This is a genomic window from Actinophytocola sp. (genome assembly GCF_035942955.1).
Taxonomy (GTDB): Bacteria; Actinomycetota; Actinomycetes; order Mycobacteriales; family Pseudonocardiaceae; genus DASYTH01.
The window spans coordinates 1-57671 of the sequence record NZ_DASZCQ010000058.1; the positions used below are offsets into that span (position 1 = coordinate 1).

Consider the following 57671-nt stretch of genomic DNA (forward strand, 5'->3'; position numbering starts at 1 on the left):
GACTCCCACGGTGCCGACGGTGCGAATCAGCTGTCTTCCAGGTCGTTGACGCAGCAGTAGAACCCGAGCTGCTCCAGGTCGGTACGGGTGCCGGGGTGAGCCGACCTGGAGCGCGCCAGGCCGCGCCGGAATACGTCCTGCTCACCAAGGTCGTACAGACCGACCACGATCCGCTCCGCCTCGAGATCCCGGCCGCGGCCCACGGCGGCCGTTTGGCAGTGCGATCTGGTCGCTGATGCCCTCGACGAGCACCATGGCCACGGCGTTGGTGGCCTTCGCCAGGGCGCGGGCTGTCGTCCGGGTCGTGGCGTCTGGGCCAGTGTCGCAGCCGTCGGGCACCCTGCGGGCCAGCTCACGACGCTTGGGAACATCCATCGTGATTTCCGCTCCCGTCGTCGGCCTGGCGCATCGCCCCGGGTCTCGAGTGCCGCCCCGCGGGGCGCGTTGGTGTGGATCTGGTGTCAGCCGACCTGCGGCCCTGCCAACTCGGTGATGCTCGCGATCAGCTCGTGCTGACTGATCGGCCCTACCTGGCCACCGGTTCGTGCGTCCTGCATGGCCTTGGTCAGCTGCACCCGACGCAGCACCTCCTTGATGTCGGCACCGGTCATGCCGCGGCTGGCCCGGGCCAGCGCGGTGAGGTCAAGATCGTCGGCGAACATCATGAAGCCGGGTTGCTCGTGCGCCGCGATCAGGCCTCGGATCATCTTGCCGAAGATCTCCGCGCGGCCGTCCTCGTCTGGCTTGGGCACCGAGATCTTCACGTCGAAGCGGCCCGACCGGATCAGTGAAGCGTCAACGCGGTCGGGGAAGTTCGTGGTGGCCACCACCAGCACGTTCGGGTTCGCCTCGATGAGGTCGTTCATCTCCTGCTTGAAGATGCCGGCCACGGCGTTGATCGCTTGACTGGCCGCGTCCCCACCCGCACCCGCGTAGCTAATGATCGAGTCGAACTCATCGAACAGAATGAGCGTGGGAACCCGGTAGCGCCGGGCGTCCCGGAAGACCTGTTTGATGTTGCGCTCGGACCCGCCCAGCCATTTGTCGAGGATCTCCGGCGTACGGATCTCCCGGAAGTCGGCACCGATCTCATTGGCCAACGCTCGGCACAGCATGGTCTTTCCGGTGCCGGGCGGTCCGTACATGAGGATGCCCTGCGGACGACGCGCCCCCCACCGCGCCATCGCCTCCGGGTGCTGAAACGACACCGCGATCTGTCGCAACTGGCTCACCACGTCGGTCAGTCCACCGACCTGATCCAACGTGACCGACCGGGTGGTGACCGGCACCGCTGGCAGGTACTCCCGAGACACCGTGTAGCGCCGCCCGCGCAGGCTGTCCGGTCCGGTGATCTCCAGCACCGCCTGCAGCGTCAGGCCGATGAAACCACGCAGATGATCAGGGTTGACCTCCTCACGCGGGACCGCGGCCCGCAGCCGCACCACCGTCCCCGAGGAGTCGTAGGCGACCTCGGCCGCCAGCCCCAGGTCAGCATCGACCAGCCGACCCGGCGCGCGGTTCGCCGGTGGCTGGGCGGACCAGTCCAGACCCAGTCTGCGGTACGCGGCCACTGCCACCGCCCCAACCCCATCCACGATTCGCGTGACGACCGCGTCACCGGCCTCGATCCGCTTGGACAACAGCAACCCCACCGGGTCATGGCCCAGGATCAACGAACGGATCCATTCCTTGTCGGCGATGCCGATCGCGCCAGTGAACAGACACACCGGCCCGTCCTCCCCGTCCGCGCTACTCACCCCAACCTCGACCCACTGCACAGCACCCGGCCACACCGCCCCACGCAGCAACACGACCGGACCGACCCGGGCCGCAGTCAGCATCGCCGCGGCATCCAAGAGCTCGACCGTCGCGCCGGCGAAGGTAAACGTGTTACCACACGGTCGTGCGGGATTTGCCTCCGACATGTCTCCTCCGCACCTCGTCCGGTCCTTCCAGCCTGACACGGCCCGACACGCCAGGCCGGACGCTCGGCAGCACTGCCCGCCGCAACAGATCCGTGGCAGGCTCGTCGATCGCCGTCTCGGGGACGGAGACGGTTGGCCTGGCGGCCTTCACGTCGGTGAGTTTGCGGGTGCTGCCGCCGGGTACGGCCATTGGCGATGGCATGACGGTGGGGCTGACGGTGGAGGTGTGGTGGCGGATCCGGCACCTGTTCTGTATGCCGGTGCCGGGTTGTCGACCCTGGCGGCGGCGTTGTTGCCGCGGCTTTTGAACAGGGCCCCGATCTCGATGCCGATGGTGTTTCTCGGCGCCGGAGTGTTGGTGTTCGGGATGATCGATGGGCTACCCGATCCCGACCCGTTGCGTTATGGCACGGTAACGCTGCGCCTGACCGAGCTGTGCGTGATCATCTCGTTGATGGGCGCGGGCCTGGCGCTGAACCGGGCGGTGAGCCTGCCCGGTTGGTCGACCACGTGGCGGCTGTTGGGAATCACCATGCCGGTGTTCATGGTGACGGTCGGCCTGCTCGGCTGGGCACTGCTCGGGCTCGGGGTGGCCGCCTCGGTGCTGCTGGCCGCGGCTCTGGCGCCCACCGACCCGGTGCTGGCCAGCGAGGTCCAAGTAGGCGAACCCGCTGAGAGCCCGGAGGCCGAAGAGGACGAGGCACGGTTCGCGCTGACCTCGGAGGCCGGGCTCAACGACGCATTGGCCTTCCCGTTCACCTATCTGGCGATCGCGATCAGCGTGGTGGGTGCCGGCCCGTCGGGGTGGCTGCCACGGTGGATCGGCGTGGACGTGGGGTGGCGGCTGACCGCCGGCATACTGGTCGGCCTGCTGACCGGGTGGATGCTGCGCAAGCTGTTCTTCTCCGCACGATCGGACAAGATGCGGCTGGCCGAGCACGCCGAGGGATTCGTGGCGCTTGCGGCGACCTTCCTGGCCTACGGGCTGACGGAACTGGTCGAGGGGTACGGCTTCGTGGCGGTCTTCGTCTGCGCCTGCACCATCCGGGCCGGCGAGCGGCATCACGGCTACCACCGTATCCTGCACCAGTACGTCGAGCCGACCGAACGCATGCTCACCGTACTGATCATCTTCCTGCTCGGTGGAACGGTGGCCACCGGCCTGCTGGCCGGCCTCAGATGGCCGGAGATCCTGATGGCGCTACTGGTCCTGCTCGTGCTGCGCCCAGTCACCGGCCAACTCGCCCTCATTCGCGGCGGCACCGGGCCCCGTGAGCGCGCGGCGATCTCCTTCTTCGGCGTGCGCGGCGTCGCCACGCTGTTCTACCTGGCCTACGCCCTGCCGGCCGGCCAGTTCGCCGACCCGGCCGCCCTGTGGCGGGTGGCGGGCCTGGTCGTGATCGCCTCGATCGTCCTACACGGCATCTCCGCCGCCCCTGCCATGCTGCTGCTCGACCGCCGCCGGAACCAGGCCGCCCGCGACCGCCACGGCAATCCCGATCAAGCACCCCGCACCGCCGTGTGACCACCAGCAGCCTCCCGGGACCGGGCAGCGCGCACCGTCCGCATCACGGATCAACTGTGCCATGGACACGTCCTTCGGCTCTCCTGGACAGCCGACAATGCGGGTCGTCACGCGGGACGGGCGCTGGCTCGCCTCCGGTGGGGTCGATGGGTCGGTCCGGTTGTGAGCATCCCGCCGAAGTCCTGCCGGGTTCGGCTAGAGCACCCTCGAAGGGCGCGGAGGCCGACCGGGACTGTCCGACGAGGTGGCGGCGGTGGCCATCGCATCCGAGGGGCAGTGGCTGGCGTTCGTCGGGGAGCGCGACAAGTCGGTGCGTGAATCTGGGAGCCGGCCACGGGGGCATGCCACACCGTGATGCGCCTCTACGTGTTCGAATTCGACGGGAGCATGTGACCCAGGCGAGCGCGACGGCGGCGCATGGTGTCGAGGAAGCCGAAGCCGTAGCGGCTGTCGTCGCTGGAGCATTCCTGCTGGCCTGGTCCGGCGATCCGCGCTCACCTCGTCTTCTGCCCGATCGGGTAGGTGTGAATGCCGTGACCGCGGGCTATCCGGAGGCCATGGCGATCTACACGCACAGCGCCGAGGCCGATGTTCCGGCCGACGTGCTGTTCCGGTTCCTGGCCGACCCGCGGAACCTGCCGCGGTACTTCCCACAGATGACGGCGGCCGAGCCATCGGGTGGTGAGACGGTGCATGTCGAGGCCGAGGTGCACGGGGATCATGTCGAAGGTCAGGCATGGGTGCGGCCCGACGAGTCTGCGCGCCGGCTGGAGTGGGGCGCTGAGGGGCCGGACGACTACCGCGGCGAACTCCAGGTCGACGAACTCGAACCCGGCCGATCACGCATCACCGTGACCTTGCACAGCGTCCGGAAGGCGGACGGCGGCGAAGTTCAGGAAGAGCTGGAGCAGACCGTGGCCGCACTGGCCCAGGCCGCCGCCGCGGACGGCGACGCCGCACAACGCGAGTAGACCCACACCGCCGTGTCACCGTCCATTCCCGTGTGGAGTGACGAGTGCCGAGAGCGAAGAGGCTGCCGTGACGGCAATCAGGGAGTACCCGTCACCGCGCGGCCACTGCGGTGAAGGCAGGGCACCTGTCTAATGATCCAACTGAACCGGCAACCAAAGTGAGAGTGCCAGGTGTCCAGGACTCAGGTGACGGCCAGGCGTGTGGTTAGTATGCAAGTCCCTCCTCGGACACGCACACTATTCACCCGCATCGACACTTCCGCGATCGATGCTCCCGGTTCGTAGACGACCTGCAGGTCGGTGCTGGCGTACAGCTCGGCGAGCTTGTCTCCCTTCGCGTCGTTGAGCTTGGCGGCCATGTCGCCGAGCGAGTCGATCCGCGTGTATACCTCGGCGGCATCCATCAGGTTCGGCGCGGGAGCGTTGTCTATGTCCGCTTGGGCCGCCGTCCGCTCGGCTTGTGCTGCGTTGATCACCTCTACGAGCGCGCTCGGGTCGACGCCGGCAGCGATGGCGGCCTGGAACTTCCGTAGCCGTCGCTCGGCGTCAGTGAGCCGCTTCCGCGCGGCTTCTCCCCCGCCGGGCTTTCGCGTCGTGCCTTCCTGCGAAGCGACGAGCGCGGCCACCGTCTGATCAACGTTGTCGGGGTGGAACAGGCCGGCGAGCCAGGTGTTCACCGCGTCGCGGATCGTGCTCTCGCGGAGGTACACGGCTGACGGATGTGCGGCCAGCACCGGGGACTCCGGCGCCAGCGTCCGGGCCGGGCAGCGGTAGTACATGGGTCGGGTGCGCCGGAGGAGTCGGAGGCGTGGGTGCTGCTGGCCCAGGCCCTGCCCGACGACACGCCGCCAGAGCTGGTCGCACTGCCTACACCGTCTGCGGTGCCGCGCCCGACAGTCCTGCTCGACCTGATCCTGGAGGGCGCCAGCGGCTCAGCCCACCCCGGGCTAGGAGCACGTAGCGCTCGTCGCTGACCGGGCGACCCGCTGAGGTCTTCGACGGACACCGACCGCACCAGGGGGCGCACGACCGCGGTCGGCTAGCGATCTTCGGCCCTCGCGACGACGACCAGCCGCGGGTCTAAGCTAGTGCGAAGGAAAGCGGCTCGCCGGAATCGAGAGCTACCCGGAACGGGAAAACGCCGAGCCGCTTGCGGGTGAGCGTGGCGCGCAGATCCACCGAGCCGGTGACGGCGGCCTCGCGCGGGATGCGGGCGACCAGGGCAAGCCGTTGCGAGCCACGGACCTCGTCGCTCGACGTCGGGGTGAACTCCCACGTGCACGCCGGCTCCTGCAACCCGTAGCTTTCCACGAACACCTCGCTGGCCTTGCCGGTCGTGCCCAGCTCGACCGACGCCTCGAAGCCCAGGTTGGCACCGAGCTTGAGCGACCGGGACCGCTCGACCGGTCGCTCGGCCCGCTGTGGCGTCAACGACCACACGATCGGCGGCGGCACCTCGGCGCCGTCGTCGCGGGCCAGCCGCACGGTCAGCCAGGCCTGGCCGAACCTGGCGTCCTCACCCGGGGTGAACGTGGCACCGAGGTGTACCAGGTGAAAGCTCCACGCTTGGTCGGCGAGGAACGCTCGGAGCGCCGCGTCGTCCCCGGCCAGCTCGGCGGTGATCGGCTGGACGACCGGCACACCGAGGGAAACCGCGCCGCGCACCGGATCCGGCCGGTCCGCTGCCCTCGTGACCCGGTCGTCCGGCACGAGCTCCCCGGCGGCCTCGGTCAGATCGGGTACCTCGATCTCCATGCCCGCCCTCTCAACGCCAGTCACCGGTGTAGTAGAAGGCCCCCCAGTCCCGGTACTGCGGGTGGGCGGCCCTGGTCTGCCGCTGCGCCTCGGTGAACGAGTCCAGCCGGGACCGACCCCGGCGCAGCTCCCGGTAGAGCGTAGTGAAGAAGTCGCGCGAGGTCCGGGTCTCCACCGGCCAGAGCGTGCCGACGATCGCCGACGCGCCCCGCAGCAGCAGGCTCGCCGGGATGCCGCGCAGGTTGTCCGCGGCGTCGAAGCGGCCGAGCGCGGTCTCGCACGCCGACAGGGTCACCAGGTCGAGCCCGCTCAGGTCGAGGCGGAGCAACTCGTGCGCGCTGACCCGCTCATCGGCCACGTACAGGCTCTGAAATGCCGGCGCGGCAACGTTGTGCACGCCGTGGGTGGCGATGTGGAACAGCCGCGCCGAGCTGAGCGCGTCAAACACCGCCACCTCGGTGGCCTGCTCGTCGATCAGCGCGGTGGTGCCGAACTCGGCGGCGACGGCCTGGGCCTCCTCGACCGCCTCGGGGATCGGCGGCAGCCGGCCGTCGGCGAAGCCGACCCCGACCGAGGCCAGCGTGCCCTTCCCCGCGCGGGTAACCACGTCGCGCTCCAGCAGGGCGAGGTTGGGCAGGTAGGTGACGGCCCAGGTTTCGGCCAGCGGCCTGCCATCCAGGTACAGCAGATGCAGCGGCGCGAAATGCAGCCCGGCGTGCGGAACGATCGCCAGATGCCGCCGGCCGGCCGCGTACTCCTGCCGCAACAGATCGGTGACCGGGCCGAACAGCTGGGGAAGCCCGTCAATGAGGGCGGCCTCGGTCGAGCGTGCGATCGGGCGGACCGGGCCCGGCTCGGTGAGCACCGCGCGGCGCATCCAGTCGGCGGACAGGCCAAGCCCGTCGAGCACCCTGACCCGGTCACCGACGTGGACCTCGGTGCGCTGGTTCGCGTGCTCGGCGTCGGCGATCGGGTTGGGCACCAGCACCAGCCGATCGCTGGTGGCGACCAGCGACAGCAGCGAGCGCCCGCCCTCGGGGTTGTGCGACAGGTAGATGTAGAGCAGCACGGTGTCCACCGGCAGCAGGCCGAGCAGGGAGTCGATGCTCAGCAGCCGGAACGACTCGTCCCCGGTGAGCCGGCGCTGCACCCCGGCGTCGAAGGTGCGCTCCAGGTTAATCCGCTGCTGGGCGAGGCTCATGCCGGCCGCGTCCAGCCGCTCGGAATATGGCGTCACCAACGTGAACGCGTCGAGGTCCACATCGCGGTCGGGCTCCTCGTCGAGCTGGCCGAGCAGCTCGAGCAGGTGGGCGGACTGCTCGTCGGCACGCGCGTCGAACTCGACCCCGGCGCGCAAGGCGTCGACGAACCGGGCACCCTTGGCCATTTGCAGGCACGCGAACAACGCCGGCGCCTCGCTCCCGTCGGTCACCGCGCCGATCACCTGCGACCAGATCGTCTGCAGCACCTCGGTCGCGGCCGCGCCGATCAGGTTCTCGGCGGTCACCGCCAGCGGACCGAGTGTCTCCGCCGCCGCGGTGGCAAGCCCCTTGCCGCCAGCGTCGGCGACGTACTTGGCGATCAGGGTCAGACACTCCATCGCGGCGTCCGGCGCGGACAGCGCCAGGAACTCCGCGCAGGCGGCGGCCTGGGTGCGCATCGCATGCTCCAACTCGCCGCGCTCGTAGGCCCGGGTCGACACCTGGGTGTACCAGGCGGCGGTGAGGGCCGACAGCGCGTCGGTGTGCCCGGCGAACACGTCCTCGAAGTACTCGGGGATCACCTCCAAGTTGGTGAGCCAGCCCTCCTCGCCCGCCGCGTTCTCGGCCCCCAACCAGCCACGGCCGGTGAGCGCCAGCAGCGCCAAGGCGGTGCGCTCCCTCGGCCAGTCCGCCTCGGCCGCCTGCTCGAGCAGGGCAATGCTGGCCTCCTCCGGGTCCGCACCGGGACCGGGTTCGCCGTCCGCCAAGTCGGAAGCGTCGAGCCACAGCAGCTGGTGCACCTGGAGCACCTTGAGCCGGTCGCGCTCACCGAGCCCCCGGATGTAGTCCTCGGCGTCGGCGAACAACCGCCTTGCCCTTGGCCGGTCGAGATACCGCAGCAGCTGCCCGACGCCGACCAGCGTGCCGGTGGCGGCTTCCGCGCCGACCTGCTCGGCGATCTCCGCGATTGAGCGGGACAGCAGGCGTTCGATCGCCGCCGGGTCCGGCCGCTGACCGGCGCTCCATTGGGAAAGCAGGGCATTGGTCAGCAGCTGGGGATAGGCCTCGGCGTCGGTGCTGGCGACCGCGCGTGCGGCGATGTCGGCGAGTGCCTCCTCGTCGATCTTCAGACCGAGCGCGGACCGGATCGAGTAGACGTTCAGGATCAGGTTCAGCACATGGCTCAGCTGCACGGGTTCCGCCAGCTCCAGCGCCCGGAGCAGGTACGCCTCGCCGGTGTCGATCATCTCGATGATGTCCGGCATCGCAACGCCGACCCCACCCGGGACCTCGACCGGGTCGAGGACGTATTCACTCCGCCGGTCCAACCAGCGGCGATATCCGCTGAGGTTGATCGTGTCCGATGAACCCCCGTTGTAGAGATTGTTGTGAGGAGCGATGTACAGCGCCCCCAACGCGAGAAGCACCTCGGCCCGCTGGCCGGGCTCCTCGTCGGGGGTCGCCTCGATCGAGCGCAGCAACCGCTCGCCGGCATCCCGCGCGCTGTGCAGCACCCGGCCATCCGGCAGGTTGATCAGCAGCTGCCTGGCGACGAAAAGCCAGCGGTACCGGGCAATCGCGACGATCGCCCTGCCTTCCTCCGAGTTCGGCAAGCGCTCCGCGGCCGCGAGCACGAGCTGCTGCAGGCGTGACCCCTGGCGCCACTTCCCTTCCCCGATCAGGTTCATCGCGGTCGCTTCGACAAGGGCGTGGACGTAAGGAAGGGAGAGCGTGGCGACCACGCTCGCCGAGCGGGCGTGCTCGAGGGCATCGGCCATGCTGACCGAGGCGTCGACCGAGGTGAACAGCGTCTCGATCAGGCCGGCGCCCCATGGGAAGGCGCCCGGATTCTCGAACAGGAACTGGAGCAACGCGTTCAGCACGTCCAGCCCACGGCCGATTCGGTCGCGATCGTCGTCGCTTTCCGCTCCGGGAATCAACCCGTCCCGCGCCGCCGTGATCATCTCGATGGCGGCGACCGAGAACAGGGGCGCGCGAATCAGCTTGATCATGTCGTCGGTCGAGGCGTCGGCCAGCTCGCGCACCGCGTCAAGGCACTCGTCAAGCTCGTAGAGCAGGCATTCGACCAGCGGCCGCCGGTCCATCGGCCACCGCGGCGCGGCCTCATCGACCGGCTTGATCGGATCGCTCTCCTCGAGCCTGGCGAGCACGTGCTGGACGGCCGGCCGTAGCAGGTCGTCCAGCCGGGCCTTGGCCCGCTGCGCCTGCTCGGTCCGCTGGAGCTCCTCGAACAGCTCGGCTTCCATCCGCATGGCCATCCGTAGCCGCCGGGCCAAGCCGGGGTGCTCATGGTCGGCGACCTGCTCCTGGAACTTGTCCACCAGCGCGGGCACCTGCTCGGCGGCCGCGCGGCCGGGGGCATTGAGCAGGAGGGTGATGTGGTTGTAGAGCGCCAAACCCACCCAGAAGATCACGTGTGGGTCGGGGTGCGAGGCGAACCGCTCGACCACCCGGCGGTAGGCCGCCGCCGCCTCCTCGGTGCGCTCAAGGGCGCGCAGGGCGGCCGCCCGGTTGTAGCCGAGGCTCGCTGTGCTGTCCGCCGGCGCGTCGATATCGGCGGCGCGGTCGAGCAGCTCGTCGAACAACGCGAGACCGCGCTCGGGATCCTCGCCGGCGACCCGGATCGCCGCGGCCGTCCAAACGGAGAACCCGGCACCGACATCACCGACACCCGCGTGGCGCAGGCGGACGGTAAGCGTTCCTTCCAGGTTGGCCTCAAACGCCGGGCGCTCCGGATCGTCGGCGGGCACGGCGTCGACGGCCCGCTGCCCGGCGGCGATCGCGGCATCCAGATCGGCCAGGTCACCGGTGCGCTCGAACTGGCTGCGCAGCGCGATGCCGAGGCTGGACCAGGCCATGGCGTGGCCGGGGTGCCCGACCGGCGTGGCCTCGGCGGCCCGGCGCAGGTTGGCCAGCGCGGCGTCGAGGTCCTCCGGTACCCGGCCATGCTCGTAGCGGATGTGCTGGGCGGCACCGAGGTTGTACCGGGCGGTGGTCCAATCGGGATCGTCCTCGCCGACGAGTTCGACGACCTGCTCGCTGAGCTTGACAGCGGTGTCGAGGTCGGCTGGCTCGCCGGTGCGCTCGAAGCGGCTCCGCGAGGCCGAGCCGAGTTTGGACAGGGTGCCGACGCGATCCGGGTCGCCCTCGGGCATGGTGTCCAGCGCCTCGCGCAGCCGGTCGAAGACCGCCTCCTCGTCGGCCGGGTCGCCGGCGAGCTCCAAGCGGGTGTAGTGGTAGGTGGCAAGCTCGTCGAGGAAGGAGCCGCGAACCGGGGCATCCGCCGGGAGCTCGGCAATGGCCTGCGCCAAGGTGTCGATGGCCGCGTCGAGGTCCTCCCGGGTTCCGGTCCGCTCGAACCGAATCCACCGCAGCGCCGCGGCGTTGGCGCGGTAGTAGGCGAGCCGGGGATCGCCGTCCGGAGTGGCCTCGACGGCCGCCATCGCCGAGGCGACGGCGACCTCGAGACCGTCGGGCGGTCCGGTGAACCCGGCATTGACGCGTGCGGCTTGGCTCAGCCTCGCCAACTGGTCCGCGCGGTCGGGGTCATCGTCCGGCGTGGCGTCCACGATGCGTTGCCACGCCTCGACGGCGGCCGCGGCGGCGTCCGGATCTGGGTCCTCGAAAAGGGTCATCAGCAGCCGCTGGGCGGCGTCGATGTCATCCTCGGAGACGCTGTCAATCTGGCGGGGAAGCGGTTTGTCATGCATGGCGCCCGCGTTTCGGTTGCGGTTCTCCGCTGATGATCGGCGCCGGGACGCGTCCCGTTACCCCTGGCTATCCAGCTATTGCACGCGAGTCGTGGCCGCGACCGGCACCGGCTGATCCTTGGGCCAGCACATCCACCCGGGGTTCGGGGAGAGCAGCCACCCGGCCGGGCGGAAGTCGAGCTGACCGGAGGCGGGCATGGTCACCTGGGCCGTCCCGTTCTCCACTCGGAAGTACTCCCCAGCCTGCAGCGCGGGGCTGGACATCCGGGTGGTCTCGAACCACTGGTCGGGCCCCTCGCCGAACCTGACCCGGGCCGTCGCCTTCCAGTAGCCGGCCGGACGGGCCTCGCTCTGCACGTTGTTCCGGTCGACGATCCGGTTGACCGTCACGGTGATCGTCTGGCCGGGCGACGCGGTTGCCGGGGCGCTGATCGTGGTCTCGATGACCCTGGTGTGCAGCGGAGTCCAGATCCCGCCGCAATTGTGGGTCAGCACGAGCGTGTCTGCGGAGGCGGCGACGACGGTGAACCCGGCCGCCATGGTGATCGCCGCGATCACCGACGCGACCGTCCTGCTGAGTCTTTTCATGGTTCCCTCCAGTGTGGTCCACCCAGTACCCCACTACCTGAACACCCCGGCCGGCCCCGACGCAACTTCGAAAGATCGGGCTTTGCGGTAGTCGCTGTGAGGGCTGGCACGGTCAGCGTCCGCCTCGGGCGGCGAGCGTGAGGATCCTGGCTTCCTTCCACCCGAGCGTTCTCGCCGAGTTCGACTGGCAGGAACTGCGCCCGGACTCATCCGCGCCCGACGTGCTCGCGATCCTGAGGTCCGGCTTGTCACCTTCGTCGAAGTGCTCTCGACCAGCACGAACTCGGACAGCTCGCCGCAGCGTTTGTCCTGGACCGGCGTGCCCGACACCCCGTAAGCGTCTGGAGGCATCGCCATGGGACGCATTGGACGGGGTTTCGTATGGATGTCCCGGCCGTCCAGCGAACAATTCACAGGTCAGCTGATGGTTTCTCGGCTCAAGAGCGACGAGTGGACACGTTAGAGGGACGGGTTCTGTTGCTGTCGAGGTCAAACGACGTGCGGGTGAAGTGGTCGCAAGATCGTTCTCGGACACGGTCATCCCGTCCTTTGGCTCGGTGGCCACGTCGACCGTTCGCCAGTCGGCGTTGTAGATCATCACTAGGCGTAGATCGCTGTAGAGCGTTTCGAGTTGCGCGGGGTCGCCGTCGTTGAGCAGGCCGTTCAGCTCGGCGAACGCCGCCTCACGCTGCTCGTGTGCGTGCCCGCGGCGCTGCTGCCGGCGGTGCCGCTCCGGGGTCGTGAGTAGAAATGGCTGTTCGGGTATTAGTTTCAATCACGACCGACGGGAGCTGGGCGAAGTGGCACGTCTTCATGTCGGCTGTGCAATGTGGACCCACCAGGCGTGGCCCGGGCGGTTCCTGCCACAGTCGCTGCCAGCCAAGGAGCGCCTGCGGGCCTACGCTGGCTGGTGCAACGCGGTCGAGGGCAACACCACCTTTTACGCGACGCCCGCCCGAAGCACCGTCGCGACGTGGGCTCAGCAAGTCGACTCCGGTTTCCGGTTCGTGGTCAAGCTGCCCAAGGTTGTCACGCACGAGCGCCGGTTCGTCGGTGTCGAGGCCGAGATGCGGGCGTTCCTGGACGCGATCGAACCCCTCGGCGAACGGGCAGTTCTGTGGACCCAGTTGCCCGGCTCGTTCGGCCCTTCGGACGTCGACGCCCTCGGCCGCTTCCTGCGCCGGCTGCCCGTCGACCGCCAACGCGCCGTGGAGGTGCGCCACCCCGGGTTCTTCACCGACGCCGGCTCGACGTCGCTGCTGGAGGGGACACTCGCCGACGCGGACGCCGAGTGGGTGCCGTTCGACACCACGGTCTTCTTCCAGAGCCCGCCGACCAGCGAGGCCGAGCAGGACGCCTGGGCCAAGAAACCGCGGTTGCCGCGGCGGACGCGGGCGCTGACCGACCGGCCGATCGTCCGCTACCTGGGCCGGGACTCGGTCGAGGAGACGGTCGGGGGCTGGCGGCCGTGGACCGGGGTGGTCGCCGGCTGGCTGCGCGAGGGCCGGTCGCCGACGGTCTTCGTGCACACCCCCGACAACAACGACGCGCCGGCGCTCGCCCGCCGGTTCCACGACAACGTGCGAGCGCTGGTGCCCGGCCTCGACGCGCTGCCCGAGCCGGAACCGGTCGGGCCCGCGACCCTGTTCTAAGCGATGTCACGACCGGGCGGGTCACCCCATCACCCCGGCATGAGCGACATGGTGATCACCGGATCCACCGACATCACCGGTGTGACGCGCTCCGCGGGCGATCGCGAACGGCTCGCGGGCCTCGAGCGGGCGCCATCGAGGCCGACGCGCTCGACGAGCCGTCGCTGCGCCGCGCGTTCGACGGGACGGACGTCGTAGTCAACCTGCTGACCCACCTCCCGAGCGCCGACAGCATGGTCGCCCCTCGGCCTAGGCGGAGCACGACCACCTCCGGACCGCGGCGTCGGCGGCGATCGCGCCCGGCCCGCCGGCGTGCGCCGACTTAGGAAGGAGTCGATCGCGTTCCTGTTCGTCGACGCTCGCGACGACTGGCTCGACGAGGACACGCCGATCGCCGGCGGCGGCCTCACGACGGCGGCGCTGACCGCCGAGCAGAACCCGCGCGACCTGTTTCGACGGCGACACGGTCGTGCTGCGCTTCGGGCTCTTCACGGGGCCCGACAGCGGGTCACCCTGGAGGCCGCGCGCGGCGGATGCTCTGGCTGGACGACGCCGCGACCGCCATTGCCGCGATCGTCCGCGTCCGGCTGGGACGTACAACGTCACCGATACCGACCCGCCGACGAACGCCGCGCTGGCCGCCGCAGTCGGGGTCGGGCCGCTGCGCCCGCAGACGCCGCATGACGGGCCACCGGCGCGCTCACAGCGGGTGTCGAGCCGCCGGCGGTGCGGCGCGCTCGTGCGCGCGGGCATGACCCGCCAACCGCCGCGCTCGGCACAACATCGAGAGAGCCGCTGCCATCGTGTCGGATCTGGTGACGGCGATCACTGTCACTGAGGCGGGCATTCGTCGTCGCGGCATCGTCAAGTTGCGGCTACCAGCACTCGCAAGCAGGAACCCCTCCTCCCGCCTTCTTCTTAATCAGGCCAGATCGAGGCGTAGGAATAGTGCGCAACTCCGGCCTCGGACACCCCCTGGTGGCATCCCTGCCACATCTGACGCGGTCCTGGTCAGGCCGCAGGTGTCCTGCGTACAGATGATCATCATCCGTGTCGTCCGGACATGCCGGGCCAGTTGGGGTCTTGTCGATACCCAGCGCGCGGTTGTTACGGGGCACCGCCAACCACGCCCGGTGATGGCTTCGAGGATGGCGGCGTCGAGGGCGCCGGCGTTGATGCGCGCGTAGTCGCGCTTGGCGTTGCCGTCGTCGGTTGACGTTCCAGCATGTGTTGTAGCGGTAGGTCTTGTGGCGGCCGGTGGCGCGGGTGCCGATCATCGGCTTGCCGCAGCGGGGCAGTTGATGCGGCCGGTGACGACATGGTCGCTGCTGCTGGCGGCGCGGTGGGCTTGGCTATCGCTGGGTGCTTCGAGGTAGGCACAGCCAGATAGCGCCCGGGTTGTGCCATGGCTCGGGATAGGGTGAGGTCGCCACCCGTGGAGAGGATGCTGAGTGACGATCACATCTGAGGCTCGAAAGCGGCTGTGGGCGCGGTCGGGGAACCGCTGTGTGATCTGTCGAAAAGAGTTGGTTCGGGATGATATTGAAGGTGTACCTGGCGCGCTGATCGGCAACGAGGCGCACATTATTGCGCGTTCACCCGGGGGGCCGCGTTACGTGCTTGGTGAGGGAGCGCGGGACGACTATGAAAATCTGATCCTGCTGTGCGCTAATGACCATATTGAGGTTGACAGACAGCCGAGTCGGTACACCGCAGAGCATCTACGCCTTCTCAAATCCAATCACGAAAAATGGGTGTCGGGACGAATGCGGGGTCGCCGCTGGAAGCGTGCCGCGTTCGTCGGTGCGCCGTCCTTAGCGCTGGCGCTTGTTGGTTATCTTGTGGTTTTTCATGGTGAACAGGAGGCTCGGGACCGTCGAGGTGATGCCCATAGCTCTCTGGAGACCGCATCACAGAGCTCTACATCCGGCGGAGACCCGGTTTATACCAGCGTTAACAAGATCTACCATTCTGAAGGCGGGTTCGCTCGCATAGTCCCCGGTGGACTGGACAGCAAACAGCGCTCCGAATTGGAGCACGACTTGGATGACAAAATCATTAGCTCTTCTCTTATTGAAGATATGGGTGTTCCCGTTGGTGCAGATAACGAGGAAATAGTCGTACAAGCCAAAACCTCGACCGTCTTATTGACAGGACTAAGAGTTGTGGTTGATGAGTACCTGAAACCTCTCAGTGGGAGTATGTTGATCGTCGGTTCTCAAGGCGGAGGTGAACCTGTATCTGTTTGGTACGATTTGGGCGACCGCAGCGGGGCGGGAGGACAGGGCATACCCGCCCGGGGCGGGGACGGATCTGACTACTTTGCTCGCAATAACTACACGCTGACCCCTGGCGAGCCAGTGGAGTTCCAAGTCGAGGTGATCTCAACTGGATGCTACTGTCGATATCACTTCGAATTAGATGTGAGCGCGAACGGGAATCGTCATACGGTGGACGTGTTCGCGTCGAATGGCAAGCCGTTCGAGGTTACATCTGGGACAGCCGACTTAAAGGATCTATACGCTACTCCGTATCCTTACGGTAGCGAAGCCGACTTACGTTCGATCGAGAATTTGGGCATATTGGGTAAATATCCGATCGCCGAGTACTGTGCCAAGGGTACATCTAATGCATTCTGCAATCCAGATACGCCATTACCATGGGAAATGAACGGCGGTCGTTAGTATCAAAGACCTGGGACCGGTTCTTGATCTCGAGCTGCTGCCCCGGTGCCGCTGCGCTCGCAGCCTGCACGGTCCGTTCCAGGTGGACACCCGAGGCCATGTATTCCTGCGCGGACCAACCGTTATTCGTGCGACTGATCTGTTGCCGCGCCATCCCATAGCGCGGCGAGGCTGATCAAGAAGTGGTCGAGATCGTCTGCGTGAACCCAAGCGGCGACGTAGTCGTCAAAAACACCCGCTGTTCGACCCTCCCGCTGAGCCGATTTCGACCGGGCAACAAGTCGCTTGAGAAACCCGATCACGAGGGCTTCCACACCCGGGACGAACTTCTCATCGATGCGGTCGGCGTGCTGAGGCAGGTCAAGTTCGACGAAGATCTCGCTGTGATGCCGGTTGATGCCCAAGAGTCCTGGAAGGCCGTGCTGGGCAGCCAGATCCGCAGACACCGTTGACGTCGCCATAGCCACAGGATGGCAGACCTCGCCAACGACGGCGGCCACCGGGATGATAGCCGCGGCCGGACCGGGCGCCAGCCATACGCGCGCCAAACCAGCGAACCGACCTGGCACTGCATCAGCGCCTTTGATGGCGGGACGTGACCGCGGCCTTCGCTGTGTTGTCGCTCGCTGTGCTTTCCTGAGAACCATGCACGGACGACTCTGGTCCTTCCTGCTCGACCGCGGGCCGGTTCGGCGCGCCATGCGGGATGAGGTTGGCCGGGCGGTCGACCGGGAGTTGGGCCGTGCCGAGGAGGTGCTCCACCGTCAGCAGGTGGCGCTGGTGCACAGCGAGGAGCGCAACGACCAGTTGCGACGGCGGGTTGCGGAGCTGGAGGCGGCCACCGGCAAGCTGCGCACGGAGTTGACCGGGCAGCAGGCGGCGACCGAGAAACTGCGCCGGGCATTAGCTGCGGAGCAGGCGAGCTCGGCGCGGTGGCGCAGCGCCTATGAGGCAGCGGAGCGACGCGCGCGTGAGCAGCGGGTAGCCGAGGCGCAGCTGGACGAGCAGACCACCACGGACCTGTTCAGTTGCCTGGAATGTTCGTCGCTGTGGCTGTTGAGCACGCGGCCGGACCAGACCTGCGCCGTGCGCCGGCCGGTCGGAGACGGCTGCGCCGTCTGCACCGAGGAGCCGCTGCACCGGCTGTGGGAGATCAAGACCAGTACCGCCCCCGAGGTCGTGGCCGAGGTGCCCACACCGGTCAGTGAGCCGCCCGAACAGCCGGTCGCCCGCATCGACACCGTCAAGTTCGCCGCCGACCTGCTCGAGCACGGGCCGCTGGCGGGCCTCGCCAAGACCGTCGCGCGCGAGGCCAGCGAGCTCGTCGGCGAGACGCTGGACCGGGTGGCGCCGGTGCGGTGGTCCGGGCTCAACGCGATCGCCACCGGGCTGGACAAGGTGCCGAAGGTGGTCCGCAACGGGATCGCCTGGTGCGCCACCGAGATCGTCGGGCTGCCGGAGTTCCCGGCCAAGGTCCTCGCCGAGGTCGTGACCCGCGCCGCGCTGGAGCCGTTGCAGCTCAAGCCGATCGCCCGGGCAGTCCGCATGGTCGGCACCTGCCTCGGCGATCCCGCCTGTGCGCGCGACTTGCTGCGCAAGGACCTTGAGGTGCTGGCCGCGGACAGGCTCGCCGATGTCGGCCATCAGCTCGAGGAGCCCGAGAAAGCCACCGAGGAGGTCGCGAAGGCCGCCGAGGACGTCGCGAGGGCCATCGAGAAGTTCGAGAACGTTGAGGAGTCCGAGAAGGACGCCACGAAGGTCGCGAAGGCCATCGAGGAAGTCGAAGAAGCCGTCAAGAAGCTCGAGGAGGAACTCGCGAAAGTCGAGGAGCTCGCGAACGTCGACGAGATCTCGTCACCTGTAGACCGCGGTTGGCTTCGCGGCCCGGGCGGCTGGTAGACCTTCGCCGAAGCGGTCGACGATGACGAAGAGGTCCAAGTCCGTGCCGACGTCGGACTCGGGTGCCGTGACTCCCCAGCCCACCCGCTCGAACGCGAGCGCTACGGCCGACATCGCCGAGCAGCCGATCCACCGTCGACGGCCGAGGCGCGGCGCTCAGGCGCCGAGTACGCGACGGGTGAATAGTGTGCAAGATCGTCCTCGGACACGCACACTATTCACCCGGATCGATACCTCCGCCGTGGAGGTCTCCGGCTCGTAGCAGACCTGCAGTCCCGTACGCGCATACAGCTCCGCGAGGTTCTCCGGTTTCCCTCTGTTGAGCGCCGCGCCGACGTCCCCGAGTGAGTCGATCATCGCGTACACCTCGGCCTCGGTGATCGCGGCCGGTGGCGGAGCGTTGTCCAGCTCGGCCCGCGCGGCAGCCCGCTCGGTCTGCGCGGTGTTGATCGCCTCGACCAGTGCGGCCGGGTCGATACCCGCACCGATCGCGGCCTGGAAACGGCGTAGCTTCGCCTCGGCGTCCGCCAGTCGCTTCCGCGCCGTTGCCGGCTCGGGACGCGGTCGTTCCTGCGAGCCGATCAGGGCCGCGACAGTCTGATCAACATGCTCCGAGTCGAACAACTCGCCGAGCCAGCCGTTGACGGCATCCCGGATCGAGTCCTCCCGCAGGTATACCGCGGGCGGATACATTGCCAGCACGGGCGAGCCGGGCGAGGAGGCCGCGATCTTGCGAGTTGTCAGCTCTACCTATTCGACTACGGCTAGCTCTGGAACACAACTGGCAATAGCTTTCATCGACGAAGACTTGTACAAACGTTATAATCGATGATTCGAAGCATAGGGACATCTGGCAAATGCCGAATTGTTGAAATCACTAGCCGTGATGACGTCGGGCTATTACACTATCACAAGCGCGGTATCGTTGTTGGGCCCGCTGAATACCTGGCCGGCCTTTCAATTTGATACCTTTTTGCTGCAGGGCCTCCCGAATTGGCAGTCAATGCGCCAAATCAAGGCGTTCGCAGACGTGGCGCGCTCTCGCTACTCTACCTTGCCGCATCGAGAGCTGCACGTGAAATACGGCTCTTTACGAATGATGACCATGGGGAGTTCCGGAAGTGCTGACGCGAGCAGCAGACAAAAGGTATACTCGGAATCCTTAAGGAATGAGTGCCAAAGTTGGATCGCGTCGACCTGACTGATTATTCGCACGTCCGCTTTTATAGGAGAAGCTGGCTGAGCCTACAATCGTTCCATGCCTACTACTCCCAGGAGATCCTCCTTTCTCCTATCGGAAGCATAAATTCAGTTCATCCCTCGATGGACTTGCTCGGAATTGTTAGGCGAGTAACAACGTTGCGGCCCGTCCAGTACGGTTCCACGAGCACCCAATCCATGCGTCCTATCTTGAATATGCCCCATCAGCAACAACTGGAGACCCACGCACCCAGGACGTAACTGATGAATAGTGTGCAACTCTGTCCCCGGACATCATGGGGATTCAAGTCCCTGGGTCACCATTCACGTGTGGTCTCTGCTTTCTCACCAGATCGCGAACCGGCGCATTGTGGTGGGCTGACTGCGGGCGCGCTGAGGTAGCTCGTTCGCGGTGGACCGGGCCGCGTGCGTGGGCGGCCGACCGACGCAACGCGTGTCTCAGCCGTGGAGCCAAGGGTTGCTCTACGTATCGGTGTACCAGCCAGGCGACCAGGATCATTATGCCGGTGACCGCGGGCACGAGCAGCGGCGGTGGCACGCGCCACTGAAACAGGTAGAGCAGCGCGCCGCCGAGGTCGAGGTGCAGCAGGTACAGCGGGTAGGTCAGCGCGCCGGCGACGACCAGCCAGCGGCCCCGCACCCAGCTGAGCCAGCCGAGCGCGACCGCAACGATCAGCAAGAACCACACTGCCAGCAGCACGATCACCGGGCCGTTCGGGATGATCTCGCCCGCCTTGGACTCGAGCTGGTTTCGACGCATGACCGGCGGCAGCGCCAGCACGAAGGAGGCGGCGACGATCGCCCACGACGCGAACGTGGGCCGGAACCGGTACATCAGATAGCACCCGATGCCCGCGGTGAACAGCGGCGCGTAGTCGGTCGTCAGGACGGTCTGGACGACGCCGCCGTCGGGTAGGAAGGCCGTCGCCAGGGCCGTCGCGCCGAGCCACAGCGCGCAGAAGGCGACCACCCGCCGGTACGTCAGCCCCCACCACACCAGCAGGGAGAACAGCAGGTAGAACCGCAGCTCCGCCCACAGCGACCAGTAGACGTCGGCGATCTCCGGCGCCCCGACCGCGTCCTGGAACATCGTGAGGTTGACCAGGACGTCGAGCGTGGTCGGCCGCCACGGCAGGCCGGGCCAGACGGTCAGCCCCGCGGCGACCACCAACACCGACAGCCAGTACGCGGGATACAGGCGGACCGCGCGGGACAGCAGGAACGACCCGATCCCGCGACCCCAGCTGCTCAGGCAGATCACGAAGCCGCTGATCAGGAAGAACAGGTGGACCCCGAGCCAACCGTGGGCGAACGGTTGGCTCGGGAACACCTCAGCGGCCGAGCGGTGCCATACGTGGGCTATGGCGGTGTAGTGGTAGGCCAGGACGGACATCGCGGCCACGAACCGCAGACCGTCAAGCACCTCCAGCCGTGGCCGCTCCGTCACGTCCGCACCTCTCCGCCGCCCGGTAGCACCAACCCTCTCAACCTCGTACACGGCGCGTTGTCGACATGAGTTCACCGGTCCGAGATGTTGGACGAGGCCACGACAGTTGAAGGGCGCCCGGATATGTCCACATCGACATCGCGGTCAAGCCGCGGGTGCGGCCATGAGCACCGCCTGAGCGTGGGGATGTTGACCCAGCCTGAGACTGGCCACGATGCCTTCGTGACGGCCTGTCATCCCCGCGTGGGTGGTGTGACCCGACCAGGTGAGGTCGGTTCAACCCGCACCAGGTTGAGAAGAATCCGTGACCAGTAGCACCCGACGACTACACGACCCTGCTCACCGCCCCGGCAGGCTCCCAAGCTCGACCGGATTTGCTGAAACAAAGCAGCCCGCCAGTGGTGGTTACAGATCTTGAAGGGCCAGGATTACGGAGGCTCGAGGTCGAGGATGAGTCCGGTGTGGGCGAAGAACAAGTCGGTGAGTTCGGGTCGGTACTGGATGCGCTTGAGCCGGTTCTTCACGATCGCTAGCAAGCTGCCAAAGGGTGCTGGTGCAACAACCAGGTGATGCGTATCGCGCTGCCATATTGTCGCGGCTTGGCGATTTCACACGACAGGGTCTGTTGGGAGACCATTGTATCACCATGAATGTCCGCGAGGACGGCAAGCCTGGTAGGTCTATCGTCGGACGATCACTGGCTGGGTGATGGGGATCGGGCCGTCGCCGAGACGGTGCGGGTTCTGTTCCGGGCTGTTCGTCGAGGGACGGTGAGGGGCGAACGACAAGGGCGAAGTTCCGGCGGTCCATTGTCCGTGGCCGCCGGCGTGTCCGGGATTGGCTTCTGCTCCGGCGGATTCCGTGGACGCGGGGGTGTTCCGGAACGTTGATCACCGCGATATGCGCTCGTGGGCGTCCAGATGAGCCTTCGGTTGCCGCCGCCGGTCGGGGTGGGATCCAAAAAGCTGGCGTAAATGGCTGCCGGGTTTATTTCGGGGGTCATCTGAGATATTATCTCCAACTATGGTGGATGCTGGCCGGGACGGAGTCATTCTTGGTGGCGTCGGTCGTCGTTGGGCAGTGACGTTGCCATGATCTGGGAAGTGCTGGTGCTTGGTTTCGTGCTCAGTCTCGACAATTTTCGGGTCTCGATCGCGCTCGGCACCGTCCCGTTCGGGTTGAGGCGCGCGATGCAGGTTGCGCTGACCTTTGGGTTGTGGGACGCGATCATGCCTCTGGTCGGGCTGTTGATCGGGCGCCAGATCGGGGAGTCCGTGGGGGACGTCGCCGATGTGGTGGGGGCGGCCGCGCTCGGCGGGTACGGTCTTTTCCTCGTCATCTCGGCTCTTCGGAATCCTGAGCCGGACGAGCTGGACCACCCGTGGGCGCTGTTCGGCATTCCGTTGACGCTGAGCCTGGACAATCTGCTCGCCGGGGCGAGCCTGGGGATCCTCGGACTCTCGCCATGGGTTTCGGCCGCGGTCTTCGGCGTCATGACGGTGGTGTTGTCGCTGGTCGGGCTGCGGCTCGGGCGGGCGGCGGCGCGCCTCGTCCGGATCCGCTCGGACCTGCTGAGCGGGGTCACCCTGATCATCGCCGCCGCGGCGTTGCCGCTGGTGTTCGGCGGCTAGCCCGGTGCGGGCGGGGGGTCAGCGGAAGATCGGCCCGAGGGTCGGCGTTGGCGGCCTCGACGGCCTTGGCGACCAGGGCGTGGTCGGGTGACAGGTGGCAGACCGGGTCGGTGCGGCCAGCGTCGCCGGTGAGCTGGAACGCCTGGCAGCGGCAGCCGCCGAAGTCGAGCGAACGCCGGTCGCAGCTCCGGCAGGGATCCCGCATCCAGTCCGTCCCCCGGAACGCGGTCATCACCGGGGACTCCGCCCAGATCCGCGCCAGCGGGTCCGTCCGGACGCTGGCCCGCGGCAACGGCAGGGACTGGGCGGCCGGGCAGGGCAGGACGTCGCCGTTCGGTGTCACGGTCAGTTGCCGGGAGGCCCAGCCGCCCATGCACGGCTTCGGGTAGCGGCTGTAGTAGTCGGGAATGACGTAGCTGACGTCCATGTGGTCCCGCAACCGCTCGCGGGCGGCCCGGACGACGACCTCGGCCGCCTCGAGTTGGGCCCGGCTCGGCAGCAGCGCGTCCCGGTTTCGCCACGCCCAGCCGTAGTACTGGGTGTTGGCCAGCTCCACCCGGTCGGCGCCCACCTTCTCGGCCAGCCCGAGTATGTCGGCGATCCGGTCGATGTTGTGCCGGTGCAACACGACGTTCACGGTGAGCGGCCAGCCGAGCGACTTGACCACGCCCATCGCCTCGAGCTTGCGCGTCCAGGACGGGATCCCGGCGATCCGGTCGGACCGGGCCGGCTCGTCGGCCTGGATGCTGATCTGCACGTGGTCCAGACCGGCGGCCCGCAGCTGCTCGGCCCTCGGACGGGAGAGCCCGACGGCGCTGGTCACGAGGTTGGTGTAGAGGCCGAGGTCGTGGGCGGCCGCCACGATCTCCACCAGGTCGCGCCGCAGCAGCGGTTCCCCGCCGGACAGGTGGCACTGCAGCACCCCGAGGTCGCTCGCCTCGACCAGCACCCGCCGCCACTCGTCGGTGGCCAGCTCGTCGGAGTAGTCGGCCAGGTTCAGCGGGTTGGAGCAGTACGCGCAGGCCAGCGGGCAGCGGTAGGTGAGCTCGGCGAGCAACCCGAAGGGGCTATCCATGGGTGAGCTCCACGCAGCGCCGGGCGACGAGCCGGGTAAGGAACCGCCGCACCTCGTCGCCGGGGACGGTCCCGTAGCGCGCGCCAAGCTCGGCCACGATCTCGGCCACCGTGTGCCGCCCGTCGCACAGCGCGAGGATGTCCGCGCCGCTGCCGTTGAGCACCACCACCGTCTCGGGTCGCTGCAGGATGTGCCGCTGCCGGGTCCGGCAGAAGGTCATCCGGACATGGCGTGCCAACCGGGGCCGGTCAGTGGAGTCCATTGTGGTCACTCCGGGTAGGCCGACTCGATGGCGTCCATCAGGCTCCACAGGACGTCGCACTTGAACGACAGCGCTTCGACGGCGCGCGCCCGGGACTCGGCGGACCGGCAGTGCGCGGTGACCACCTCGAGGGCGTGCTCGCAGTCTCGGGGAGCCTGCTCGAGGCGGGCGCGGAAGTAGGCGAGACCCGCCGGGTCGATCCACGGGTACCACCGCTCGAACGCGGCCAGCCGCTCCGCCATCAGGTCGGGAGCGAACAGCTCGGTGAGCGAGGAGGCCACCGCCTCCACCCACGGGCGGGTCCGGGTGAAGTTCACATAGGCGTCGACCGCGAACCGCACCCCGGGGACCAGGTGCCGGTGGTCCCGGACCTCTTCGCGGGTCAGCCCGGCGGCCTCGCCGAGTCGCAGCCACGCCTCGATGCCGCCCTCGCCGGCGACAGCGCCGTCGTGGTCGACGATCCGCCGGATCCAGCGGCGGCGGACCTCGAGATCGGGGCAGTTGGACAGGATCGCCGCGTCCTTGCGCGGGATGTTCTCCTGGTAGTAGAAGCGGTTGGCCACCCAGCCCCGGATCTGTTGTGGACTCAGCCGGCCGGCGTTCATCCGGACGTGGAACGGGTGCCGGTCGTGGTAGCGCCGCGAGTGCGCCCGCAATGTCTCGACGAAGACGTCTGTTTCGGTTGTCGTCACGGCGCTACCCACGTCCGTCAGTCCTCCAGCTGAGCGATGTACATGGTCACTTCGGGCGCGACTCCGATCTCATCGAACTCGGGTGTCTCCCACGCGATGAGCTGAGATTCCACGGATCCACCTCCTCACTACGACGTTTCCGGCAGGGCGAACACGATCAGCGCGCTGCCGTGACCGGCGCCGAGCATGCCGGGGAGGAACCCCTCGGCCCAGCCGCCCCAACCGACCGGCACGGCGATGTACTGCCGGCCGTCGACCATGTAGGTGGTCGGGCTGCTGTGGTGACCGCTTCCGCACTGGAACTGCCACAGCAGCTCCCCGGTCCGGGCGTCGAGCGCGTTGAACTCCCCGGAGGGCTCACCGGCGAACACCAGGTCGCCACCGGTGGCCAGCACCGAGGCGCACATCGGAAGCTCGTTGCGCCAGCGCCACTTCTCGTCGCCGTTGGCGTCGAACGCGCTGACGCTCCCGGTCGCCTCCTCGATGTCGACCTGAACGCCGGCGCCCCAGTACGGGATGCTCTCCTTGAACTCCCGGCGCCGCCGGGTGGCGGTGGCCCCGACATCCTGGACCGGGACGTAGAACAGCCCGGTCTTGGGGCTGTAGGCCGCGTGGGTCCATTCCTTGGCGCCGGCGGGACCCGGGTAGAAGTGGACGGGCACGCCCTCCTCGTCGGGATACACCTTGGCCGTCACCTGGCCGTCCCGCGTGATCGCGCCCCAGGTGATCCGGTCCACGAACGGGGTGATCTGGACCAGTTCGCCGTTCGTGCGATCGAGGACGAAGAAATAGCCGTTCTTGTCGAAGTGCCCGAGCAGCTTGCGCTCGTCCTGTTCGAACAGGATGCACTCGCCGATGCTGTCGTAGTCCCACACGTCGTGCGGGGTGCACTGGTAGTGCCAGCGGATCTGACCGGCGTCGACGTCCACGGCGATGATGCTGTCGGTGTAGAGGTTGTCGCCCTCGCGGACGCCGCCGTCGAAGTCGGGCGCCGGGTTGCCGGTGCCCACGTACAGCAGGTTGGTCTCCGGGTCGAAGGTGCCGGTGATCCAGCAGTTCGCCCCGCCACGCGCCCAGGCCTCACCGTCGGCGGGCCAGGTCTCGGAGCCGGGCTCCCCGGGCTTCGGAACCGTGTAGCAACGCCACTGGTGCTCGCCGGTCTCGAGGTCGAAGGCGTCCAGGTGGCCGCGCACGCCGAACTCCCCGCCGGAGCTGCCGACGATGACCTTGTCCTTCACGACCAGCGGCGCGACCGTGGCGCTCTCCCCGGCCCGCACGTCCCCGTAGGTCCGGTCCCAGACCCGCTTGCCGGTGGTGGCGTCGAGCGCGAGCACATGGGCATTCGCCGTGACGAAGAAAACCTTCCCCGCGGCCACGGCGACCCCGCGGTTGACGTTCCCGCAGCACAGCGACACATCGAACGGAACCGCGTGCTTGTACCGCCAGATCTCGACACCGGTCTTCGCGTCGAGGGCCCAGACCCAACCGTCCCAACCGGACAGGAACATGACCCCGTCGACGACGATCGGGGCGGCCTCGAACGAGTAGGTCGACGCGCCCGCGATGATGCCGCTCGTGCCGGCCTGGAAGATCCAGGCGGGACCGATCCGCTTGACGTTCTCCGTGTTGATCTGGTCCAGCGGGCTGTACCGCTGTCCGTTGTAGGCGCCGTAGTAGGTGAGCCAGTTGTGGGGCTCCGACCGGGCGTTCAGAATGCGCTCGTAGTTGACGTCGCGAACCACCGGCGGCGCAACGTCTCCCCCGGCGACCTTGCCGCTCAGCCTGCCCTGGTCGATGGCCTCGCCCGCGTCCACGTATTCGACGGTCATTGGTGCCTCCTCCAAAGCTAGGGCCGCGGCTGGTCGGGACGGTCGAGGCGCGCCTCCGGTGGGACGTCGCCGAGCACGACGATGGCGCCGGTCAGGCCCCGGCCTTCGTCGTTGCCCGTTGGTGAGCTGAACCAGTAGTAGCCAGGGCCGTCGAGGTTGAGGGTCGCCCTTCCTTTCGAATGGTTCACCAACCAGATGAATTTTCTGTCGCCATTGCTCGGCAGGAGCGCGCAATGCGTGTTCAGGTCGTCGTTGATGAGTTCGAGCTCGATATCACCGCCGTGGGGCATGACCAGAATCGACGGGTCCCAGGCGATCTCGTCGGGCCGAATCCGGATTGTCGCCTCCATTCGACCATCGGCCCGTTCCGTGGCGTGCCCAATGCGTCCGGTCCCCAGCACCTGACCAAGTGCCGCCTTGTTCTGCGCGTTCAACCCGAGTTCGTTCAGCAGGTCGGCGCGCTCCTGCGCGGTCGTCATCGGGGCGTCATCTCCTCATGCAGAATCCAGTACCTGCTTGGCACAAGAAAACACACCAGCGCCGAATCGACAGGGCCACGCCGTTCGTCCGCCACCGGCTACCGTTCGTACCCGATTCGTCGCCACTACGAGGAGCCGCGTGCCGGCCAAGGGCACCTCGGGGGACCGTGACGCAAGCCAGCCACGATCAACCCGCCATCCGCACCGCCGGCTGGTACGCAACGACAGCGGTTGATTCCGGAGAGGCGGATCAGCCGAGGTTCATGACCTTGTCCCACGCGGCCACGAAGTCGTGCGCGAACTTCTCCCGAGCGTCGTCGCTCGCGTAGACCTCGGCGAGCGCCCGCAGCTCGGAGTTCGAGCCGAACACGAGGTCGACGCGGCTGGCGGTCCACTTGACCTCACCCGTGGCGCGGTCGCGGCCCTCGAACGTCTCCGCGTCCTCGGACGTCGCCGTCCAGACCGTGCCCATGTCGAGCAGGTTCACGAAGAAGTCGTTGGTCAGCGACCCGGGGGTCGAGGTGAGCACGCCCAGCGGGGACTGCCCGGAGTTCGCCCCCAGCACGCGCAGGCCCCCCACCAGGACGGTCATCTCGGGCGCGCTCAGGTTCAGCAGGTTCGCCCGGTCGATCAGCAGGTGCTCCGCCGGCAGCCGGTTGCCCGTCTTGCCGTAGTAGTTGCGGAACCCGTCCGCGGTCGGCTCGAGCGGCGCGAACGACGCCACGTCGGTCCACTCCTGCGACGTGTCCATGCGTCCCGGGGTGAAGGGGACCTCGATGTCGAAGCCGGCGTTGCTGGCGGCCCGCTCGACCGCGGCACATCCGCCGAGCACGATCAGGTCGGCCAGCGAGATCTTCTTGCCGCCGGTCTGGGCGCTGTTGAACGACTCCTGGATCCGCTCCAGGGTGCGCAGCACGTGCGCCAGCGTGTCGGGGTCGTTGACTCGCCAGCCGCGCTGCGGCTCGAGGCGGATGCGCGCCCCGTTGGCCCCGCCGCGCTTGTCGCTGATGCGGAACGTCGAGGCCGACGCCCACGCGGTGGAGACCAGCGTCGCGATCGGCAGTCCCGAGTCGAGGACCTTGGCCTTGAGGGCGGCGACGTCCGCCGCGTCGACGAGCCGGTGGTCCACGGCGGGGATCGGGTCCTGCCAGATCAGCGTCTCCCGCGGGACCAGCGGTCCGAGGTAGCGCTGGATCGGGCCCATGTCGATGTGCGTCAGCTTGAACCAGGCACGGGCGAACGCGTCGGCGAGCTGGTCCGGATTCTCCAGGAAACGTCGCGAGATCGGCGCGTAGGCCGGGTCGAACCGCAGCGCGAGGTCCGTCGTCAGGATCGTCGGGGCGTGTGTCCTGGCCGGGTCGTGCGCGTCCGGCACGGTGCCGGCCCCGCCGCCGTCTTTCGGAACCCACTGCCACAGACCGGCGGGGCTCAGCTCGAGGGCCCACTCGTAACCGAACAGGGTCTCGAGAAAGCTGTTGTCCCACCTCGTCGGCGTCGGTGTCCAGGTGCCCTCGAGCCCGCTGGAGATGGCGTCGGCGCCCTTTCCGGTGCCGTAGCTGCTCTTCCAGCCAAGGCCCTGCTCCTCGATCGGGGCGCCCTCGGGTTCGGGGCCGAGGTGGCGTTCCGGGTCGGCCGCGCCGTGGGTCTTGCCGAACGTGTGCCCGCCCGCGATCAGCGCGACGGTCTCCTCGTCGTTCATCCCCATGCGCCGGAACGTTTCCCGGATGTCCCTGGCCGAGGTGAGTGGGTCCGGGACGGTGTTCGGTCCCTCCGGGTTGACGTAGATGAGGCCCATCTGGTCGGCGGCCAGCGGGTGGGCCAGCTCCCGGACGCCGCGGTGGCGTTCGTCGGCGAGCCAGGCGCGCTCGGGACCCCAGTAGACGTCCTCGTCGGGTTCCCAGACGTCGGCCCGGCCGCCGGCGAAGCCGAAGGTCGTGAAGCCCATGGACTCCAGGGCGCGGTTGCCGGCGAAGACCATCAGGTCGGCCCAGGAGATCTTGCGGCCGTACTTCTTCTTCACCGGCCAGAGCAGCCGGCGTGCCTTGTCGAGGTTGCGGTTGTCCGGCCAGCTGTTCAGCGGCGCGAAGCGTTGCATGCCGGTGGCCGGGCCGCCCCGGCCATCGGCGATGCGGTACGTCCCGGCGCAATGCCACACCATCCGGATCACCAGCGGCCCGTAGTGGCCGAAGTCGGCCGGCCACCACTCCTGCGAGGTGGTCAGCACCTCGTCGACATCCCGCGCAAGGGCGTCGAGGTCGAGCGTGGCGAACTCCGCGGCGTAGTCGAAGTCCGCACCCATGGGGTCGGCCACGGCAGGGTGTTTCCGGAGGATCGTCAGATCGAGCTGGTTCGGCCACCAGTCCCGATTGCGTGCACCCCCGATCGAGCGACCGCGGTGCTCGGCCGGGACGGAGAGGCCGAGGCCGCCGCCCGCGCTCCCAGCCTTCTTCGAGACGGCAACGGTGTCCGGGCTTTCAGACACGGGAATCCTTCCGGGAACTCAGATGTCCAGCGCGCGACGCACGGCCGGCGCGTTGCGCCGGGAAACCGGCACCACCGTGCTTCTCCGGTCATCCATGATCAGTGACAGCTCGCCCTTGACTCCGCGCTCGATCTCCCGGATGCGGCTGAGGTTGACCACATACCGGCGGTGCACCCGCAGGAAGCCGACATCCGCCAGCTCCTCGTCGAACTTGTCCAGGCCCGCGGACGCGGCTCGCAACCGCCCCTGATCGGTGTGCAGCCACACGTCGTTTCCTTCCGATTCGGCGAAGGAGACCTCCGGCAGCCGCAGCAGCACCATCCGGTTGTCGCGCATCGCAACCACGCGGCGCGGCGGCCGTCGAGGGCGCGCGGACCGTTCCGTCTCGGGCACCTGCGCCCCGTCGGAGGGACCGAACGAGACCAGGTTCCCGATCAGGTGACCCGAGCTGAAGACCGGCCGGATGCTGATCGCGGTCGGCTCGTCGGCGAGGTGGGGGAAGATCTGCGTCGAGCCGACCCAGTCGGGATTGCGGGCCGCCTGCCGGCTGGCGTACCGGGCGGCTCCGATCAGTTCCGGCAGCCCGGGATTCCACCGCACCGTGGGATCGACCGCCGGGGTGGAGGCCGGGACGCCCATGAGCACGCTCGCCGTCTCGTCGGCGATCACCACCTTGCCCGCGGTGTCCAGCGCCGCGAGCACCACACTCGAGCGGGCCCTTGCCTGGGTGAACGCCGCGACCAACTCCGCGCCGCTGTCCCGGGCGCGCCGCTTCAGCGTGCCCTGGGTCTTGGTGACCGCGTTCGCCAGCCAGCTTCCCGCGGCGGCGGGGAGCTGGCTGCGCCAGCAGGAGATGTTCAGAACCGCGATCGGCCCCCTGGTCACCACGTCGCGCACCGCGACACCCGCGCAGACCCAGTTGTGGAACGCCTGGCACCAGTGCTCCGCGCCCCTGATCAGCACGGGGCCGTGCGCCTCGAGCGCCGTGCCCATGCCGTTGGTGCCGGCCGCGGACTCGGACCAGCAGAACCAGGGCGCCAGACTGGAGTCGGTGGCTCTGGCGAGCGTGGCGTGGTCGCCCCACTCGGCCAGGATCCGGCCGGTGGAATCGGTGACGGTGACGACGCCACCGAGGTTGCTCACTTCATGTGCCAGGGACGCGGCACGAAAACCCAGCTCAGCGAACACGACGTCGTGCTCGGGCGTATGGTCGACCTCTGCGACGGCTACCGGAGCCTGCGTGAGGTGTGGATCGACCCGGTACTGCTCTCGGCAGCGATGCCAGGAGATCGCCACTTCGGGCCGGACACCCGGGACGTGGTCCTCGCCCTGCACGAACCGTTCCCACGCCGCGAGCACGATGCCGCTGCCCGGGTTCGCCGACATGGGATCAAGCCGATGTACATCCCTCATGGTGGAGAACCGCCCTTGGTCCATCCGCAACGCCCGACGGCGTGCGCGCGGTCCGCGCCGGTCGCCGCTCGTCGCGGCCGGGCATACCGCGGACTGGCCCCGCGTCGCGCGTCTTCCCGCTTCGTCACTGGTTTCCGGGCTGTGTCACAGACCGGTACTCCCACCCTAGGCCGAAGTTGCCGCAGAGCTACAGCGACTTCAACTTAGGTACCGTCGTCGCCGGGCAGCGATGATCACTCCCGCGGGCCGCCCCCCGGCCCGGTCGATGACCTCCTCGAGGCGTAGCGGTCCGGCCGGAAAGTGGCTCGGGCGGCGGGGTCGTGCACCATGGCCGCGGTCAGCGCGGCTCGGCAAGATCCGCGGCGACGGCGGCAGCGTTCCCAACCGGCTCATCCCGTCCGGCAACGCGGCCAGCACGCCGATGAACCCGCTGAGACTGCGCGATCCTGTCCGGGCGCAGTGCGCCGGCACCTCGCAGCACCGCCCGCCCGCGCGCCGCCGCTTGGTGCGACCGTCCACTTTGGCGTGCGGCGCGAAGGTGGCCACCACTGCCTCCACCGCCGCGGTGAACTCGTCCTCGTCATCCAGCACGCCGGCGAAGTCCGGCGGACGCCCGCGGGCGCGCCCGGCGTCCAGATGACCACGTCGGATGTGCGCCGGGTACTCCCCCGCCGCCCGGTCGTTCCCCGTCCCGCCACTGCGCCGGCCGCTTCGGCCACCGCTCCCCCAACCTGACCAGATCGTTCGCCACCGGCTCACCGGCACCGTTCTCCATCCCCACGACGATCGCGTTCAGTGGCGGCCGGCTGTCCTGCCGCATCATCGCCTCGCCGCGCACCTCGATCCGCCCGGCGAGGCGACCCGCTGCGGCATCCCGTCGATCCGCGCCGACGAGATCCGGGTTAGGGGCGGAGCAGTGGGCTGGTGGTGTAGGTGACGGGGACAGTGGTGATGGGATCGTCGAGTGGGACGGGGCGACGGCGGGCGACGGCGCGGACGTAGCCGAGGTATTGGCCGTGATCGGCTTCCAGAGCGTGGATCTCGGTCTGGTTGTCCGGGCTGACCGCACGTTGCCAGGCGAGCCAGTGACGCCAGCCGTCGGGCAGGTCGTCGGCCTGGTCGACGTCGAGGATGCCGCTGCGTTCCCAGTGCCGGCGCCACCACGCCGCGGAGTGCAGGCAGCACATGCTCGGCTCCCACCACGACCGGAGATGATCGGGAACCGGCCCGTCGATCTCCTGGGTAAGGCCGGCACCGGCGACGCCGATCGTCCCGCCCGGTGTGACGAACCGGGCGAGATAGTTGGCGTAGAGGTCGTCGGTTCCGTAGTAGACGAACGAGTCGATGCTGACCACGGCGTCGAAGAAGCCGGCGGCGAACGGCAGCGACCGGGCGTCGGCGTGGATCGGAAACACGCCGTCGCCGACGCCGGCGTCGCGGACGCGCGCGAGCCGCTCGTCGACGCTGAACCATAGATCGACCGCCCACACCTGAACGCCGAACTCCCGGTGCAGGAAGATCGAGGATGCGCCGCGTCCACAGCCGAGGTCCAGGACACGCATTCCGGGTCGAAGCTCGACCGCTTCGGCCAGCCACTCGGTCAGCCACAGCGAGTTCGCTCCGCCGCTGACGCCGGCCCGCACCCAGTCGGGGTGATAGGCCGATGCCCGCGGGAACCGGTCATTGTCCAACCGATCAGCTGAAACCACCCGGTCCTCCTCGCCTTCGCGCAGCATCCGATGATCACCGCTCGACCCGGACATCATTATCGACGAGCGGTCTGGCGGTATGTGCCGTTGACTCTCACACCCACCCTTGGCAGCCTGCCCGGCGCGACGACCGTGCGGCGTGGCCGGTGATATCGCCACGCGCGAGGAGCTGAGGGCGGGTTTCTTGACGGGAACGCGCTACGGATCTGCGGGGACTTGCCGTTGCTCTCCTCGTCCAGCGGCACCGAGGTGGTGCCCTTGAACATATGGGTCTTGTTCACGGATCGAAGCCAGCCGTGATCAGGGGCGCCGGTTTTGGAACTGGAACTGGACGCGTACCGAGCCGTCGAGGGCCACGATCAGGGTGGAGTTGCTTGCCGACCAGGTGTCGGGGACGAGGAACATCCGGTCGCCGCCGTGGATGAGCAGGCGCAGCCGCCGGTAGCGGTAATGGAACGTCTGGCCCTGCGACTCGGGCAGCACGGTCTCCTCGATGCCGGGGCTGCGCAGGTACAGGCGTTCCTTGGTGTCGAGGATGACGCTGGGCAGGCGGCCGAGGTTCTGCGCCTGGTACTGCGCGAGTCCGCGGCCGGTCCACTCGGCGACGGTGGCCGTCATCCAGAAGATGCCGACGGCGACCAGGACGTAGATCAACGTGCTTGAGGTCCGGCGCGCCAGCAGGGAGCGCTGTGCCTGGGCGGGTTCGGTGTCGTGCAGCGCGTCGCCGGCGAGGTGCCGGACCCGGGACCCGTAGGCGGTCAGCGCGGCGCCCAGCGCGATCAGCAGCGGTGTCACCAGGTTGTAGAGCGCCCAGTCCCGGACCTGGGCGTAGATCACGAGCAGGATGACGCCCGCGCCGAGGAGGGCGAGCCCGGCGATGCTGAGTCCGCGCGCCACGCGCAGGACGCTCGCGGCCGCCGTCGCGATCCGCCGGCGGGTGGCCGTGTGCAGCGCGAAGGCGCCGGCGCCGACCAGGGTGAGCACGAGCAGGGGTGCCAGCAGGGGCTGCGGGCTGCGCATGATGTAGTCCTGCGTGCCGAGACCGATCGTGTCGACGTCGACGCCGAAGTATTCGAACTGCGAGCGGGCGGAGACGTAGCCGAAGTAGAACAGCAGCGCGCTCAGCGCGGTGACCGGCGCGATGATGGTCGCGCTGGACCGGATCCACCGCTCGATCTGGCCGGGGGCCGGCGTTTCGTCGGGCATCAGCGGTTGGAGCTCGGCGGGCTTTCCTCCGACGACGGCGGTTCACCGGGTTGGCGCAGTGGGATGCTCTGCGGCTTGATCTTCTTCACGAAGTCCCGGCATATCCGGTCCTGTCCGGCCGGACAACGGAGCGCGCCGGTAAACACCAGGCGCGCGGATCGGCCGTGCTCGGCCTTCGCCCGGACGGCGACGGAGCACTTCGTTCGCGAGGACGTGAAGGCGAAGCCCCCGCTGCAACTGGTGGTGCCGCCGCAACCGGAACCGGTCTTGTCGAAAACGCCGGGCGGCTTGATGTCAATGGTCTTGACGAGAATGGAGACCTTCTCCGGTACCTCCGAATCGCCCAGCCAGTTGGCGATGACGCATTGGTCCACCTGGGAGTCGTCATCCGCGGAGCCACCGATCGGCAACGTCGGAACCGGGATCGAGGGCGCACCCCCGCCGGGCTGCTGGGGCTTCTCGGGTTGATCGGTGGGCTCGACGCTCGGGTCCACGGTGGACTCCGTCGACTCGACCGGAGGAGCGGTAGGTTCGGAGCTCTCCTCGGCCTGCGTACCGCACGCGGTCAGCAGCACCGCGGCGACCGCGACGAGCGAATTGTCACGAATGAAGCGGAGCAGTTTCATAGCAAACACCTCTACGAGGAGGATGCACTCGCGGGCGGAGAAATACGTCCCGGCCCGGCTTGGAACAGGTTGATCGCCACGACCGCGAGCCCGAGCAACGTGGAACCAAAAATGACGATCGTGGTGGTGTCGAGTGATTGACTTTCCAGGAACGCGAAGTTAAACAGCGAGAACGTCGTGCCGGCAATGATCCACCCCGCGAGCAGGAAGACCCCGAACCTGCGCGGCATCGCCAAGGCCGCGCAGGTGGGGACGACCAGCGCCATGACCGTCGCCGCGATGTTGAGGTAGAGGGTCTGGTGCCTGTCGTCCGCAACGTTGTTGAAGACCAGCAGGGTGTGGAAGACCAGGGTCAGCGCACCGCCGGCGCCGAGCACGAGCACCCACCACGCAAGCACGCCCCGGGGTACCCGTGCCAGGCGCACGTCGGGATCGTGCGCCAGGGCGAGCACGGCGAGGCCGGCCGCGGGCACCAGCGCCAGGTGCGCGCCGAGCTCGAGCCAGTATCCCGCCTCCGGGGAGCCGCCGGTCGAATCACGGATCAGATGCGCGAGGCCCAGGCTCGATGCGGCCACCGCACCCAGCAGCAGTCCCGGTCCGACCAACCTCCTGGTGCGCGGGACGAAAATGCAGACACCAGCAACGACAAGCAACGCGACCATCGTGAGCGTCTGCCACACGTACCGCTCCGCGCCGCCGTCATACCCCGCCTCCTCAAGCAGGGAGTTGGACCCGCGGTAGTCGGGCAGCAACCCGGCGACCAGCAGCGCCGCGCTCAGGACGGCCAGCTCGCCGGCCAGGCGGAGCGCCGCGCCGCCTGGCCGGCGCGGCGCGGTCCCGTCGAGCGCGGTGGACGTCGGAGCTGGCCGAGACCGCACGGAGCCGGCCCGTGGCGGGTCCGGTTCTCGCCGGCGGCCGGTGCCGGCTACGACCTCCACGTCGACGGGCATCACGGCCTCGCCGGTCGGCCCGGTGACGGCGATGCTGCCGCTGCGCGTGCCGGCCGCGGACGTGTCCACGGTGACGTCGAAGCCGCCGGCCGTCTCGTCGACCCGGATCCAGTCGTGCGAAGGCACCGGAGTGCAGGCCCTGGCGATCGGCGGGCCGAGCAGGCGGACCGCCCGGTGCGCGGGGTCCGAGCCCTCGGCCACCCGGCCGAAATGCAGCGCGGGCTCGTCGAGCCGGACGGCCGCCTCGCCAAGCGCCGCCGCCGCGGCGTCGGCGACGTGCCTGATGTCGGTGGCGGCCATCACCGTCAGCGCGTCATAGGCGCCCGCCGCGACCGAAAGGTTGTCGCTGCCCAGCCGCGAGCGCAGCTCGGTCAGCGCGCCGAGCCGGGTGAACATGTTCGGGTCGGTGACCGCGGCCTGCAGGTCCGCCGGAATCGGCAGGGCCCGGATGCGGCGCCGCCGGCTGCGCGCCAGGTACAGCTCCCCCTGCATCTCGATGTCCCGGCTCGGCGTCTGGTTCGGGTTCCGTTCGCGCACCCGCTCGAACACGTAGTCGTACAACTCGTTGATCGCGACCCAGCCGTCCTCGTCCCGGTCCGCGTCGCCGGTGGCCAACCCCTCAACCAGGGCCGCGGTGAACACCGACGGCCGCGGGTCGCCCTCCTCGGCGAGCTGGTCTCCCTCGAAGGCGTACTCCATCGCGCTGGACGCGGTGATCACCGCCCGGCCGCGCCCACGTTCACCGGGAAAGCTGTCGAGCACATTGACGTCCCCGGCCGCCCGGACGGTGACGCCCTCGCCGAAAGCACCGCCGTAGCAACAGTCCAGCAGCACCACGATGCTGCGTGACCGGCTCGCCCGGATGCACCGCTGGACGAACTCCGCCGGAACGGCGGTGGAACCGAGCCGGTTCGGCCGGGTGTTGCTGGCGGCGAAGAACAACTCCCCCGACTCGCTTTTCAGCCCGTGGCAGGAAAAATGCAGCAACAGCAGATCATCGGGCCGGCGGTCGAAGAACAGATCCTCGATCCGGGCCTGGATGACGTGCGCGGGCTCGTTGTGCACCACCTGCACGTCGAAGCCGCCGATCCGCGGGTCGCCGAGCACCCCGGCCAGCGCGTCGGCGTCGGCCGCCGGTGACCGCAGCCGCCGCAGCCCCTGGTGCTCGTACTCGTCGCTGGCGACGATCAGTGCCTTGCGCTGCCCGTCCACTATTCACTCTCCCCGGTGGCATGCCGGGCAACGAACAACTCGATCAACCGCTGCTGGTCGGCCGCCGTCGCCGCGGACAGCTCCAACACGTCACCGGCGATCTCAAGGCGCACCGTTCGGGGTGCTCCGTCGCCGCGCCCCAGCCATTTCCGGACCGCGGACACGACCGCGCCCAGCCCCCCGACCGACCGGCCGAGCGTGACCAGCAGCCCACCAACCGCGACGACGTCGAAGGCTCGGGCACCCGGCGGCGCCTCGCCCGCACGAAGCGCGGTCACGTCGTCGACGTCCAGTCGAAGGAGCTCCTGGCGAAGAAACCCGGCCAACGCACCCGCCCGCTCGGTATCCGCGTCGACCTCAACCAGTTGAATACTCAACTCAATGCCCATCGGGCCCACCCCCTTCACCTCAGGTGTGGCCCATGGCCACGATGCACCTCGGGCGACACCGTGACAACGGAATTCGGCAAATCTCGGGCAAAACTCAGTAAGGTCTGCCCATTCGGGAACTCGATACTCTGGCGCCAAAAGTGACAGAAGAGGATGCCGCCATCGCGGATCGGACCGGCATACCGGCCAGAGAAGCCTGTCGCCAGGCCAAACCATGCGGCAGGACGCTTGACCAGGTTGATGTCAGTCTATGCTGTCGGACATCTGCCAGTGACACCAGTAAAAGTGCCGGCGCAAGCATTGGGTACGAACGTGCTCGACCGGGCCGTCGGTGCTCGGCAGTACGAAGCGGTCGATCACTTCGGCGATCTCGCCGCAGTCCGGGCAGCTGGTGAACGTCATGACGGCACCAACGCGCGCACGTTTCTCGTGGTGATCATTGAATGCCTTCCCCTGTTTCCCTCTTACAAGAGGACCGAGCCCGCTTCCTGATACGCCCGGCCAAGGACCTCGCGACCCCCCACCGCGACCATGTTCGCAGCGCTGTGGTCCGCGACGTACGAAGCAAACCCAATGACCGCCGAGGAACGTCTGGTCGCGCTGTGGACGGCCACCGGACCGGCACCCCGACCCGGTGTGGATCAACGATGTCCCGGACGCCGCTCGCCGACCTCGTCGATCGAGCCCGCGCCCCGCACGCCACGTTCGACCAACACGTGATCGACATCGTCGACCGAATCACCTCGCCGGGAAGACTCGCCATCGCCTTCCGGCATCGCGCCCGGCACATCGGCCCGTGGCACACCCCGCTCGGCGCGCTCGCCCCCACCGGCCGCACCGTCACCGAACTCGGCATCGACCCGCTGACCCTCACCGGGAACCGGATCAGCCGGATCCGGGTGCTCGCCGACGAACTGCAACGGCTGATGCGGATCAGACCGCACCCGCCGGCAGACGAGTCCCCCGTCCCGCCGCTGCACACCACGGCCACGGCTACGCCACCGAAGCCCTCCGAGCCGTGCTCGAGCACCTGTTCACCAACCAAGGCCTCCACCGGGTATCAGCGGAATGCGACGCCCGCTCCGCCCGACTGCTCCACCGACCCGGCTTCCGCCAAGAAGGACACCGCCGCGCCCACACCTGGATCAAGAACGAATGGACCGCGACCTCCGCTTCGGACTCCTCGCCGATGACTGGCCGCACCATCCCATAGCCGAGCGGGACTTGAGGATATCCTCTACTGAGGACGATAGGCGATGACCGTGGCCAACCGGTCGAGAACGCATGACGCGGACATCATTTGACCACATCAGGTGTTGGGACCGGGGGTGTGCCGTGGGTGTGGAATGTTTCGATGGTTTTGAGTCCCCAGGCTTGGCCTTTGGCGCGTTCGGCTTCGGTCCAGGTGATGGTTTTCCAGTCGGGGGCGAAGACCAGGCGGGCGACCGGGTTGCAGAGTTCGATGCGGTTGCCGCCGGGTTCGTAGACGTAGAGGAAGAAGGTCTGCTGGATGGCGTGCTTGTGGGGGCCGGTTTCGATGTGTATGCCCCGGTCGAGGCAGATGTCGGCGGCTCGGAGGATGTCTTCGCGGGTGTCGGTGGCGAAGGCGATGTGGTGCAGGCGGCCGGTGCTGCCGGTCCAGTCGTTGGTGTAGACGAGGTCGTAGGATTTCTGGGCGAAGTGTAGCCATTGTGCGCTGATCAGGCCGCTGTCGAGCTGGATCTGCTCGGTGACCCGGCCGCCGAGCAGGTCGCGGACGAAGTCGCCGTTGGGCGCGGTTTCGGCGGCGAGGAAGTTGACGTGGTCGAGCCGGCGCACGCACACGCCGCGCGCGGGGTAGGCCTGCGCCTGGTTCTTCAGCGAGGGGCGCAGGTTCTCCGGCGGGTCATACCATTCGGTCTCCCAGTACAGGCCGTACTCGTGGCCGTCGGGGTCGGTGCACAGGTAGATCGGCCCGATGCCCGGCTCGCCGTCGATCCAGCCGATTCCGCGGCCCGCCGCGCCGATCGCCTTGACCCGCCGGTCGAGGGCTTCCGGGCTGGCGGCCCGCAGGTAGGTGCGCCGCAGGCCCGACGTGTGGTGACCGGTCAGGGTGAGGCTGTGGTGCTCGTAGTCGTCCCAGGTACGCAGGTAGTAGGTGTCCCCGTCATGGCCGTTCTCGGTCATTCCCAGCACCTCGGTGAAGAACCACAGGCTGCGCTCGAGCTCCGGGGTGAGCAGTTCGACGTGGCCGAGATGGGCGATGTCGTGCAGTAGACCCATGATCACTCCTGGGGACGCGGGAAGGCGATGCCGTCGAAGAGCTTGCGCGCGGTACGGATGACACCGCACCGCCGGACCCGCGGCGCAGGGTCGTCGTCGAGCTCGACCGTCACGTCGAGATGCCCGGTGGGATGCTCGATGCGCAGCGGCATTCCTGGTGACATTCCCGTTGCGGGCGGCCGGGCGACGTCATATGCCGTTGTGCCGGGCAGCACGGCGGCGGTCGCGACGGTGATCGCGCCGAGCACCCCGATGGAGTCGTGCGGGCGCAGCGGGATGAACGTGCGGGTGCAGAGAATTCCGCCGGCGCGAGCCGGAGCGACGAGGGTCGTCTTCGGGACGGAAGTGTCGGCGACGTCGCCGAGTCCCATCAGTTTCCCCGCCTGCAGCCGGATCGACTGCACTCGCTCGCGCAGGCGGCCGTCGGCGGCGAGTTGCCCGACGGGCTCGTACCCGCTCGCCCCGAGGTCGCTCGCCGCAAGGATGACGACGGGCATGCCGTTGTCGATGCAGGTGACCTCGACGCCGTCGATCCGGTCGCGCAGCGCTCCGCTCGGCAGCAGCGCACCACAGGCCGAGCCCTCGGTGTCCGTGAAGTCCAGCGTGATCGGCGCGGCGGTGGCGGGGACGCCGGAGATCGCGGTGTCCCCGGCGTAGTCGACGATCCCGCCGGGCGTGGCGAACGTCGCCACCGCAACGGAGTTCGAATTGACCATACGGATACGCACGGTCGTCCGGTCGGTCGCCGGCTCGACCAGCCCGCGTTCCACGGCGAAGGGCCCGATCCCGGCGAGCAGGTTGCCGCAGTTCTGCCGGTCGGACACGGTGGCCTGCTCGACACCCAGCTGCAGGAACAGGTAGTCGACATCGGCGGCGGGATCGGCCGATGTGGACACGACGGCCACCTTACTGGTCAGTGGGTGGGCACCGCCGATCCCGTCGATCTGCCGCGGGTCCGGGCTGCCCATGATCCGCAGTAGCAGCTCGTCGCGTTCCGCGGGACCGGCGGGCAGGTCCTCGGCGAGGAAGTACGCGCCCTTGGATGTGCCGCCCCGCATGAGCATGCAGCGCACCCCGGTCAAATCAGCACCTCGCAAGCTCGGTGCTGGCGACCCCATCGCCTCGTCCCTCGGCGATGGGGCAGTGCTCGATGGTTCGCTCCGCAAGCTCCGCTCACCCCGTTTCCTTCGCATACTGTTCGGCGGTGAGGTACCGCACGCCGAGTCGCTCCAAAGTGGACCGCAAGTCGTAGCGGTCCAGGCCGAGCTCGCCGGCGAGGAACGCCTGCCGGGCTGCCTCCTCCTTCGCCACCCGGGCCCGCGCCGCGGCAAGCACGCGGGCGACCTCGGCACGCGGCACGCACAGCACGCCGTCGTCGTCGGCAAGGATGGCATCGCCCGGCCGCACCACCTGGCCACCCACGGTGATCGGCACGTTCACCGCGCCCGCGGTGGCCTTCACCGTGCCCTGGGCGCTGATCGCGGCCGACCACACCGGGAAGTCCAGCGCGCGCAGCTCGGCGACGTCGCGCACCCCGGTCTCGGTGATCAGCCCCCGCACTCCGCGCACCCGCAGCGCGGTGGCCAGCAGCTCCCCGAACAGGCCGTCCGTGCACGGAGATGTCGTCGTCACGACGAGGATGTCGCCGGGACGGCACTGCTCGACGGCGGCGTGGATCATCAGGTTGTCGCCCGGCCAGCACAGCGCCGTGACCGCCGTGCCGCCGATCCGCAGTCCGGGTTGGATCGGCCGCAACGCCGTGCCGAGGTAGCCGGTCCGGTCCATCGCCTCGTGCGCCGTCGCCACGCCGTGCCCGGCCAGCGCGTCCACTGTGTCCAGTTCGGCTCGCGGCGTACCGGTCACCACAACGGGTTTCATGCGGTGTCCTCCAGCTCGGGAATGTTGGCCAATGTCGTGGGTCGCCTCGGGTGCCGGGTCACCGGACCACTCCTCGGGCAGACCTCGTTCCTCGGCCAAGCCGGCCTCTCCTCGTTCCTCGGAGCCGCAGGAGCATTGGATGGTTCGCTCCGCAAGCTCCGCCAAGCCTGCGTCTCCTCGTTCCTCCGAGCCGCAGGAGTATCGAATGGTTCGCTCCGCAAGCTCCGCCAAGCCTGCGTCTCCTCGTTCCTCGCAGCCGCAGGAGCATCGAATGGTTCGCTCCGCAAGCTCCGCTCACTCCTGCCCTCGTCGCGGTGGGCCAACTCCCTCGCCTGGCACTCCGCAAGCTTCATGCCAGCACCTCCGTGGTCTGTGGGAACAGCCGGACGTAGGCCTCGGCCATCGTGTTCTGCGGCAGGCCGAGGTTGGGGCCGGCGTTGCGCCTGAGCTGGACTCCCCGGCGGGTGGCCAGGTCCGTGTAGTAGTTCCACATGTGCTGCTGCGCGGGCAGGCATTCCATCGCCCGGCGCTTGGTGTCGAACACCGAGGTGATGTCCAGCAGCACGTTCGGCTTGAAGTCGCACTGCTCCGGCTGGTGCGGCTCGAAGAAGAACACCGGCGGCGCGCCGAGTGGCTCGCCGGGGGCGTCGTAGCCGATGGCCTGGGCAAGCACCCGCGCCTGCAACGCCATCCGGGAAGCGGCGGGGTGATCTCCGTTGTAGGGATCGGCGGGCGGGTGGGTGAGCACGACGTCGGGAACGACCTCCCGGTAAACCCGCACCAGGCGGTCGACGAGCTCCGGGCTCTCCGGCAACGGATAGTCGCCCGCGTCGAAGAACTCGATCTCCGCACCGAGCACCGCCGCGGCGTTCTCCGCCTCCCGCCGGCGAACCGCCTTGATCTCCTCCAGCGCCAGGCCTTCCCGCCACGCCCGCGCCGACTCACCGCGCTCGCCGTAGCTCAGGCACACGACCTTGGCCCGCTCACCGCGGGCGGTGGCCAGCGCGATGGCCCCCGCCGCCCGCCAGACGAAGTCTCCCGCGTGCGCGCTGACCACGAGCAGTGCTGGCATTGCGGTCCCTTCAGCCGTCCGACTCCTCGAGCGCGTCGATGACACTGCGCAAATGCGCGCGGGCGGCCGCTTCGGCGCCGGCCGGGTCCCGGTCGGCGATGGCCGCAATGATCGCCAGGTGCTCGGACAGCGACTTGGCCGGCCGGCCGGCACGCAGCGCCAACCGGAACCTGTGCCGGACGAGCTGACCCTGCAGCCGGTCCAGAAGTTCCGACGCCACCGGCTGCGCGGCGATCTCCCGCACCCGCGCGTGCAGGTCGCGGTTGAGCGCGGAGTACTTCATCGGCTCGCCGTCGGCGACGGCCCGACGCATCGCCTCGCCGAGCGAGATCAGCTCCGCGATCTGCTCATCGGTGCCCAGCTCGGCCGCCTTGGCCGCGCACAGGCCTTCCAACACCATCCGGCATTCGGTGATGGCCACCGCCTCCGGCACGGTGACCAGCCGAACCCGGGCACCCCGGTTGGGCACCCGCTCGACGAGACCGGCCGCGGTCAGCTCGAGCAGCGCCGCCCGCACGCTCGCCCTCGTCACGCCGAACAACTCGGCCAGCTCGGCTTCGACGAGCCGCTGCCCGGGGACCATGTCGCCCGCGCCGATCGCCTTACGCAGCGCGGTGAGCGCCAGTTGCTTGCCGGTTTCGCCCGTCTGCGGCGTGGTGCCCACTCGGGCACCGTAAGGATCCGCGGGACATATTGTCAACAATCCTTGTGACAAGATTGTTCACCACATTACGGTGGGATCCATGCGCCTCGCGATCCTCGGGCTGGGTGAAGCCGGCCGGCGTTACGGCGCCGACCTCGCCGCGGTGGGCTGGCAGGTCACCGGCTACGACCCCGCGCCGGTCCCGACACCACCCGCCGTCGTCCGCGTACCGTCCATTCGAGACGCCGTGGCGGATGCGGAGCTCGTGATCTCGCTGACCGGATCCCGGTTCGCCGAGACCGCCGCGGAGGACGCCGCGGGCGCGCTGGCCGGCGGCGCCTGCTTCGCCGACTTCAACACGGCCGCGCCGGCGGTCAAACGTGCCGTCGCGGCACGGGTTCGCCGGGCGTGCGTCGCCGATGTCGCCGTGCTGGCGCCGGTTCCGCGCCTGGGTGCGGCGACTCCCCTGCTCGTGTCCGGCGACGGTGCGGACGCCGTGGCCGTGGCGTTCCGGTCGATCGGTGCCGAGGTCGACGTGCTGGATGAGCCCGTTGGTGCCGCCGCGAGCCGCAAGCTGCTGCGCAGCGTGTTCATGAAGGGCCTCGCGGCGACCGTGCTCGAGGCGATGACCGCCGCCACCGCCGCGGGATGTGGCGACTGGATGCGCGCGCAGGTCGCCGGTGAGCTCGGGCCGGATGGCGCCGAACTGGTCGAGCGTCTGATCACCGGCAGCCGGCGGCACGCTGCCCGCCGCATCGACGAGGTGCGGGCGAGCCGGGACCACCTCGCCGAGCTCGGTGTCCCGACCCCCATCTGTGACGCGGCGCTTCGCTGGCTGACCGTGGTCGCCCGGGAGGGGTGACGGTACTTCTATGGGGATGCCGAGTCGAGGTCTGTGGCCGGCCTGGTGGACGTGTAGGTCGACGTGGGGAGGATCAGAACCTCGGCGAGGGTCACGTTCGGGGGTGCGGAGACCATGTGGAGCACCGTGGCGGCGATGTCCTCCGGGGACAGGGTGACTTTGTTGGCCAGGAAGTCGAGGACGAACTTCTGCAGCTCCGGATCGTTCGAGGCGTTGGTGATCTCGGTGCCGCGGGTCATACCCGGTTCGATGACGGTCACCCGCAGGCCCTTGTCGGCCATCTCCTGGCGCATGCTGTCGCAGAACGCCACGACGCCGAACTTCGTTGCCGCGTAGACGTTGTTGAAGGGTGTGGTGAGGCGGCCGCTGTGCGAGGAGATCACCAGCAGGTCGCTGTAGGACTGCCGCAGCAGGTGGGGCACCGCGGCATGCGTCACGTTGAGCACGCCGAGCAGGTTCACGTTCACCATGTGGTGCCACATGTCCAGGTCGGCGCCCTCGACCGGGCCCATCGTGCCACCGCCGGCGCTGTTGATCACGATGTCCAGCCGACCATATCTGTCCACTGTGGAGGATACGGCGTTTGCGGCCTGCTCACGGTCGGCCACGTCGGCCACCACGTGGCTTGCCACGCCACCGTCGGTGGTGATCTTCTCGACCACCTCGGCAAGGCGATCGCCGCGGCGGGCGGTCAGGCTGACCGAGGCGCCCTCCCTAGCCAGCGCCACCGCGATGGCGGCGCCCATCCCCGAGGACGATCCGGTGACGAGTGCGACGCGGCCTGCCAGCCTCACCGCGTCCCCCGTGGATAGGTGATGTCGATGGAGTCCTCGTCGATCCCGAGCGCCCTGCCGAGGATGCCGCGCATCACAGGCTCCGGCACCAGGCAGTCCGCGCACGCCGCCGGGGTGGCGGAGATGCGCACGGCGACGCGATCACCGGCATGCCGGACGTCGAGCTCGTAGCCGTCAGCCGACAGCGCCGACCGTAGCGCCAGCAGCCCGTCCTGGTCGGCCATCACTGCTCCCTTCCACTGCCACCGACACTCCGGACCAGACCCCGAACACCCGCACCACCATGGACATGGCGGCGTTGCGGGCGCCGGCAACGAGCACCGGGACATTCGCCGGATCAGGCAGGATGCGCTGGAATCCGTTGACGTCCGGAGTCCGGGCCGGGTACCGCACGCCGTTCTCGCCGACGCCGTCCTTGCCGGCGCGCCGCAGGTCGGCGGTGGACCGTCCGCAGTGCTCCACCAGCCAGGCCCGCACGTCGGCCTTGGTGTAACCGGCATCGGCGAGCAGCTGGGCGTGCTCGGGGCCGAACACCACGCCGCACGACGTATGCCGGAAGATCAGTGCGCCGGACCGGGAGATGGTGTCGGCGAAGTCGGCGAGCAGCTGTTCGGGATCGCTGGTGTGCCGGTTGTCCACGAACTCACACGTGCGGGTGAGCATGGCCGACACGGCGGAAGTCCCGGCCGGTAGCCCGCCGTCGATCGACAGCGGTTCCCACGGGCTCTCCTCTTCGTTCTCCGCAAGGCAGATCGACCACCGGCCGGGGACACCCTGCGTGGCCTGTTCGAAAACCTGCGGCAGGACACCGAACGCGTTGCGCACGATCAGCCCGATCGCCCGCGCGACCGTCGCGTTCGGACGGAATCCGGGGCCGAAGACCCCGCCGGCACTGTTGAAGCCGAGCTCGGTCCGAACGGGACCGTTGACGACGATCAGCGGCGCCGGCCCGCTGGTGCTCTGCCAGCCGCCGCCCCGCGTCGTCCGGTCCCGCATGAGCGCTTCGAACGCGGCGAGCACGACCGGGAAGTACTCCGGCCGGCACCCGGCCATGGCCGCGTTGATCGCGGCCAGCTCCACGGTGCAGTCCCGATCCAGCTGCGGCATCCGTCCGATGACCTCGCCGGGGTCGCGCCGGGTGGTGGCCAGGAACTCGGCCAGCAGCGGCGCCGACACCGGCACCACCGGCAACCCGTCGGACCACCCCCACAGTTCCGCCTCTCCGGGATTTACTGCTGTTGTTGCGTTCCGGCGCATGGTGCGGTTATCGCGTTGATTGTGGCTGGGTTGCGTCACGGTCCCCTGAGGTGCGGTTGGCAGGTCCGCGGCCGAGGTGAGGAGCGTGAGCACGTCGTTGAGGCATTGGCGGGCGCGCTCGCGGACCTCTTCTGGCGTCAGGACGGCGACCGGGTGCGGGGTGGTGACGTAGCGGTAGCCCGGCATGCCCGCGTGTTCGGCCATGGCGTCGGCGGTCACCCGGTAGGCGTCGCTGCAGATCACGGCGGCCGGGATGCCGTGGCGCTCGAAGGCAACCCCGTCGGCGACGGCGGACGCGCTGCACGAGCCGCAGTCACCGACGCCGGTGATCACGACGTCGCAGTGGGCGGCGATGTCGGCGAGCTCGGCTTCGGACACCGGCAGCGCGAACGCCGTCTTGGTGCGGCGAAACAGCGCGGCGGCCTCGTGCTCGTCGAGCAGCAGCCGGCCCAACTCGTCGAGGAAGAGGTCGGCGTTGTGCTTGGTGTTCTCCAGCAGCCCCACCCGGGCACCACGCAGGTCCACCCGGCGCGCCGCAAGCTCCACAGTGGACCTTGCGGACCGGCTTCGTCCGGTAGGATCGAGGATGGCGTTTGGACCGCCGTCAGTGCTCATGGACGAGAACCCCTCGGATGTTCTTGCCGTCCAGCAGGTCCCGGTACCCGTCGTTGATCTCGTCGAGCCGGTACCGCCGGGTGATCAGCTCGTCCAGCTTCAGGTCGCCGGCCCGGTACAGGTCGAACAGCCGCGGGATGTCGTGCAGCGGGTTGGCCCTGCCCATCACCGCGCCCTCGATGCGTTTGCCCGGCCCGACCAGCATTCCGGCGGACACCCCCCGCAAGGTCAGATCGCCCATGCGCCCCACCGCGGTGACCGACACCTGCCCGGCCTTGCCCACGATCGCGACCGCCTGGCCGGTCACCTCGGCGTCGAGCACGCCGACGGTGAGGATCGCGTGGTCGGCCAGGTCGCCGCCGGTCAGCGAGGTGACGAGCGACTGCGCGTCCTCGCCGGGGGCGCTGGTGTGGGTGGCGCCGAACACCTTGGCCATCTCCCGTTTGAACGGCACCGGGTCGACGGCGACCACGTTGCGCGCGCCGGCGTACCGCGCGCCCTGCACGGCGGCGCTGCCGACCCCGCCGACCCCGAACACGACCACGGTGTCGCCGGGCCGGACGCCAGCCAGATGCACCGACGAGCTCCACCCGGTCACCACCCCGCAGCCGACCAGCGACGCCACCTCGAAGGGGATGTCGGGGTCGATCTTCAGGCAGGAGTCCTGGTCGATCACCGCGTACTGGGAGAACGTGCCGAGCACGCACATGCCGCCGAGATCGGCGTCCCCGTCGTGGAACCGGAACGTCTCGTCCTTCAGGCAGCCGACGCTGCACCGGACCACCTCGACGCACAGGCCCTGGCGGCCGGTCGCGCACCACCGGCAGCGCCCGCACACCGGGACGTAGATGGTGACAACATGGTCGCCGGGCGCCAATCTGGTGACCCCGGGACCGACCCGCTCGACGATCCCGGCGCCCTCGTGGCCGCCGACCAGCGGCAGCCGAATGGGAGCGTCGCCCTTGCTGACATGGTCGTCGGAATGGCAGAGCCCGGACGCCATCATCCGGACCAGGACCTCGCCTTCCTTGGGTTCGTCGAGGTCCAGCTCGGTGATCTCCCACTCGCTCGGCGCGGTCCGCAGCACGGCGGCTCTGGTCCTCATGATCACACCTCCACGCGGTCGGCCGCCGTGAGCCTGGTCAGGCGGGACTTCATCTGGAACCGCTCGAGCGATCCCGGTGGCACCAAGGTGATCCGCGTCCGGACCGACAGCCGGGTAGAGATCAGGCGCTCCAGCTCGGCGCGCAACGCATCATGGTCGCCCGGCTCGGGCCCCCACTCGGCCTCGACGGACAGCGGCGGGTCCACCCGGGGACCCGGCCGGTCCAGCACCACCTGCACCGAGCCGGTCGTCCGAGGGTGCAACGACTGCACCAGATCGCGGATCGCCGAGGGAAAGACGTTGACGCCCAACACGATGAGCATGTCGTCGGTGCGGCCGACGCAGCGGATGAGCGGGACTCCAGCATTGTCAGTGCCGGTGACTGTGCTGTCTATACCGGTCACCAGGACCCGGTCCCTGGTTCGAAACCGCACCAGCGGGCAGCATTCCCGGTCGAGCGCGGTGTACACCAGCTCGCCGCCGGCACCGGGCTCCGGGGTCACCGGCTCCCCGGTGTCCGGGTCGATCAGCTCGACCAGCACGTGCCCGCCCCCGGTCAGCCGCATGCCGGCGGCGCCGGGCGGCTCGGCGAAGATGACCGGCGCCATGTCGGCGTTGCCGAGCCCCTCGGTGACCCGGGCTCCCCACTGCTCCACCAGGTGCGCGCGGAACGCCGGCTCCCCGCCGCCGGGCTCCCCGCCGACGATGATCTTGCGTAGCCCGAACTCCCGCGGATCGCGGCCCGCCTTGTCACGGATGTACTCGGCGAGGTAGTGCGCGTACGACGGGGTCGAGTGCAGCGCGGTCACCCCGAGCGTGGTCATCGCCTGGACGGCCTTCTCCGAGGCCCCGGTGCCGATCGGCACCATCGTCGCGCCGATGTCCTCGATGGCGTCGCGGATCGGCAGCCCACCGACGAACAGGGTCAACCCGGCGCCGTGCACCACGACGTCTTCCTTGGTGAGTCCCAGGGTGCGGAACGCGGCCGCGGTCATCTCGGTCCACGCGGCGGAGTCCGCTCTGGTCACCCCGACCCAGCTCGGCGTGCCGGTGGTTCCGGTCGAGGCGTGCACCCGGATCACGTCGCGCATCGGCGCCGCGGCGTGCCGGCCGAGGGGCGGGGCGGCCGCCTGGCTGTCCCGGAGCATGTCCTTGGTGGTGAAGGGAAAGCGCGCCAGGTCGGCCAGGCTGGCCAGCTTCGCCGGGACGACGCCGTGCCGGGCGAACAGGTCCGCGTAGAACGGGGAACGCTCGGTCACGTAGTCCAACTGCCGGCGCAGCATGACCAGCACCCGGTCCCGTGTCGCTGCGGGGACGAAGGTTGGCGCCGGCACGGGACAATGGCACATCGCCGGACGAGCGTGTGTCAATCCGTCTTCCATCAGGCGGCAGCGGCCTTGACATCACCCGCCGACCACGAGTTCAGTCGGCTTCACGAGCGCCCAAATCATTGTCGCGGCGAAGGAGTGGGTTGTGAATCGCGACTTCGCGGCGTGGGACTACATCGTCGTCGGGGCCGGCTCGGCGGGAGCCGTGCTCGCCGCCCGGCTGAGCGAGGACCCGGCAACGGACGTCCTGCTCATTGAGGCCGGACCCGACTTCCGCTCGGCGGACACGCCGCCGGGCTTCCGGACCAGAGACATCGACATGGCGCTGGAGTCCAACCCGGACTTCTGGTGGCCGAACCTGAGGGCACGGCGCAACCCGGCGCAGCAGCCGTACTACTACATGCGCGGCCGGGGCATGGGCGGCAGCTCGACGGTGAACGGGCTGTGCGCGATCAGGGGAACACCGGACGACTACGACAACTGGGCGCGCCTCGGCGCGAAGGGCTGGTCGTTCGGCGAGGTGCTGCCATCGCTGATCAAGCTGGAGGACGAGCACGACTTCCCGGACGCGGATTACCACGGCCGCAACGGCCCGGTGCCGATCTACCGCGAGCCCGAGGACGGGTGGGGCGGGATGGATCACGCCTTCCGCGAGGCCGCACTCGACCTCGGCCACCCGTGGTGTGCCGACCACAACGCGCCGGACGCCACCGGGGTGAGCCCGTTCGCGATGAACATCCGGGCCGGGCACCGGGTGTCCACGAACGACGGTTACCTGGAACCGGTGCGGGACCGGCCAAACCTGACGATTCGCGGTGCGACCCACGTCGACACCGTCCTATTCGGTCCAGGAACCCGAACGCGCGGCGTACGCCTGGTCGGCGGCGCCGAGCTGTTGGTCAACCCCGGCGGTGAGGTGATCGTCGCCTGCGGCGCGGCGCACTCCCCCACCCTGCTGATGCGCTCCGGTGTCGGCCCGGCCGCCAGCCTGTCCGCACTCGGCATCGAGGTGGTCGCCGACCTGCCGGTCGGGCAGGGCCTGCAGGACCACCCCATGCTGTTGATCCCGGTGCGGACAAAGGAAAGCGCACGGCATTCACGCGACAACCGGGTGACCAACTGCGCCCTGCGCTACTCCTCCGGCCTCGGTGGCGCCGGGACCAACGACATGATGTTGTTGCCCAACAACGGACTCCGGTTCGGCGGCGGCATCATGGTGTTGCAGCAGGAACAGGTCTTCTCCCGGGGCCGGCTGACCATGACCTCCCGGGATCCGCTGGCCGACCCGTTGATCGAGCAGTGCCTGCTGACCGACGAGCGCGATCTCGTCCGGATGCGCGACGCCCTCGAGCGGACCGAGGAGCTGCTGCACCACAAGGCATTCCGCGCGATCATGACGGGCCCGCCGGAACTGCCCGACCCGGAGGAGCTGCCCCGGATCATCGGCGACACCGTGCACCTGGCCTCCTCCTGCCGGATGGGCTCGCCGGAGGACGCCACCACCGTCGTCGACCCCGACTGCCGCGTGCTCGGCACGGAGGGTCTCCGCGTGATCGACGCGTCGGTCATCCCCGACATTCCCAGAGCCAACCCGCATCTGACCGTGGTGATGATCGCCGAGCAGATGGCCACGCGCATGAGAGAGGAATCGCCATGACCTCAAGGTCAGATCAGGCCGCAGGCCTGCCAACCGCACCTCAGGGGACCGTGACGCAAGCCAGCCACACTCGACCCGCCAACCGCACCGCCAGCTGGAACGTAACGACAGCAGTAAATCCCGGAGAGGCGGAACTGTCATGACCATGACCGCCCCGGCCGGGCTGGACGTCAGTGCCGAGCTGACTGACGGCACGCATCTGATTGGCGGACAATGGGTTCCGGCCCGCGGTGGTGAGACCATCGACGTCATCAACCCGGCGACGGGAGACCTGCTGCTGAGGGTGCCCCGCGGTCGCGCCGAGGACATCGACGCCGCGGTACGGGCCGCCGAGGACGCCTTCCCGGCGTGGCGCGACACCAGCCCGACCGTCCGCGCGGAGCTGCTGTACCGCTGGGCGGACGAGATAAGCAAGCACGAGCAGACGCTGGACCAGCTGGAATCCATGGAGGTCGGCCGGCCGCACTGGGGTCCGTCACCACTGCCCGGCATGGTGACCTACTTCGCCGGCCAGGCCGACAAGCTCACCGGAATGACGCTGCCCACCCACGGGCCGAACACCCTGGCCATGACCCTGCGCGAGCCCTACGGCGTGAGCGGATGCATCATCCCGTGGAACGCGCCGGCTCCGCTCATGGTCGCCGACGTGGCGCCCGCGATCGCCGCCGGCAACACGGTGGTGCTCAAGCCGGCCGAGGACGCGCCGCTGACCCCCCTGCTGCTGGCCAAGTTGGCAATGGCGGCCGGCATCCCACCCGGGGTGATCAACCTCGTGACCGGCTACGGCCCCGAGGCCGGCGCGGCACTGCCGCTGCACCCCGGCGTCCGGCGGATGAGCTTCACCGGTTCGCCGGAAACCGGCGGCAAGGTCATGGAGGCGTGCGCGAAGAACCTGATCCCGCTGCATCTGGAGCTGGGCGGCAAGACCCCGCAGATCGTGTTCCGGGACGCCGATCTGGCCAAGGCCGTACCGGCGATCGTGCGCAGCATCACCCTGAACACCGGCCAGATCTGCGCCGCCGGCTCGCGCGTTCTCGTGGAGCCGGGCATGCGCGACGACCTCGTCGCCGCGGTCAGCCAGGAGTTCGGCAAGGTCCGCGTCGGTCCCTGGTACGAACGGGTGGACATGGGACCGCTCATCAACGCCAAGCAGGAACGGCGGGTCCTCGGTTACCTCGACATCGGCCGCGAGGAAGGCGCCGAGGTGGTCACCGGTGGGCACAAGCTCAGCGGTGAGAAGTTCGACCGAGGCTTCTTCGTCGAACCGACGATCTTCCAGCGGGTCACCCCGGACATGCGCATCGCTCAGGAGGAGATCTTCGGCCCGGTGTTGTCCGTCATCGACTACACCGACGAGGCGGAGGCCCTGGAAATCGCCAACGGCACCAAGTACGGCCTCACCGCCGCGGTGTGGACCTCCGACGTCGGTCGGGCCGTCCGGCTCGCCAAGCGCGTGCAGGCGGGCCAGGTCTACGTCAACACCACCGGTTTCCGCGGTGCCATCGGCAGCCCGTGGGGCGGCTACAAGCACAGTGGCTTCGGTCGCAGCATGGGCGTCGCCGCCCTCGAGGAGTACACGCAGATCAAGACCGTCATCATCGACGGCGATGGCTGACTCGGTACTCGCGGCGGTGCAGACCGGTCCCCGGCGGATCGAGCTGCGCGAGTTCCCCCGGCCACGGATCGGTCCGGAGGACGGGCTGCTTCGGGTCGAGGCGTGCGGCATCTGCGGCAGCGACGTCGAGCTGTACCACGGCACCCTGCCCAACAAGTCGCTGCCGTGCATTCCCGGGCACGAACCGCTGGGCGTCATCGAGGAGGTCGGCGAGCTGGCCGCGCGGCGGTGGGGCGTTGCGCCCGGCGACCGGGTGGCCCTGGAGATCCTGATCCCGTGCCGCGCCTGCGAAACCTGCCTGACCGGGCGCTACATGGCCTGCCCGGCAAGGATAGGCGGCCATGGAGTAACCTCGGTCAGCCAGCAACCGGGCCTGTGGGGCGGCTTCGCCGAGCACATCTACCTGCACCCCAACGCGATCCTGCACAAGATGCGCGCCGACATCCCCGCCGAGGTGGCGGTGATGTTCAACCCGCTCGGGGCCGGCGTGCGCTGGGCCTGCCACCTCGGCGGTGTCCAGCTCGGCGACACGGTCCTGGTGCTCGGACCCGGCCAGCGCGGGCTTGCCTCCGTGATCGCGGCCAGGGCGGCCGGGGCCGGCACGATCATCGTCACCGGCCTGGCCCGGGACGGGCGAAAGCTCGAGCTGGCAAGGGAGTTCGGCGCCGACCACACGATCGACGTCGACGAGGCGGACACCGTCGAGGCGGTACGGGACATCACCGGTGGCCGCCTGGCCGACGTCGTGCTGGAGCTGACCCCGCGTGCGACGGCGCCGGTGCTCGACGCGTTGAACGCGGTGCGGCACGGCGGCCGGGTCGTGCTCGCCGGGCTCAAGGGCGACCGGCCGGTTCCGGTACCCACCGACCTGATCATCAACAAGGCCGTCTCCGTGGTGGGCGCGTTCGGCGTGGACAACCGCGCGTACACCGAGGCCATCCGCATCATCGAGTCCGGCCGCTATCCGCTGCACAAGCTGCACACCCACACGTTCGGGCTCACCGAGGTGGCCCGCGCCATCGAGACCCTGGCCGGTGAGGTCCCCGGCGAGAACGCTGTGCACGTCAGCGTCCATCCGGGAGGGTGACATGGTGATCGACGTCCACGCCCACGCCATCCCCGAGGAGTTCCCGGAATCCCCCGGCTGGCCGCGGATGGAGCCGGTGGAGTCCGGCGACGCCCGGGTGCTCGAGTTCGGACCGTTCCGCTTCCGGGCCGCGGCGGCCTTCTACGACGCCGAGCACCGCCTGGCCGCCATGGCCGCCGACGGCGTCGACGCCGAGGTGCTCTCACCGTTTCCCCCGCTGCTGAACTACACGCTGGACACGAGCAGCGGCCGCGACCTGTGCCGCTTCATCAACGGCAGCATCGCCTCCCGGTGCGCCGCCGAACCCGGCCGGTTCTTCGGCCTTGGCACGGTTCCCTTGCAGGACCCCGACATCGCGGCCGCGGAGCTCCCGGAGATCGTCCGATCCGGACTGCACGGCATCGAGATCGCGTCCAGCATCAACGGAACTCCGCTCGGCGACGAGAGGTTTCTCGGGTTCTTCCAGGAAGCCGAGCGGCTCCAGGTGCCCATCTTCGTGCACGGCTTCCCCACCGCCGACGACAGGCTTCCCGGCAGCGCGGTCGGTTCCTTCGGGGTGGCCGGTGAGATCGCCATGGCCGCCGTGTCCATCGTCATGGGCGGCACCGCAGAGAAGTGTCCCGACCTGCGCCTGGCCTTCAGCCACGGCGCGGGGGGCTTCCCACTCATGCTCACCCGCGCCGAGCACTTCTGGCGCCACGTCCTCAGCGGTCCGGACCGCGCCCCGCGGTCACCCACCGAGATCGCCCGCCGCTTCTACTACGAGTGTCACGTCTTCGATCCCCGCGCCCTGCGCTACCTCGTCGAGCTGCTCGGCCCGAGCCGGCTCATGTTCGGCACCGACTTTCCCGCCATGCCGCGCGAGCATGCCATGACAACGCTGGACTCGGCGGATCTGCCGTCCGACGTCCGTCGTGGCATCACGGCCGACAACGTCCGCCGGTTCCTCCGCATCGAATGAGGTTAGCCACTGCCAGGATGGCGACGCTGCTGTGGTAGCGAACCAGGTTGGCCAGCCGCGGATCGTGCTCCGCGACGATCTTGCGAACGCGGATCTCGGCGAGCGGGCCAAGGCGTCGTAGATCTCCACGAACAACCGGTGTGCGGTCGCGCTCGGCCAGTCCTCGGCGAGGAGCTCGGGGGGCAACTCCGGGTCGAGACCGGGCAATGTGCGGGCCTGGCGGCCCGCCCTCATTCGCGCGCGCCACAGGCCACAGCGAACGGGAGCCGATGCGATCTTGCCGTCTGTTCCACAGTGGACATTCCCGGCACACCCTCAACGCCCCTGCGGCGCGTGACGGTGCGGGCGGGCCGCCAGGCCTGCCCACAATGGGCGCGCCCGACGTGCCGCGCGAGGCTCGTGGTCACGGGTCGCGAGCGCCGGCGAGCGATCGGCGAAGCCGACGCGACGAAGGAGCGCCCTGACCACGAGACGCGGCACGCCACCATGCGCGCCGCCGCACCCCTTGAACAACCGATCAGGCCATGCCGGGGCTAGCGTTCCCGGGCTGCGCGGATGGTTTGGGCTAGCAGGGTGGCGATCGTCATCGGGCCGACGCCGCCGGGCACCGGGGTGATCAGCGATGCTCGCTCGGCCGCGGCGTCGAACTCCACGTCGCCGGCGCCGGCGTCGACCACGATCGCGCCTTGCCTGATCCACTTCCCGGGGATGAGTCCGGGGCGGCCGGTGGCCGTGATGAGCAGGTCGGCCTCCGCGATGTGGGCGGCCAGGTCGATGGTGTGGGAGTGGCAGTAGGTGACGGTCACGTCGCGGGCCAGCAGCAGCATCCCGAGCGGCCTGCCGAGGGTGGGGCTGCGGCCGACGATGACCGCGTACCGGTAGGGTAGCCGCACCTCGTAGGCGTCCAGCAGGGCCATGATCCCGCCCGGGGGTGCCGCGACGAAACCGGGCTCGCCCAACGCCATGCGGGCGAACGAGACGCTGGTGACGCCGTCGACGTCCTTCGCCGGGTCGATCGCATCGAACACCGTTCGCGCGTCGATGCCGGCGGGCATCGGGTGCCGCACCAGGATGCCGTCGACGTCCGGGTCGGCGGACAGCTCGCGCACCCTGGCCGCCACCTCTCCGGTCGTGACCGGGGCGGCCAGCTCGACGTGCCGCGACGTCATGCCCACCGCCGCGCATCGGTCGGCCGTCATGTGGGTGCACGACGTGGAATCGTCGCCGACCAGCACCGTGGCCAGGACCGGGGCGCGGCCGTGCGCGGCCACGAACTCGGCCACCTCGCCTCGAACGCGGTCCAACGTCGCCTTCGCGACGGCCGTTCCGTCCAGAACCCGTGCGGTCATTTCGACCTCCTAGAAGACGACCGAGATGTTGCCGTCGCGGAAGGCAGCCAGCCACAATCGACCCGACAACCGGACCACCCGCTGGTACGCAACGACCGCGTCGCCCCGACGATCAGGCGTCCGTGATCGGCGCCGTCGGCAGCCGGCTCGGTCACGGTTGGTCGTCCTGTTCGGACAGTGCGGCCAGCGTGCGGCGGCGCCACAGCTCGGTGCCGCGCAGCTCGTTGAACGTGAAGATGTGCAACCCGCGGATGTTGCTCGCCACCTTGGGCACGGTGGCGCCGAGCCGCCTGGCCAGCCGGGTGGGCCGGTAGGCGCCCGGAAGCACGAAGCGCCACAGCAGGTGGTGCTGGTTGCGCAGGAACCGGGCGGACTGACCGAGCCCGAGGCCCGCGGAGATCCGGACCAGCTTCTGCCGGTTCACCGGCCCGGGTATGCCCACGCGGACCGGAAGGTCGATGCCCGCCGCGGCGATACGTTCGGCCCACGATGCGGTCGTGCCGGCGTGGAAGCAGATCTGCGTGATGACGTGGGTTGCCATTGGCGCCTTCTGTTTCAGCGCGAGGTCGATCGCCTCCTGCGGAATGTTGGCGTGGCCCTCCGGGTAGCCGGCGATGCCGACGTCGTCGAACGAGTCGCCGAGCGTGTGCATCGCCTCCAGCAGCGAGTACGCGTCCGCGAACGGGCCGGCCGGCCGCGGCATGTCGCCCGCGATGACGAACACCGAGCGGCCCCCCGCCGCGCGCAGCCGGCCCAGCACGTCCTCGACCTGGCTCATGGCGACGAACAGCCGCGCCGGCAGGTGCGGCGCGACCGCGTAACCGTGCCCGAGCAGGCGCTCGGCGAGACCGATGGTCGCGTCCATGCCCCGCGCCTGGGTGACCGTGACGGTCAGCGGCACCGGAGTCGGCACGTGGGCCAGCACAGCCCTTTCCGTGCCGCGGAACGGTGTGACCTCGTAGCTGATGTTGCGCATCAGGTCAGTGAGGCACGAGCGCCGGCCTCGGGTGGCCATGATGCTCATGGCTCTCAGTTCAGCCGAACCATGATCTCGTGTCGCCCCGCATCGAATCCGAGTCGACCGCGACGAATGACGTAGCCGGGACGGGTCAGCGGCCGGTCACCATCTGGTGCGGATGCTCCTATGGTCCGAAGCCGGGGGACCCGCGGACTTCGAGGGAGAGGCCCGGATGAGCGCGAAGAACCTGCAGGAATTGTTGGACCAGGCCGGAAACACAGTCGAGCTGCTGCGGAACTCACAGCTGGGTGCGTACATCTACCCGGTCGTCCCGGCAGAGTTCACCAACTGGCGCCGCGAGATCATCGCCTGGCGCGAGTCGGTCGTGCTGTTCGACCAGTCGCATCACATGGTCAACCTGTTCATCTCGGGACCGGACGCGTTGCGCCTGCTGACCGAGACCGGGGTCAACAGCACGGCCAAGTTCCCGGTCGACTCCGCCAAACAGTTCGTTCCGGTCTCTCCCGAGGGCGGCGTCATCGGCGACGGCATCCTCTTCCACCTCGCGGAGGAGGAGTTCGTGTTCGTCGGCCGGGCTCCCGTGGCGAACTGGCTGCAGTTCCGGGCCGAGCAGGGTTACCACGTCGACGTCCGGCTGGACCAGCGTTCGCCGATGCGGCCGTACGGCAAGCCGGTCACGCGAGAGCTGTGGCGCTTCCAGATCCAGGGACCGAACGCGTGGAAGGTGATCGAGAAGATCAACGGCGGCCCGGTCGAGCAGGTGCGCTTCTTCCGGATGGGGTACCTGAACGTGGCCGGCCAGCGCGTCCGCACGCTGCGGCACGGCATGGCGGGCGCGCCGGGCCTCGAGCTGTGGGGGCCGTACGAGAGCTACGACCGGGTGCGCGAGACCATCCTCGAGGCGGGCCAAGAGTTCGGCATCGAGCCGTGCGGCTCGCGCGCGTACTCGTGCAACACGCTGGAGTCGGGTTGGATCCCGTCGCCCCTGCCGGCGATCTACACCAGCCCGGAGCTCCGGCCGTACCGGGAATGGCTCGGCGCGGACAGCTACGAGGCGACCAACGCGTTGGCGGGCAGCTTCGTGTCCGACCGGATCGAGGACTACTACCTCAACCCGTGGGAGCTCGGCTACGGCCCGCACGTGAAGTTCGACCACGACTTCATCGGCGCCGACGCGCTACGGGCGATCGACCCGCAGATCCAGCGGCGGAAGGTCACCCTGGCCTGGCACCACGAGGACGTCGCGCGGCTGCTGGCCTCCCCCGTCGACCCGGTGGGCCCTGGCTACCAGTTCTTCGACCTGCCCAACGCCAACTACGGATCGTCCAATTTCGACTCGGTGCTCGACGAGGACGGCAACCTGATCGGCCTGTCCCTGTTCACCGGCTACACCTCCAACGAGCGCAAGGCGCTGTCGCTGGCGACGGTCGACCCCGACGTGCCCATCGGCGCCGAGGTTCTGGTCATGTGGGGCGAGCCGGGTGGCGGCACCCGCAAGACAACCGTCCAGCCGCACGAGCAGCTCGCGGTACGCGCCGTGGTGAGCCCCGCGCCGTATTCGGTCGTGGCACGCGAGACCTATCACCGCGGCTGGCGCACCGCGGCCGCCACGGTCTGACCGGGGGCGCACGGGCCGGCGCCGGTCGCGCGCC

Annotated in this window: 51 protein-coding genes and 1 pseudogene; 13 read left to right on the plus strand and 39 right to left on the minus strand. The window is 69.0% G+C overall.

Annotated features, from left to right (window positions below; genetic code table 11):
- Positions 1-26: 26 nt before the first annotated feature.
- Together VGX25_RS05965 and VGX25_RS05970 are read right to left on the minus strand one after the other, a co-directional pair.
- Complete coding sequence (locus VGX25_RS05965; RefSeq protein ID WP_326916591.1) at positions 27-167, minus strand: hypothetical protein; 141 nt, start codon at positions 165-167, stop codon at positions 27-29.
- Between the two features lie 294 nt (positions 168-461).
- Positions 462-1925 carry an ATP-binding protein gene (locus VGX25_RS05970; protein WP_326916592.1) on the minus strand — a complete coding sequence of 488 codons (1464 nt, stop codon included), beginning with the start codon at positions 1923-1925 and terminating at the stop codon, positions 462-464.
- A 229-nt stretch (positions 1926-2154) separates the two neighbouring features.
- On the opposite strand from VGX25_RS05970, the gene VGX25_RS05975 reads away from it, so the two are divergent.
- Complete coding sequence (locus VGX25_RS05975) at positions 2155-3450, plus strand: cation:proton antiporter (protein ID WP_326916593.1); 1296 nt, start codon at positions 2155-2157, stop codon at positions 3448-3450.
- A 389-nt stretch (positions 3451-3839) separates the two neighbouring features.
- The gene (locus VGX25_RS05980) at positions 3840-4421 is read left to right on the plus strand and encodes an SRPBCC family protein (protein WP_326916594.1); all 582 of its coding nucleotides are present in this window, start codon (positions 3840-3842) and stop codon (positions 4419-4421) included.
- 182 nt (positions 4422-4603) lie between these two features.
- Here the strand turns inward: VGX25_RS05980 and VGX25_RS05985 are convergent, their stop codons facing one another.
- The 4 genes from VGX25_RS05985 to VGX25_RS06000 form a co-directional block, all read right to left on the minus strand.
- Positions 4604-5131 carry a hypothetical protein gene (locus VGX25_RS05985; RefSeq protein WP_326916595.1) on the minus strand — a complete coding sequence of 176 codons (528 nt, stop codon included), beginning with the start codon at positions 5129-5131 and terminating at the stop codon, positions 4604-4606.
- Between the two features lie 370 nt (positions 5132-5501).
- Positions 5502-6200: a hypothetical protein gene (locus VGX25_RS05990; RefSeq protein ID WP_326916596.1), complete on the minus strand. Its 699-nt coding sequence runs from the start codon at positions 6198-6200 to the stop codon at positions 5502-5504.
- Positions 6187-11109 (minus strand): CHAT domain-containing protein, encoded by a 4923-nt coding sequence (locus VGX25_RS05995; protein ID WP_326916597.1) that lies wholly within the window; start codon positions 11107-11109, stop codon positions 6187-6189. The genes VGX25_RS05990 and VGX25_RS05995 overlap by 14 nt, the downstream gene beginning before the upstream one ends.
- 75 nt (positions 11110-11184) lie before the next feature.
- Complete coding sequence (locus tag VGX25_RS06000) at positions 11185-11697, minus strand: hypothetical protein (RefSeq protein ID WP_326916598.1); 513 nt, start codon at positions 11695-11697, stop codon at positions 11185-11187.
- Positions 11698-12524: 827 nt separating this feature from the next.
- Here VGX25_RS06000 and VGX25_RS06005 point away from each other — a divergent pair.
- Entirely contained in the window at positions 12525-13349 is an 825-nt protein-coding gene (locus VGX25_RS06005; protein WP_326916644.1) for a DUF72 domain-containing protein, read from the plus strand.
- Between the two features lie 29 nt (positions 13350-13378).
- On the opposite strand, the gene VGX25_RS06010 is transcribed toward VGX25_RS06005, so the two are convergent.
- Complete coding sequence (locus VGX25_RS06010) at positions 13379-13564, minus strand: hypothetical protein (RefSeq protein ID WP_326916599.1); 186 nt, start codon at positions 13562-13564, stop codon at positions 13379-13381.
- Between the two features lie 1236 nt (positions 13565-14800).
- Between VGX25_RS06010 and VGX25_RS06015 the strand changes: the two genes are divergently transcribed.
- On the plus strand, positions 14801-16033 hold the full coding sequence (locus VGX25_RS06015; protein WP_326916600.1) for an HNH endonuclease signature motif containing protein: 1233 nt from the start codon (positions 14801-14803) through the stop codon (positions 16031-16033).
- A 122-nt stretch (positions 16034-16155) separates the two neighbouring features.
- On the opposite strand, the gene VGX25_RS06020 is transcribed toward VGX25_RS06015, so the two are convergent.
- Positions 16156-16494, minus strand: a complete 339-nt coding sequence (locus VGX25_RS06020) for a hypothetical protein (RefSeq protein WP_326916601.1) — start codon at positions 16492-16494, stop codon at positions 16156-16158.
- A gap of 310 nt (positions 16495-16804) precedes the next feature.
- Here VGX25_RS06020 and VGX25_RS06025 point away from each other — a divergent pair, with 310 nt between their 5' ends.
- Positions 16805-17932, plus strand: a complete 1128-nt coding sequence (locus VGX25_RS06025) for a hypothetical protein (protein WP_326916602.1) — start codon at positions 16805-16807, stop codon at positions 17930-17932.
- Positions 17933-18088: 156 nt separating this feature from the next.
- Here VGX25_RS06025 and VGX25_RS06030 read toward each other — a convergent pair whose 3' ends face one another.
- A complete protein-coding gene (locus VGX25_RS06030; RefSeq protein WP_326916603.1) occupies positions 18089-18556 on the minus strand; it encodes a hypothetical protein in 468 nt (155 codons plus the stop codon).
- Positions 18557-19436: 880 nt separating this feature from the next.
- Positions 19437-20600, minus strand: coding sequence for an acyltransferase (locus VGX25_RS06035; RefSeq protein ID WP_326916604.1), 1164 nt, complete (start codon positions 20598-20600; stop codon positions 19437-19439).
- Between the two features lie 1103 nt (positions 20601-21703).
- On the opposite strand from VGX25_RS06035, the gene VGX25_RS06040 reads away from it, so the two are divergent.
- Complete coding sequence (locus VGX25_RS06040; protein WP_326916605.1) at positions 21704-22231, plus strand: manganese efflux pump MntP family protein; 528 nt, start codon at positions 21704-21706, stop codon at positions 22229-22231.
- On the opposite strand, the gene pqqE is transcribed toward VGX25_RS06040, so the two are convergent.
- From pqqE to VGX25_RS06120, 16 genes are all read right to left on the minus strand, one after another.
- On the minus strand, positions 22191-23306 hold the full coding sequence (gene pqqE, locus VGX25_RS06045; protein ID WP_326916606.1) for a pyrroloquinoline quinone biosynthesis protein PqqE: 1116 nt from the start codon (positions 23304-23306) through the stop codon (positions 22191-22193). The genes VGX25_RS06040 and pqqE overlap by 41 nt on opposite strands.
- Positions 23299-23568, minus strand: a complete 270-nt coding sequence (pqqD, locus tag VGX25_RS06050; RefSeq protein WP_326916607.1) for a pyrroloquinoline quinone biosynthesis peptide chaperone PqqD — start codon at positions 23566-23568, stop codon at positions 23299-23301. The genes pqqE and pqqD overlap by 8 nt, the downstream gene beginning before the upstream one ends.
- Before the next feature lie 5 nt (positions 23569-23573).
- Positions 23574-24260 (minus strand): pyrroloquinoline-quinone synthase PqqC, encoded by a 687-nt coding sequence (pqqC, locus tag VGX25_RS06055; protein ID WP_326916608.1) that lies wholly within the window; start codon positions 24258-24260, stop codon positions 23574-23576.
- 17 nt (positions 24261-24277) lie between these two features.
- Positions 24278-24373: a pyrroloquinoline quinone precursor peptide PqqA gene (gene pqqA / locus VGX25_RS06060; protein WP_326916609.1), complete on the minus strand. Its 96-nt coding sequence runs from the start codon at positions 24371-24373 to the stop codon at positions 24278-24280.
- 15 nt (positions 24374-24388) lie between these two features.
- Entirely contained in the window at positions 24389-26089 is a 1701-nt protein-coding gene (locus VGX25_RS06065; protein ID WP_326916610.1) for a PQQ-dependent dehydrogenase, methanol/ethanol family, read from the minus strand.
- A 17-nt stretch (positions 26090-26106) separates the two neighbouring features.
- Positions 26107-26568, minus strand: coding sequence for an MSMEG_3727 family PQQ-associated protein (locus tag VGX25_RS06070; RefSeq protein ID WP_326916611.1), 462 nt, complete (start codon positions 26566-26568; stop codon positions 26107-26109).
- A 250-nt stretch (positions 26569-26818) separates the two neighbouring features.
- Positions 26819-28951: a catalase/peroxidase HPI gene (gene katG / locus VGX25_RS06075; protein ID WP_326916645.1), complete on the minus strand. Its 2133-nt coding sequence runs from the start codon at positions 28949-28951 to the stop codon at positions 26819-26821.
- Between the two features lie 117 nt (positions 28952-29068).
- Entirely contained in the window at positions 29069-30436 is a 1368-nt protein-coding gene (locus VGX25_RS06080; RefSeq protein WP_326916612.1) for a DNA-binding protein, read from the minus strand.
- A gap of 225 nt (positions 30437-30661) precedes the next feature.
- Positions 30662-31054 carry a hypothetical protein gene (locus tag VGX25_RS06085; protein ID WP_326916613.1) on the minus strand — a complete coding sequence of 131 codons (393 nt, stop codon included), beginning with the start codon at positions 31052-31054 and terminating at the stop codon, positions 30662-30664.
- 311 nt (positions 31055-31365) lie between these two features.
- Positions 31366-32172, minus strand: coding sequence for a class I SAM-dependent methyltransferase (locus tag VGX25_RS06090; protein ID WP_326916614.1), 807 nt, complete (start codon positions 32170-32172; stop codon positions 31366-31368).
- A 300-nt stretch (positions 32173-32472) separates the two neighbouring features.
- Complete coding sequence (locus VGX25_RS06095; protein WP_326916615.1) at positions 32473-33378, minus strand: hypothetical protein; 906 nt, start codon at positions 33376-33378, stop codon at positions 32473-32475.
- Positions 33378-34004 carry a hypothetical protein gene (locus tag VGX25_RS06100; protein WP_326916616.1) on the minus strand — a complete coding sequence of 209 codons (627 nt, stop codon included), beginning with the start codon at positions 34002-34004 and terminating at the stop codon, positions 33378-33380. Before VGX25_RS06100 ends, VGX25_RS06095 begins: the two co-directional genes overlap by 1 nt.
- An 11-nt stretch (positions 34005-34015) precedes the next feature.
- Positions 34016-36166 carry a caspase family protein gene (locus VGX25_RS06105; protein WP_326916617.1) on the minus strand — a complete coding sequence of 717 codons (2151 nt, stop codon included), beginning with the start codon at positions 36164-36166 and terminating at the stop codon, positions 34016-34018.
- Positions 36166-36555, minus strand: a complete 390-nt coding sequence (locus VGX25_RS06110) for a hypothetical protein (protein ID WP_326916618.1) — start codon at positions 36553-36555, stop codon at positions 36166-36168. The genes VGX25_RS06105 and VGX25_RS06110 overlap by 1 nt, the downstream gene beginning before the upstream one ends.
- Before the next feature lie 243 nt (positions 36556-36798).
- The gene (locus tag VGX25_RS06115) at positions 36799-36957 is read right to left on the minus strand and encodes a hypothetical protein (RefSeq protein ID WP_326916619.1); all 159 of its coding nucleotides are present in this window, start codon (positions 36955-36957) and stop codon (positions 36799-36801) included.
- 239 nt (positions 36958-37196) lie between these two features.
- On the minus strand, positions 37197-37475 hold the full coding sequence (locus tag VGX25_RS06120; protein ID WP_326916620.1) for a hypothetical protein: 279 nt from the start codon (positions 37473-37475) through the stop codon (positions 37197-37199).
- A gap of 98 nt (positions 37476-37573) precedes the next feature.
- Here VGX25_RS06120 and VGX25_RS06125 point away from each other — a divergent pair, with 98 nt between their 5' ends.
- Positions 37574-37768: a GNAT family protein gene (locus tag VGX25_RS06125; RefSeq protein WP_326916621.1), complete on the plus strand. Its 195-nt coding sequence runs from the start codon at positions 37574-37576 to the stop codon at positions 37766-37768.
- An 83-nt stretch (positions 37769-37851) separates the two neighbouring features.
- On the opposite strand, the gene VGX25_RS06130 is transcribed toward VGX25_RS06125, so the two are convergent.
- From VGX25_RS06130 to VGX25_RS06150, 5 genes are all read right to left on the minus strand, one after another.
- Positions 37852-38817, minus strand: a complete 966-nt coding sequence (locus VGX25_RS06130) for a VOC family protein (RefSeq protein WP_326916622.1) — start codon at positions 38815-38817, stop codon at positions 37852-37854.
- 2 nt (positions 38818-38819) lie between these two features.
- Positions 38820-39890 (minus strand): 4-oxalomesaconate tautomerase, encoded by a 1071-nt coding sequence (locus VGX25_RS06135; RefSeq protein ID WP_326916646.1) that lies wholly within the window; start codon positions 39888-39890, stop codon positions 38820-38822.
- Positions 39891-39990: 100 nt separating this feature from the next.
- Entirely contained in the window at positions 39991-40695 is a 705-nt protein-coding gene (locus VGX25_RS06140) for a 4-carboxy-4-hydroxy-2-oxoadipate aldolase/oxaloacetate decarboxylase (protein WP_326916623.1), read from the minus strand.
- 349 nt (positions 40696-41044) lie between these two features.
- The gene (locus VGX25_RS06145) at positions 41045-41767 is read right to left on the minus strand and encodes a PIG-L deacetylase family protein (protein ID WP_326916624.1); all 723 of its coding nucleotides are present in this window, start codon (positions 41765-41767) and stop codon (positions 41045-41047) included.
- A 10-nt stretch (positions 41768-41777) separates the two neighbouring features.
- Positions 41778-42431 (minus strand): GntR family transcriptional regulator, encoded by a 654-nt coding sequence (locus tag VGX25_RS06150; protein WP_326916625.1) that lies wholly within the window; start codon positions 42429-42431, stop codon positions 41778-41780.
- Positions 42432-42510: 79 nt separating this feature from the next.
- Between VGX25_RS06150 and VGX25_RS06155 the strand changes: the two genes are divergently transcribed.
- The gene (locus VGX25_RS06155; protein ID WP_326916626.1) at positions 42511-43272 is read left to right on the plus strand and encodes a DUF1932 domain-containing protein; all 762 of its coding nucleotides are present in this window, start codon (positions 42511-42513) and stop codon (positions 43270-43272) included.
- An 8-nt stretch (positions 43273-43280) separates the two neighbouring features.
- On the opposite strand, the gene VGX25_RS06160 is transcribed toward VGX25_RS06155, so the two are convergent.
- Genes VGX25_RS06160 through VGX25_RS06180 form a run of 5 tightly spaced genes read right to left on the minus strand, consistent with a single transcriptional unit; the run spans position 43281 to position 48377 of the window.
- Complete coding sequence (locus tag VGX25_RS06160) at positions 43281-44066, minus strand: SDR family oxidoreductase (RefSeq protein WP_326916627.1); 786 nt, start codon at positions 44064-44066, stop codon at positions 43281-43283.
- Positions 44063-44290, minus strand: a complete 228-nt coding sequence (locus tag VGX25_RS06165; protein WP_326916628.1) for a hypothetical protein — start codon at positions 44288-44290, stop codon at positions 44063-44065. The genes VGX25_RS06160 and VGX25_RS06165 overlap by 4 nt, the downstream gene beginning before the upstream one ends.
- Entirely contained in the window at positions 44241-45938 is a 1698-nt protein-coding gene (locus VGX25_RS06170; protein ID WP_326916629.1) for a UGSC family (seleno)protein, read from the minus strand. The genes VGX25_RS06165 and VGX25_RS06170 overlap by 50 nt, the downstream gene beginning before the upstream one ends.
- Positions 45928-47043, minus strand: a complete 1116-nt coding sequence (locus tag VGX25_RS06175; RefSeq protein ID WP_326916630.1) for an NDMA-dependent alcohol dehydrogenase — start codon at positions 47041-47043, stop codon at positions 45928-45930. Before VGX25_RS06175 ends, VGX25_RS06170 begins: the two co-directional genes overlap by 11 nt.
- A gap of 2 nt (positions 47044-47045) precedes the next feature.
- Entirely contained in the window at positions 47046-48377 is a 1332-nt protein-coding gene (locus VGX25_RS06180; protein WP_326916631.1) for a phenylacetate--CoA ligase family protein, read from the minus strand.
- A 139-nt stretch (positions 48378-48516) separates the two neighbouring features.
- Between VGX25_RS06180 and VGX25_RS06185 the strand changes: the two genes are divergently transcribed.
- The 4 genes from VGX25_RS06185 to VGX25_RS06200 all read left to right on the plus strand — a co-directional run bounded on the left by VGX25_RS06185 (position 48517) and on the right by VGX25_RS06200 (position 53691).
- Positions 48517-50028 carry a GMC family oxidoreductase gene (locus VGX25_RS06185; protein ID WP_326916632.1) on the plus strand — a complete coding sequence of 504 codons (1512 nt, stop codon included), beginning with the start codon at positions 48517-48519 and terminating at the stop codon, positions 50026-50028.
- Between the two features lie 139 nt (positions 50029-50167).
- Positions 50168-51643: an aldehyde dehydrogenase family protein gene (locus tag VGX25_RS06190; RefSeq protein WP_326916633.1), complete on the plus strand. Its 1476-nt coding sequence runs from the start codon at positions 50168-50170 to the stop codon at positions 51641-51643.
- Positions 51636-52730 (plus strand): zinc-dependent alcohol dehydrogenase, encoded by a 1095-nt coding sequence (locus VGX25_RS06195; RefSeq protein WP_326916634.1) that lies wholly within the window; start codon positions 51636-51638, stop codon positions 52728-52730. Before VGX25_RS06190 ends, VGX25_RS06195 begins: the two co-directional genes overlap by 8 nt.
- 1 nt (position 52731) lies before the next feature.
- Positions 52732-53691 carry an amidohydrolase family protein gene (locus VGX25_RS06200; protein ID WP_326916635.1) on the plus strand — a complete coding sequence of 320 codons (960 nt, stop codon included), beginning with the start codon at positions 52732-52734 and terminating at the stop codon, positions 53689-53691.
- A gap of 111 nt (positions 53692-53802) precedes the next feature.
- Here the strand turns inward: VGX25_RS06200 and VGX25_RS35610 are convergent.
- From VGX25_RS35610 to VGX25_RS06215, 3 genes and pseudogenes are all read right to left on the minus strand, one after another.
- A pseudogene (locus tag VGX25_RS35610) lies at positions 53803-53925 on the minus strand (PaaX family transcriptional regulator C-terminal domain-containing protein); the annotation flags it as partial.
- 299 nt (positions 53926-54224) lie between these two features.
- Entirely contained in the window at positions 54225-55040 is an 816-nt protein-coding gene (locus VGX25_RS06210) for a bifunctional 5,10-methylenetetrahydrofolate dehydrogenase/5,10-methenyltetrahydrofolate cyclohydrolase (RefSeq protein WP_326916636.1), read from the minus strand.
- 151 nt (positions 55041-55191) lie between these two features.
- Entirely contained in the window at positions 55192-56064 is an 873-nt protein-coding gene (locus VGX25_RS06215; RefSeq protein WP_326916637.1) for a methylenetetrahydrofolate reductase, read from the minus strand.
- A gap of 166 nt (positions 56065-56230) precedes the next feature.
- On the opposite strand from VGX25_RS06215, the gene ligM reads away from it, so the two are divergent.
- Positions 56231-57637 (plus strand): vanillate/3-O-methylgallate O-demethylase, encoded by a 1407-nt coding sequence (gene ligM / locus VGX25_RS06220; RefSeq protein WP_326916638.1) that lies wholly within the window; start codon positions 56231-56233, stop codon positions 57635-57637.
- Positions 57638-57671: the final 34 nt, after the last annotated feature.

Bases quoted from the DNA above. Each gene is read 5' to 3' on its own strand.
- VGX25_RS05970 (WP_326916592.1), bottom strand. From the start codon at position 1,925: ATGTCGGAGGCAAATCCCGCACGACCGTGTGGTAACACGTTTACCTTC.
- VGX25_RS05995 (WP_326916597.1), bottom strand. From the start codon at position 11,109: ATGCATGACAAACCGCTTCCCCGCCAGATTGACAGCGTCTCCGAGGAT.
- VGX25_RS06000 (WP_326916598.1), bottom strand. From the start codon at position 11,697: ATGAAAAGACTCAGCAGGACGGTCGCGTCGGTGATCGCGGCGATCACC.
- VGX25_RS06005 (WP_326916644.1), top strand. From the start codon at position 12,525: ATGTGGACCCACCAGGCGTGGCCCGGGCGGTTCCTGCCACAGTCGCTG.
- VGX25_RS06020 (WP_326916601.1), bottom strand. From the start codon at position 16,494: ATGGCGACGTCAACGGTGTCTGCGGATCTGGCTGCCCAGCACGGCCTT.
- pqqE (WP_326916606.1), bottom strand. From the start codon at position 23,306: ATGGATAGCCCCTTCGGGTTGCTCGCCGAGCTCACCTACCGCTGCCCG.
- pqqD (WP_326916607.1), bottom strand. From the start codon at position 23,568: ATGGACTCCACTGACCGGCCCCGGTTGGCACGCCATGTCCGGATGACC.
- VGX25_RS06065 (WP_326916610.1), bottom strand. From the start codon at position 26,089: ATGACCGTCGAATACGTGGACGCGGGCGAGGCCATCGACCAGGGCAGG.
- VGX25_RS06070 (WP_326916611.1), bottom strand. From the start codon at position 26,568: ATGACGACCGCGCAGGAGCGCGCCGACCTGCTGAACGAACTCGGGTTG.
- VGX25_RS06080 (WP_326916612.1), bottom strand. From the start codon at position 30,436: ATGTCGGCGAACCCGGGCAGCGGCATCGTGCTCGCGGCGTGGGAACGG.
- VGX25_RS06095 (WP_326916615.1), bottom strand. From the start codon at position 33,378: ATGCCCGACGAAACGCCGGCCCCCGGCCAGATCGAGCGGTGGATCCGG.
- VGX25_RS06100 (WP_326916616.1), bottom strand. From the start codon at position 34,004: ATGAAACTGCTCCGCTTCATTCGTGACAATTCGCTCGTCGCGGTCGCC.
- VGX25_RS06110 (WP_326916618.1), bottom strand. From the start codon at position 36,555: ATGGGCATTGAGTTGAGTATTCAACTGGTTGAGGTCGACGCGGATACC.
- VGX25_RS06115 (WP_326916619.1), bottom strand. From the start codon at position 36,957: ATGACGTTCACCAGCTGCCCGGACTGCGGCGAGATCGCCGAAGTGATC.
- VGX25_RS06130 (WP_326916622.1), bottom strand. From the start codon at position 38,817: ATGGGTCTACTGCACGACATCGCCCATCTCGGCCACGTCGAACTGCTC.
- VGX25_RS06140 (WP_326916623.1), bottom strand. From the start codon at position 40,695: ATGAAACCCGTTGTGGTGACCGGTACGCCGCGAGCCGAACTGGACACA.
- VGX25_RS06145 (WP_326916624.1), bottom strand. From the start codon at position 41,767: ATGCCAGCACTGCTCGTGGTCAGCGCGCACGCGGGAGACTTCGTCTGG.
- VGX25_RS06155 (WP_326916626.1), top strand. From the start codon at position 42,511: ATGCGCCTCGCGATCCTCGGGCTGGGTGAAGCCGGCCGGCGTTACGGC.
- VGX25_RS06165 (WP_326916628.1), bottom strand. From the start codon at position 44,290: ATGGCCGACCAGGACGGGCTGCTGGCGCTACGGTCGGCGCTGTCGGCT.
- VGX25_RS06170 (WP_326916629.1), bottom strand. From the start codon at position 45,938: ATGAGCACTGACGGCGGTCCAAACGCCATCCTCGATCCTACCGGACGA.
- VGX25_RS06175 (WP_326916630.1), bottom strand. From the start codon at position 47,043: ATGAGGACCAGAGCCGCCGTGCTGCGGACCGCGCCGAGCGAGTGGGAG.
- VGX25_RS06190 (WP_326916633.1), top strand. From the start codon at position 50,168: ATGACCATGACCGCCCCGGCCGGGCTGGACGTCAGTGCCGAGCTGACT.
- VGX25_RS06195 (WP_326916634.1), top strand. From the start codon at position 51,636: ATGGCTGACTCGGTACTCGCGGCGGTGCAGACCGGTCCCCGGCGGATC.
- VGX25_RS06200 (WP_326916635.1), top strand. From the start codon at position 52,732: ATGGTGATCGACGTCCACGCCCACGCCATCCCCGAGGAGTTCCCGGAA.
- VGX25_RS06210 (WP_326916636.1), bottom strand. From the start codon at position 55,040: ATGACCGCACGGGTTCTGGACGGAACGGCCGTCGCGAAGGCGACGTTG.
- VGX25_RS06215 (WP_326916637.1), bottom strand. From the start codon at position 56,064: ATGAGCATCATGGCCACCCGAGGCCGGCGCTCGTGCCTCACTGACCTG.
- ligM (WP_326916638.1), top strand. From the start codon at position 56,231: ATGAGCGCGAAGAACCTGCAGGAATTGTTGGACCAGGCCGGAAACACA.